Raw genomic sequence first — 57671 nt, 5'->3', positions numbered from 1 at the left:
GAAGTTCTGTGAAGTTGTAAAGATTCTATTAAGAGAAACAGGTTAAAAAAGAAAAAGGTTGCACTCGATGAAGAATGCAACCTTTATTTTTATGTGATCCCGCTGGGATTCGAACCCAGGACCCTAACATTAAAAGTGTTATGCTCTACCGGCTGAGCTACAGAATCATTCGAATTAGCGAGGTGTTTTTCGATAATTGCGAATGCAAAAGTAGCATTTTAAACTAAATAAAACAAACCTGATCTGATAAGAAAGCAAAGAATCTATACACATTCTGCTCTGAATGTCTGATATGAATTGAAAGATAGCCGATTAGATACCAAAAGTTTTTTTACATCTGCAGAAAGAAGCTGCATTAAAAAAGAAAAAGGCTTCATTCGATTGAATGAAGCCTTTTTTCTGTGATCCCGCTGGGATTCGAACCCAGGACCCTAACATTAAAAGTGTTATGCTCTACCGGCTGAGCTACAGAATCGTTGTGCTTTTACCGAATATTTTTCCGTAATTGCGAGTGCAAAAGTACGAGAGATTCATGAAAATGCAAAGCCTACAACCTAAAATATTTATAATAGCGGCACTTTTTTTAACCTTAGTTTTCAACACTCATGCTAATTCTCTAAAAAACACCAATATAACGAAAGGAGATTCTCTCTTTACAAAGAAAGATTACAAAACCAGTCTGGAGTGTTATCAAAAAGCATTTGAAGAGGACAAAGCTTTCTCTCAGCAAATGCTGGCTCGAATGGCCATGATGGAAGAAGCCTCGGATCAATACGTAATGGCCCTTTATTATCTCAACACGATGTATTCTTATTATCCGGATAGCCGTGTGATCCAAAAAATGGAAGATATGGGCAATCAATACCATTTATCGGGATATAGCTATACCGATCTGGAGTATGCCATCTCCATTTACAAAGAATATTACTACTACATCATCTTTTCAATCAGCGCCATCGGTTTTCCTTTCATCATTTATCTGTTCATGAGAAAAAGAAAACAGATTGGGTTAGGCTTCCGTCCCATTATATTCTTAGCTCTTCTAGGAGCAGCGTTCTATTTAAACAATTATGACATTACACCTTCCATGGGAATCATAAATAACGATTGCGTGATCATGGAAGGCCCTTCTCCGGGTTCGGCAGCTATTGAACACATTGAAGCAGGTCACCGTGTTCGGATCATCAAAAAAGAAGGTATCTGGTATGAGATCTCCTGGAAAGACAAACAGGCATTTGTACGGGATGTATATTTATTGCCGATTGGAAATTAAAAAATCAATCAGCTCATTTTTCTCAAGTGCCTGCACCATCTTATGATGTGCAAGATCTAATTCTACATACTGCGCCTGAGTTTCATCACATAGTACCTGCAGAGATTTTTTAGAAACCAGCTGGTCTTCCTTTCCGCAAAAACACATCAGTTTGATTTTATATTGATTGATAAACCTTATAAAATCATTCTTAGTTATTGTTAGCTTTCTAAAATAAACCCACGAAACATAGACTTTTTTTCTATGTTCTTCAGATTCCAGATTCCGTTCAATAAAACGTTTTGTGATGGCATTAAAAATTCCGGCAGCACCTAAGATACGCACTACAGCTTGTATCCAGAACGGATGCCACATGGTATACTGAAAAACAGATCGGGTAATTTTTGTTGAGGTAGCAACACGGAACCAAAAGTTATTTCCAAAACCATCCGGTGCAATAAGCACAACTTTATTTATTCGTGCTGCATAGTTATTCAAAAGTGTAACAACAAATCGCGAACCCATGCTGTAGCTCAACAACGAAAATCGTTTGATCGCATGTTTTGTCAGAATCTGATTGAACAATGCATTCCACCGATCAATAGAAATATAATCTGTATTATCTGTGTTTGCACCACTCCCTCCATGAAAAAACAGATCAACCGCTATCACCGAATAATAAGGCAATACAGAAGGAACAAATGATTCAAATAATACATTGGTTTGGCCAAAGCCATGAAAGGCAACCAATGTTTCTTGCTGTCCGCCTTTATAATAGCGATACGACAAAATGAGATCATCTGTAACAATACGTTCTGTTGTGTACATGATGCAATATAAAAAATATAAGATCTACCCTGACAAATACTATTATTAAAAAAGATGTTCAAAGTAAGTTCATACAAATTAATTGCCAAAGGGCGTATCGCTGTTGATATTAGGTTATGACCCCAGCGGGGTCATATGTTTATAGAATTATCTGATTCAAATAAAATACGCACAATACCGAAGGTATTCTTTACTCATAAAATACCTTCGGTATTGTGCGTAAAAAAAACTATTATGTATGTGCTATAAACATGCGACCCCGCTGGGGTCGTTTTAAGAAATGATTCTCATTGTCAATAGTAATTCTTCAGACTGCTATGTTATTCTATAATAAAAGAGGTCTTCCTGAATTTTTCAGGAAGACCTCTTTTATTAAGAACTCCAGACCAATTAGTCTTTCAATAATTCTATTAAGAAAATATCCGCAAGTTCATCTTTGTTCGTAATGTACGTGGGTGAAACACCATTCACAACTTTATTTTCAAGAGGAATTTTATACGCATCGTAATTTTTATTGAATGATCTGCCTGTAGATTTTATTGTAACATATTCTCCTTTATCATTTTTAATATATAATGGTGCCTGAAACTTGCCACCTACAATGCGTGCTTTGCCTTCATACACTTTACATACACCATTTAAGCGAAACGTTACAATAGTTTTATACAAACCATCATTTAACTGATATGCACCTTTTTTGTCAAACTCTGCTTTATAGTAATCAAAACATTTTGTGGTGTCAGCAGTCTGAGCATTTGCAAAAAATTGCATTGTAAATAACGAGAAAAGTAATACGACAATCTTCATAATCTGAACAAGGTTTAATTTATATGTGTAAAAATAACTTGAAAAAAGTATAATTCAAACATCCCTAGTAGTTAATTGCAAGATAAATAAGAAATTAATTAAACTGCAACTATAACAAATCCAACCAGATTATTACCTTTATACGCAATATTGTATTACTTATTCACTTTTGATTTACCCAGTATGTTTTTAAGAATCTGCATTTTCTTTCAGGCACTATTTTTAGTTGCTTGTAGTTCGTCTGATCAAATTGGCGAAAAAAAGCCCATCCAAATTCAATTTGTATCTCCAACAAAATCCAACCTTCCAATATTTGATGAATATGTAGGACAAACATTCGGAAAGTCTGACGTACAAGTAACAGCACGCATTGAAGGCGTAGTTGAGAAAGTACATTACAAAGAAGGGGATCAGGTAAAAAAAGGACAACTGCTTTATACAATCGATCCGATCGAGTATCAGACCAAAGTAGACCAGGCAGATGGTGAATTGGAAAAAGCAAAATCAGAATTAGTAAATGCACAGGAAGACCTGAAGCGGATCAAGCCGCTTGCCGATATGAATGCTGTATCGAAGAGAGATCTGGATGAAGCCATAGCAAAAGAAAAATCTGCTAAAGCGCAGGTAAGGGCACAAGAAGCATTAAAAAGCAGTCAGAAAATACAATTGGGATATTGTAATGTAGTCGCAAACGTTTCCGGCATTATCGGTATCAACAATGCGAAAGAAGGCGATTACGTCTCTCCTATTGGTACACGTTCGGTATTAAATACCATTAGTGATGTTAGTATGATCCGTGTACGGTTTACCATAACAGAAAATGAATATCTGAAATTTGCAGAGCGAAGATCTGATAAAAAATCTACTGAAGGAAAAGTAAAACTCTCTCTTATTTTAAGCAACGATCAGGTATATCCATATACCGGTACAATTAACTTCAACGACCGTAGAATAGATCCTACTACTGGAAGTATGACGATCGAAGCATTGTTTGAAAACCCGGACCGTTTATTAATACCCGGTCAATACGTGCGTGTGCGTATACAAACAGCTCAGATTGAAAATGCAATAACCATTCCGCAACAGGCTGTACGGGAAATCCAAGGTATCTTTCAGGTATTCATCATTGATGATCAAAATAAACTTCAGGTACGCATCGTGAAAACAGGAGAAAAAACAAATGGCAAATGGATCATTACAGAAGGGTTAACAGGTAATGAACGCATTGCGTTATTGGGCAATAATTTCTTAACGATAAATACGCTCGTTGATCCGGTTCAGGCAAAGACAGATTCTACACGTACTAACTAATTATTTACATGGGAAAGTTCTTTGTTAACAGACCAATCGTTGCTATTGTCCTCTCAATTGTATTGATCTTATTGGGTGTTGTTGCATTAACATCCTTACCGATCAGTCAATACCCGGATATTACACCACCGGAAATTCAAATCACTACATCATACAGAGGTGCGGGAGCCGTAGCTGTAGAGCAAGCTGTAGCAACACCGTTGGAACAAAAAGTAAACGGCGTTGAAGAAATGCTTTACATGAAAAGTACCAATGCGAATGACGGCTCTATGACCATTCGTGTTACGTTCGATGTAGGTACAGATCTGGATAAAGCAAACATGCTTACACAAAACCGGGTTTCACAAGGCACCGCATTTTTACCGCTGGAAGTTAAAAACGAAGGTGTAACGACAAAAAAATCTCTTTCGTTTCCCTTACTATTGGTTTCTCTTCAAGCAGAAGGTTCGTTGTACGATAACAACTTTTTGTCAAACTATGCAAGCATAAACTTAGTAGATCCAATCTCACGAATAAAAGGTGTTGGTCAGGTAAACCTGATGGGCGGCAGCGAATATGCAATGCGTATTTGGTTAAAACCCGATCAGATCGCACGTTTAGGTTTATCTGTAAATGAAGTAATGCAGGCTGTTAAAGAGCAGAACACAATCTCTGCAGGTGGCTCCATTGGAGGTTCTCCCGCAGCAGCAGGTGTTGATTACTCTTACACCGTCGTATTGCAGGAGCGTTTAAAAAGCACCAAAGAATTTGAAGACATCATCATTAAATCTACAAGCGATGGTGCTACGATACGCTTGAAAGATGTTGCACGTGTTGAATTCGGTTTAGAAAATTACAACAACATCGGTAGAGTAAATAGCCAGCCATCTGCTATCATTGCCATCTATCAGGTACCAGGATCCAATGCATTGGATGTTGCAGATCAGATCACCGCACAGATCGAAGAAATGAAACACCGTTTCCCACCGGGCGTGAGTGCATCTGTTACATTGGATACTACAAAGCCGATCATGGAAGGCGTGCATGAGATCGTACATACCTTATTTGAAGCAATCATTTTAGTTATTCTTGTTGTATTCATTTTCCTGCAAGACTGGCGTGCAACCCTCATTCCTTTAATGACAGTACCTGTAGCTTTACTTGCTACCTTTATGGCTTTCCCTTTATTGGGGTTCTCTATAAACACACTGTCATTGCTTGGACTTGTACTTGCTATCGGCATAGTAGTTGATGATGCAATTGTAGTAGTCGAAGCGGTGATACATAATATGGATCATGGCCTGAATCCCAAAGATGCTACGATCAAAGCTATGTCTGAGATCTCAGGTCCTGTAATTGCCATAGCGTTAATTTTATCTGCGGTGTTTATTCCGGTAGCCTTTATACCTGGTATCTCCGGAAGCCTTTATCAGCAATTCGCAGTGACCATTGCGATCTCGGTGTTGTTTTCTGCATTCAATGCGTTAACATTAAGTCCGGCTTTAGCAGGTCTCTTGCTTAAACCAAAAGATCCGAATAAGAAGAAAAATATATTAGATAAGTTTTTTGACGGTTTCAATAAGATATTCAATTCTCTTACGTCCAAATATACCGGCGTTGTGGGATTGCTTGTACGGAAATCGTATCGGAGCTTAATTATTACAGCCATAATTGGAGTCTTAATATTCATCGTATACAAACGTATTCCGGGAGGTTTTGTACCGGGCGAAGATCAGGGTTACTACATGATCAATATTCAATTACCTGATGGATCTTCCTTAGAGCGCACCGATGCTGTTACAAAGAAAGTTGAGAAGGTAATGAAAAGCATTGAAGGCATTCATTATACAACTTCTGTTGTAGGTATGTCAATGATTTCAAATACGAGTTCAAGCAATTATGCAACGGTGTTTATTTCCCTGCATGAATGGGCGGAACGAAAACAAGTGGATGAAATCATTAAAGAAACAAACTTCAGATTACTTCAATCCATTACCGAAGCAACCTGTGTAGCCTTTGCTCCACCACCGATTGCAGGTTTGGGTAACTCTTCTGGTTTCAGTTTGATGTTGCAGGACCGTTCAGGAAATCCACCTGAATATTTAGCAACCAAAATGCAAGCGTTTCTACAAGAATTGAACAAACGTCCGGAAATCGGCCGCGCTTCATCTATGTACCAATCAAGCATTCCGCAGATCAAAATGATTGTTGATACAGACAAAGCAAAAAAACTTGGTGTATCTCTTGATGAGATCAATAAAGCTGTTGGTGGTTTTTTAAGCACACTGTATGTAAATGATATCAACCGATTCGGCAAGCAATACAAAGTGCTTATACAGGCAGACCTGAATTACAGGAAAGAAGAAAAAGATCTGGCATTCTTTTTTGTAAAATCTGCCAAGGGAGATATGATCCCGTTGAATACACTTGTAACATTAAAAGAAGAATACGGACCTGCCTTTACAAATCGCTTCAATATGTTCCGCTCGGCCGAAATAACCGGACTACCTGCTCCAGGTATCAGTTCTACAGAAGCCATGCACGCTGTTGAAGAAGTTGCAGCAAAAACACTGGATGCAACAATGAGTATGGAATGGACAAACTTAAGTTATCAGGAGAAAAAAGCAGAAGGTAAAGCCGGAGTCGTTTTTGCATTTGCAATTCTATTGGTCTTTTTAATTTTAGCAGCACAATACGAAAGCTGGACCTTACCTTTCAGCGTATTGCTTGGCGTACCGATTGCAATCCTGGGCGCCTTTGGCGGCTTATGGATGATGAATCTGATTGATAAAAGTTATGTCAATAACATTTATGCGCAGATCAGTTTGATTATGCTGATCGGCTTGGCTGCCAAAAATGCAATCTTAATTGTAGAGTATGCAAAAATGCTGAAGGAACAAGGTATGACGGTTGTTGACGCAGCCATGGAATCTGCACGTCTTCGTTTCAGACCGATCTTAATGACAGCCTTCGCATTCATATTAGGTGCTGTTCCCCTACTTACCGCATCCGGTGCGGGTGCTGAAGCACGTAAGGTAATGGGCTTGGTTGTATTCAGCGGTATGTTGATCGCATCCATCTTTGGAATTATTATTATTCCTGCATTGTATGTAGTAATTGAAAAAATATTTAATAAGAGCAAATAATCATGAAGACAAATCAAATCATAATTTTCATTTCCGGATTATTGCTTTGTGCATCTTGTATGGTTGGCCCGAAATACAAGCAGCCTGATATCAATACCTCAACAAAGTTTAGCGAAACATTCGCTACAACGATTCCTTCCGATACCGCGCATCCATACGAATGGTTTAAGCTCTTTAACGATTCATCGCTTGTTGATCTGATCAAGGTTGCCTTAGATTCAAATTACGATGTGCGTATTGCAACAAAGCGAATTGAAGAATCGAGAGCTTTATATGGAATGGCAAAAGCAGATCTCTATCCTGCCTTTACCTATGGTGCCGGATACCTGCATTACAATCCATCAAATAACGGTGCAGTACCTATCGGAAAGACATATGATAATTTTAGTGCAAACGTTGGCATGTCCTGGGAGCTTGATTTTTGGGGCAAGATACGACACAGTAAAAAACAAGCATACTACCAGGTCTTAGCTTCCGAAGATTCCCGAAAAGCTATTCAATTATCCATTGTATCTGATGTTGCAACGATGTATTTCAACTTGGTTGATCTGGATAACAAAATTGCAATTACGAAACGTACGGTTGACTCACGACAAAAAATGTTTGACATCATCAACGACCGTTTTAATTATGGTGATGTTGCAGAAATTGACAAGCTGCAATCTGAACAACAGTTAGAAGATGTAAAAGCAATTGTTTACCAATTAGAAAGGCAAGTAAAAAATACCGAGCGTGCACTGTGTGTATTGTTAGCACAAACACCCAGACCAATTGTTCGAGGTAAGGAAATTGTTGATCAGGTTGTAAACCCGTACATCCCGGAAGGACTGCCTTCTGAATTATTATCGCAGCGTCCGGATATCCGCATGTCTGAGAAACAACTTCAGGCTCAATATGAAAAAATCGGTATTGCTGTTGCTATGCGTTATCCATCCTTTCAGATCACTGGCCTGTTTGGCTTCATGAGTTCAGATGCATCAGAAATAGTTTCTACAGGTTCGATCACCAATTACATTTCTACTTCATTAATGGGTCCCTTATTCAACTTTGGTAAAAACAAAAGAAGAGTAGAATCTGAAAAAATGAAAATGGAACAGCTTGCACTTCAATATCAAAAAAATTATATACAAGCATTGGTTGAAGTTGAAAATGAGCTAACAAATACGCGCACCATGAAGGAAGAAATGGCGCATAGAAAATTACAGGTTGAAGCAGCACGGAAAGTACTGGAGCTTTCTAAAGCACGCTATACAAGCGGATATACTGACTTCATTGAGGTACTAAATTCTGAACAAACCTTATTCACTGCTGAAATAAGCTATTCTACATTAATGAAAGATTATTTAAAATCGTATGTGAATTTATACAAAGCTTTTGGCGGCGGCTGGTAAAAATAGTTTTATCAATATCAAAAAATAAAAAATGTCCCGTCCCGATAGCTATCGGGACGGGACATTTTTTATTTAATCCAGGAACTTCCAAACACAACATAATAAGCCCATTGTTCCGGTCCTCGCGCTACGTCCATTCCCACCCGCAATTTAAACTTACTTGCGATCAGATAACGAAATCCTGTACCTGCACTATACGCCCATTGCGCCTCACTCATTTTTTTCCAGTCGTTGAAAGCATTCCCTACTCCACCATAAAATACAGCACTCCAGCGTTTATAAAAATCCCAGCGCGCTTCTGCCTCAGTCAATAACGTAACATCTCCCTGATAACGCATAATCGGAATACCTCGCATATCAATATAAGCAAGCATATAAAATGGTGCATCTCCAAGTATCTGCTGATAATCTCCCCTCAAACCACCGATCAGTTTTTTGCCAACCGGAAAATAGTAATATGCAAAACTATTTATGTGCGTATAATTAAAATCACTCCCGAATATCTCATTGCTTGCCAATGCATTCACATGAACCTTTAATCCATTATTAGGAGAAAACATATTATCACGTGCATCATATTCAATAATTAATCCCGGTGCGCTGATAATCGGTGTTGCTTCTTTATTTGTTACAAATGCAGGCAATGCTTCCCCTTCAATACCAACTTTTGCATTTGCAAATAAATACTGAATTCCCGCGTACCAATGTGTTAAACCAATTTGTCTCGTAGCCTGTGCATAAACCGGAACAACTTTAAAATTGAAAGTGAATTTTTCTTCTTCTCCTAAAATTTTTCTGTAGAATGCCATGTTGATATTGAAATAACCGCTCGCAATTTGATAGCGGATTCTTTGCTTCAGCCAGCTTCCTCTTCTGGCCGCGCCTATTCCCCAGCTGTTATTAGCAGTATACAACAATACCCCGGCAGTGATATCCGGCGGAACATATTGAGGCTTACCTTTAATTGTTGTATCACTTAAGAAACGTTTTTTAGGATGCAAAAATATAGGTGCGATAGCCACCCCAAAATTTCCCAAAGCAGGTTCTGTAATAATCGTTGGAAGCGGAATAAACCCATGCGCATTTATAAGCCAATTGCTAATATCTACAGCTCCGGTTGTATCCTTGTAGAAAGCCCGTTTCTTTTCTTTCTCTTGTTGTGCAAACAAAGAAAAAGATAATAAAAAAATGATAAGACTACTTACTAATTTTATAGCATGCATATTATACATCGTTTACGGAAAAATCATATTCGTCATTACATTGCTATTAATATTGTAAAGAACAAATCGTTTACTTACAAAAAAGAAGACCCTATTTTAAATTCATAAAACAGGGCCTTCTTTTTGCAAGCAATAATAAAATAATGCTTACTACTTCTTAGCAGGTTTAGCTGAAGGAGTAGCTTCTGCAGCTTTTTTCTTAGCAGCTTCTTCCGCTTTAATTTCTTCAAGTGTTTGTTTCAAAACGTTTGTAGGATTGAAACTTGGCGGGAATGATCGCGGAGGATATGTCTTAAAGCTTGCTGCAAACTTAAAGACTTCGTCCATCATACCATATGCACTACCAATATGATTTAAGTTCCAATCCCAATAGGTATTGGAAGTAATATCTGCTCTTTCGAATGGATCCTGCATCAGATTAAATATTTTTTGAAGGCGCAGTTCTGTAAACGGTTCAGCCCATAAACCCATTGTCCCTTGCATGCGTTGTTCTGCAAACACATATTTATAATCACCTTGGCGCAGCGCCACAAGCAGACCGTCATCATCTGAATAAAAGAATAGATTGCGTGCACTCTTTGCACCATTAGCAGTCCCTACAGTTCCTGTTACCGTACGCAGAAATTCCAACTGATTGTATCCATCCAAATGCACTTTGTAATTTTTGCCATTGGCATCATAGCCTTTTAATAACTTATTGATAACGTCCGGCTCACCTGCTGCTGCACACAATGTAGGGAACCAATCGTTGTGACCCATGATTTCATTTGTAACCGTTCCTGGCTTAATAACACTAGGCCAACGAACCATACAAGGCACTCTGAATGCACCTTCCCAGTTTGTATTTTTTTCACTGCGGAAAGGTGTCATTGCGCCATCCGGCCACGTATTCATGTGCGGTCCATTATCTGTTGAATAAACAACCAATGTATTATTCGCAATGCCTAAGTCATCCAATGCTTTTAACAACTGACCCACAGTCAGATCATGCTCGATCATTCCATCATTGTACTCACTATCACCATGGGTATATTTACCACGGTTCTCTTCTCTTACGTGTGTGCGTAAATGCATACGTGTACCGTTCCACCATATAAAAAATGGTTTGCCGGCAGCATGTTGTCTTTTCATAAAATCAATGGCAGCAGCAGATGTTTCATCATCAATTGTTTCCATTCTTTTTTTAGTAAGCGGACCTGTATCTTCTATGCGTTGTTTGCCTATTTTACCAAAACGAGCATCCGGGATAGCAGGATCATCGGTATTTGTTGCCCAGCAATGCAATACACCACGCGGACCAAATTTAGCTAAGTAAGCAGGGTCTTTCGGATAATCCGGAAGTTCCGGTTCTTCTTCTGCATTCAGGTGATATAGATTTCCTAAAAATTCATCAAATCCATTCACTGTAGGTAAACTCTCGTTGCGGTCGCCTAAGTGATTTTTACCAAACTGGCCAGTAGCATAACCCTGTTGTTTTAATGCGCCTGCAATGGTAGGATCCAATTGACTCATGCCCATTGGTGCACCAGGAAACCCTACTTTGGTTAAGCCTGTACGAATACCATGCTGACCTGTGATAAACGCAGCACGACCGGCAGTACAACTCTGTTCTCCATAATATTGAAGAAAGCGTATACCTTCATTCGCCACACGATCAATGTTTGGTGTAGCATAACCCATAATACCATCGCTATAAGCACTGATGTTGGTGGTACCGATGTCATCACCCCAGATGACAAGAATATTCGGCTTTTGTTGCTGAGCCATTGCCTGCATTCCAATGCAAAGTAAAAACAAAGCAACTAAAGAAAGTTTGTTTTTCATGTGAAAGAAATTTAAAATGTATGGTAAAAAGTTAAAAGTTCTATAGTTCAAATCAGCAAAAAAATCCTAAAAAATCCTACTCTTTTGAGTTATAGAATCATTTTTTTAGTGCCACTTAGATGTAAATACGTTAATGTTAAAACACAGAATAAAATATATGTAAATCTAATAACAATAGACTATAGATTTTATTCAATTCTAATTTCACTAAATAAACCACTGTGTTGTTATTAAGTTGTATAGTTTCCAAGTGGTCTGACCACTGTACGTCGCTGCGCAACTGACCATTGTTTACTGACCTCTGTCCTCTATATTAAAACACTTCGCCCGCAGTCATGTAAAAGCCATTTGATTTTTTTCCTACTCCATAATCCATACTTAAATTTGTACGTGATTTTTTATCCAGCATAATACGTAAGCCAGCACCGATGCCCGGTTTAATATACTCAAACAAATCTACATGATTATCTTTACTGGATGCCGTAGTAAGATTTACAAATATAGCAGCGCCCAATACTTCTGTACATTTAGAAATCGGGAAACGCCACTCTACTTCTGTATACAGCATTTGCTCACCTCTGAATCTTCCTTGTGCATAACCACGTCCGGAGAAACCTTTGGAATCATATCCAAGAGCCGGTAAATCCAAATAAGGAGTATGTCCGCTAAGCTGCATGTTTGCCCAGGCCCATACCGCAAGCACATGTCTGTTCTTTTTTTCTGAGAGTGAAAAATAGTGTTTAAACTCTGCCCACAACATCGTACTTTTCGCTGTACTACCAAGCCACGTTTCATTAAACCGAACATTTACATTCACATAATATCCTTTGTATGCATTTATAAGATTATCACGCGTGTCTATAACAAAATTAGCACTCAATCCACTCACCGTATAGTGACTTGTATCAAAACCATAATGTTTTGAATAAATATAATGACTTGTATATTGTTTCTCCGATACATTCAGATTTTCATCTACTATAGAATAATGATGATCGAGATGATAACCGGGTCCGAAGAAAAGGGTATTGCTTGGGTTAATTGTTTTAGAAATAATCTGATGAAATTTAACATAATTATAGGAAATAGGCTGAGCGCCTGTATTCCCGCTGGTATTATTACCATTAATATTTATTTGATATAAAATAGATGCTGTATCCGGCGCATTTGTTCCCAATCCAAACGTCGGCTGATTATAAATCATTAAACGTACATCGCTTTGTAAAAAAAATCTGTTATGGGGAGTATACGCAGACGTTTTCAGCATTAATATCACTTGATTCTTGGTTGTATACTGTGCCGCCAGATTAGACGAAGACATACGTGTATACGCAGGTTTACCCAGAAAAAAAGCAGCTACACCACCTACTCCGAAAAAGAATCCGGTAGCAGGACTCGAACCTATTACAGGCAACAAAATTAAAGACGTATTGCTATTTTTTTTAATTTTTGTTGTAGGCGAAACGTGTTTATGAAATAATACCTCACTTAAATTTTTAGGTGTACAGGATGCTGTATCCTGTGCAAATACAGGCTGATGCAGTATAAATAGAAAAAAAGAAGTCAGTATGATTAAATACTTCATGTTGTGCTTTAAAGCTCTTGAATAATATGTTTATCTAAATAAACAAAAAAAACAGCTCAGTTTATATTAGTGGTAATATAACCGAGCTGTTTTTAATTATAATATAGTTAATGATTAGTTCTTCAATCTGAATATGATACCACCTTGCAGGTTCATCTGAATAATTGTTGTGTAGGTAGAAGCACCCGCATACGCACCGCCTGTACCAAGACCTACACCAAGACCTACACCTTGAATGGGAGCCCAGAAACCTGTACTGAATCTCAAGCCAATTCTATCACTTACAAAATATTTAACACCTACACCAAAGTTTACAGAGAACTTCCAAAGAGAATGGTATTTATCTGATTTAGGATCAAATAAACCTGCTCCCAAACCAAGTGTTCCAAATGGTTCAACTTTGTCATTGATCTGAACACCACGGGTACCGTTCAATTGAAAATAATTCACGCCCACCACATCTATCACCGTGTTGTCGGGGCCATAATTTGGTTTATTGATCAATCTCGAATCCTGGTGGTTGTAAACCAATTCCACAAAAGTAGCATCAGCTAATTCAAAACCCAGAATACCACCATAACACGGACCATCGCCTAATGCGAGTTTACCGCTCCCTTGATTTACACTATTATAATATTTATAAGCGCCCCAATATTGATAACCGCCCGTTGCAGTTAATTCAATCCGCTGCGCATAACTTGTAGAATTAGAAAATACTAAAAGTGAAACGAGCATTAAAAAAGAATACAATCTTGTTTTCATACAATTGTTTTTTCGTGAATTAAAGTTTAAATATAAACTATTTAAATTATCAAGACAATGAGTAATTGTTTTAAATGATTTAAATCAATTCTAAAAACGGGCTGCTGCGTACAATGCAAAACCCGTGATAGAATAACTTACCTCTCCATCAAAACGGCTTGTTAACGGGAAGTCTTTTACTTTGTAACTGATGTTTGTGAATGACCCTCCTAAGGCAAAATTTTTCAGGAAATAATATTCCAATGTAAGCCTGTTATCAATCACCCGTCCATTAATACCCTGAATGGTTATTCCGAAATATTCCAGTGAATACCGGGCTAAAAGCTTTGGTGTAATATAAGCAGAACCATGTATACCAAATAATACTACAGGTATATAAACTGAAAACTGATTGGAGTAAGAATCGCCATTCGCTCTTTTAAGAGTGGCTCCCACATCCATATTTAAAACGCGCAGACCCGTTGTCAAACCAAGACTCCAGTTTTCTTTATAAAAGATACTATATCTATAAGAAGCTCCCATAAAACGGATATTAAAATAAGAATCCAGGTTGGCACCTGCATGAAATGTTGAATCACCATATGTGATGTCCCGATCAAGCGTATTATTTCCATGATTGAAGATTGAAAAGTAGGTTAAGGAAACAGAACTTCGCGGCGAAAATTGTGCTATGGCTTCTGTTCTGAAGGATATTCCTTTACCTTTCATTTTAAAATCATTTTCCAGATTAATATAGGTTCCAACAAATTTTCCGTCCACACGCAATGTTGTTTCAGTTGTCGGAAAAAACGTACCTGCATAAACATAATATCTATACTTGGGCATTTTAGCTACCTTCAATGAATCCATCGAAAAGGCGCCAAAACTTAAAATAGAACAGTAGAAAAACAATAAATACTTCATTATATAATAGATATTTAATACGGGGTAAATTACTATTATTTTTCGAATAGGTTATATGTGTCAAGTCATTTTTTATTTGGAGAATCAATTTTAAAAGGTAAATTTGGCTCAACTATAAATAACTCATTCAAATACTTTTAAATGAAATTTAAATGAAAAAAAATCATCTTAAAATCATATTCTGGTTCAGCACATTTTTATTGTTATGTGGATGTTATCCTCAGGATAATAATGGATATGTAAACGAATACGATCTTGTAGCTACAAATTACGACAAGGATTTTAATTTTTCTGCAAACAAAACATACGCATTACCGGATAGCATTGTATTGATCGGTGACCAAACATTAACGGGACAACCAATATTTGTTGATCAGGCAACTGCAACACTTATTTTAAATCAGATACGTACAAATTTGAATGGTTACGGCTGGACAGAAACAGACAGTTTGAATGCTGATATTATTTTGCTTCCTTCAGCATCTAAAACTACAAATATCTATTACTATTATGACTGGTCTTATTGGGGTTGGTATTATCCGGGATATTATCCGGGATATGGCTGGGGATATCCAGGCTACGCTCCGTATCCGGTTGCAACCAGTTACCAAACCGGTACATTACTTATGCAAATGACATACCCGGCAGGTATTGAAGCATCTAGTGTTCCTGTTGTATGGTCAGGCGTTATCAATGGCTTATTGAATGTTGGAAGCACAACCAGTGTGAACAGCAGAATTACAACAACCATCAACCAGGCGTTTACTCAATCTCCATATTTAAAATAACATTGATAAATGAAAAAGCTATATATATTATTTCTTCTTTTTATATCGGTAACAACGCAATCTATAGCACAAGTGGGTGAAAACTATTTAACACTTCACTACTCTACCGCTCTTGGTTTAGGAAATACGCATGACGGAATAAGCAAAATGAGTTTCAGAGGTGCTTCGTTTGAATACAAAAAATTCACTTCTGATCAGGTTGCTTTGGGTTTTGATTTTAACTGGAATGTTTTGTATGAAAAAAAATCATACGATACCTATACCATTGGAACAGCAAGCTTATCCGGTACTCAATACAGATCATTGAATGTTCTTCCGTTTATGGCAACAGTTGATTATTTCTTTGCTGACAATGATCATGTAATACAACCATTCGTTGGACTTGGAGTTGGTGCCGTATACAGCATTGAAAATGTTGACATGGGACTGTATCGTTACAATACTAAAGACTGGCATACAGGTTTCAAACCTCAAATCGGACTTTGGTATTATTTAAACGAAACAACAAAGCTTTCCGTAAGTTCTGAGTTCTTATATGCTTTTAAAACATCTTCTACTGCAAAAAGAGAATTACTAACGTTCAATATTGGTTTTGCATTCACTCCTTATTAATTAATTAAAATTTTCAAATTAACCAATCAAATACTTTATACATTTTAACTTAGAATCATGAAAAAAATCACCACTGTTTTAGCTATCATCTTTTTGTCGGCAATGTCTTTTTTAGCGAACGCACAAACGCAGGATGAAATGTTTAACTCTGTTTTCAAACAGGAAAAAAGAGCATACTTCGCAGAGAATATGCATTTAAAAACGGAAGAATTTGATAAATTCTGGACGATCTACAATTCATTTGAAACAGAGCGTTCTAAAATAGGCTCTGAACGTATCACATTACTTAAAACGTACGTTGAAAAATACCAAACAATGAGCAATGAAGATGCAGATGCATTTATGAAAAAATGGTTGGCAGTAGATAAGGCTGAAGATGCAATGCGCATCAAATATTATGGCAAGATGAAAAAAGAATTGGGTGCAAAAATTGCTGCTCACTTTTTACAATTAGACGATTATATTCAGACTGCAATCAAATTCGAAATTCTGGATGAACTTCCATTCATTGGAGAATTTTCTAACTAATTAATTAAGGGAGTTCAAATGAACTCCCTTTTAATTTTTATTTTGTAAAAGTGATAATTGATTTTTGGTTTCTTTTTTTTATTTCACATATGGTTGTTCAATTACAACCTCTTGCTTCACCCATTGTTTTTTAGTTATATCCCAATACGATTTATTATTCATCATATTATCTATTGTCATTGGATATGTGACATCTTCCTTCCACAAAGGTATGTTATCTGTATCGAATGTTATAATGGTCTCATACCAATGTATACTTGCTCCGGGATTGAAATGGATCACAATACGTTTTACCGCTCCGTTTGAATGAAATTCTTTTATCTCTGTTGAAATAGAATAACTCGCAAATACATCTTCCTGCTCAAACGTTATATTGCCTTTAAGATCATAAAATCGAATTCTAATTTTTTCACCCTGTACATTTCGTGCCGGAATTTTAGCAGAGATCTTTTTTGTATTCGTATAATAATAAAACATCGTATCTGACTTCTTGGATACTTTAGTTTTTTTCTGAACTGTTTTTTTATCTGAAGGAACTTTGGGAAGTGTTCGTTTAATTGAAGTCGTATCCTTTACAGAATCTGACCTATAAGCTGACACAGGATTAGATATATTGTAAAGTGTATCTTTATTATTTGCCTGCTTCTTCAACACATTGATTTCTTTTTTTAATGAATCGGTTTCACGTTTGAGCTCTTCCAGCGCAGCATCGTGATTGGTATTATTCTCATAGATGAAATTGCAACCACAAAAAATAATACAGAAAATAAATAGCTTATATACGTTCATACTGAATTCATTTATTCTAATAAAAGAATGAAACATGTATTTTACTCATGCTCAAATTAGTTGCATAAATTTCATGCCAGTTTATTCAAGACATTATGAAGCTTGTATCGTGTGTGTACTTATATGAAAAAGGTCTGACTACATTCAGCAATCAGACCTTTTTAAATGCATTATATACTTCCTATGTTAATCTCTAAGTTTTAATGCAGCTGCTTTTTCAAAATCGGTGTATTGAGAATTGTCAACACTGATTGAAACAAAACGAATTTTACCACCTGTAAATGCGTTTACAGATTTGTACAATTGACTCACAGGATCTCCACTATCATATCCTACGCAAAGTCCGTCACCAACCAAACTAAAGCTGCCAACCTGTGCACGCATAGGTCCTTGAGCAACCACCTTATCATTGATATACAATTTCATGGTACCAATGGATTCATGATACGGACCAACTTTCTCTTTGATAAACTCCATCCCTACAGTGTACTTTCCTGGTTTTAAAGGAACGGATGAGATAAATTGTTGCTCAGGTTTTATGCCAAGAAAATTATAAACATAATACAGTTTGTGATCTTTGATAAATAACGCATGCCCGCCAAAGCGCGAACCATGAGCAAAAATAACTCCGCTGCAATTCGCATCTGTGATTTCAATGTTGGCTACGATCTTATAGGAACGCCCTCTGATATTTGCAGCAACTGCTTCTGCAATTGGGCTTGCATGCGGGTAATATGTATATACATCTCGAGGCTTTTCTTCTCTCGGTCGAACAATAGAAAGAATTTGTACCGTAGTACGGTCATCCAAAGGTTTAGCATTATTCTTATCCGCTTCTTCATCCCATGCTTTGATCAACGCTGCTAATTTTTCAGGATATTTTTTAGCAAGGTTATTCGCTTCTGCGCGATCTACATCTACATGATACAATTCCCAGACATCTTTATCAAAATTACCTTTGTCGGTTAACGGAGCATGTACAGCTACAGCCTTCCAGCCATCTTCCCACATAGCACGGGTACCTAACATCGCATAATACTGACGGTGTTTTTGTGTAGGCGCTGATGGTGTTGCATCAAATGAATACTTCATAGATACACCTGATAACGGAAATTGTTCTACTCCTCTGTAAGTAGTTGGCATAGACAAACCACAGATTTCCAAAATAGTCGGAACAATATCTACGGCATGGTGATATTGATTACGCACTTCACCACGTGCTTTAATACCTTTAGGCCAAGTAATAACCAATGGATCTGACGTACCTCCTGAATAGTTTGAATACCGTTTAAACATTTTGAATGGAGTTGAAAATGCTGCTGCCCATCCTGTAGGATAATGTTCGTAGGTATTCGGTCCGCCCAGTTCATCAATCAGCTTCATGTTTTCACTTAATTCATCCGGATAACCGTTAAAGAATTTATTTTCATTTACAGAACCACTTGGGCTACCTTCACCGGAAGCACCGTTATCAGCAGCATACATGATTACCGTATTTTCATACTGACCGGTTTCTTTTAAGTACTCAATAACGCGACCGATCTGCGCATCGGTATATTCAGAGTAACCTGCAAATACTTCACACAAACGTGAGAATAATTTTTTCTCATCTGCATTCAAGGTATTCCATGGACGAACAAAATCTCCAGAGTTTGCCTGATCTGTTGGCATCGGATTAAAATCTGTCAGCTTTGTGTCCTTCGGTAAAATTCCTTTTGCAATCATACGAGGTAATACCCATTCACGGTATGCATCATATCCATCGTCAAACTTTCCTTTATACTTTGCAATATAATCTTTCGGTGCCTGATGCGGTGCATGATTTGCACCCGGGCAATACCACATAAACCATGGCTTAGAGGGATTCGCAGATTTTTGATCGGTAATCATTTTAATAGCCTGATCTGCCAGATCTTTAGAAAAGTGATAGCCTTGTTCCGGACTATACGGTTGTTCTATGTAATGATTGTCTTCTACTAAATCGGGATACCACTGATTGGTCTCGCCGCCAATGAAGCCATAGAAACGATCAAAGCCCATTTGTAAAGGCCATTGCTTTTTATTTGCACCAGACGATAGATCTGTTTCAGGAACATTGTGATTTTTACCAAGCCAGAATGTACTCCAGCCATTATCCTGCAACACATGTCCAAGGGTTGCAGCCTGATCAGGTATTTGTCCGCTAAATCCTGGGAAACCACTTGAGCCTTCTGTAATACAGCCCATACCATTCAGGTTATGATTGCGACCCGTAAGAATAGTAGAACGTGTCGGAGAGCACAAGGCAACTGTATGCCACTGTGTGTACGTTAAACCATCTGCAGCAAGACTATCCAATGTTGGCATATTTACTCGACCCCCATAAGGAGACCAGGTAGCTAAACCGGTATCATCGTATAAAATGAATAATATATTGGGAGATCCTTCCGGAGCTTTTTTACGCATATATGGATCCCAATCAGGTTTTGAATTGCGTACATCCAATTGTATATCGCCTTTAAAAGCAGATGTAGAATCGTTGGAAGAGTTTGTTTTATCCCCTTGATCCTTGCAGCTAAATGTAACCAACGCTAATGCTAGACTAAAAAAAGCAATCGAATTTCGAACAGTATTTTTCATATGATAAAATTTAAAAGAATAAAATGAATATCTTTCGCTACAAAGATAAATACAATTTCATAAAATATGCCACCAATGATCTATATCATTAAATTCATTTTAGTGATATAGAAAATATGCCAAAAAGAATACATACAAATATTTTATAGAACTAAAATTCAGTTGTATTTAGTCAAACGAAAATATCCTTTTGAAGTCTTTTTTCATATCTACAACCAGCCAATTCTTTTCTTTCGCTTCAACTAGAGCCGTTTCTAAATGTCCGCTTAATGTTTTCAGATCGTATTCATATTCTCTTGTAGCATCTGTATGATGTAGAATCACACACATGCTTTTATATTTGCTTCCGCTTGTATATTGCATCATTGCCTGATCTCCATCGCTGTTACCTCCACAGAATACAGGAACCTTACCTATAAACTGATGAATAGCCTGCGGTTTCCCGGCTTTATCATCTACATAAGGTGATCCGGCTGTTTTTGTGATCACAGGCTTACCATCTACCACGTCATATTTCACTGCAGCATAACTGCCTATTACCTGATAGGGAGGAATGCCATATGCTTCTTCTGTCCATACGCGCATAAAATCTACACCACCACCGCTTACAATAAATGTTTTGAACTCATTTGCGCGTAAATAGTTTAACAACTCAACCATCGGCAGATAAATTACTTCTTTATATAACTTATGAAACTTAGCATCTCTTGCTGTATCGGCCCAATTGCGAACAGCAAGATTGAATGCATCTTCTGTTTGATTGGTATGACTTGCAGCCAGTAATTTTAAGAAGCCGATTTCACCTGCTTTTTTCATAGGACTCAGATCGCCATCTAAAATACCTTTTAAAACCTGGTCTTTCTGAAACTCCGGATGTGTTGGTGCCAGCGCTTTTAAATTCGCAATAGCAAATATTAATTGATTCGGAACAGGTTGCTCCGGCCATAAGGTACCATCATTATCAAACACAGCAATTCTATCTGGCACAGGAATAAAATTGGGAGAACTTGTATCTGTAACATCTTTCACCCACGCTTCAATAAGCTGTCGTGTGCTGTCAGACCAAGAGGATAAAGCCATTTGGTCTTTCGCTTCAACATCTTCTGCTTTATTTAAATGAGCATTATCCTTCGTAGTACAGGCATTGATACTCGCAGCAAGGACTAAATAAATAAAAAACTTTTTCATGTGAGGTTTATTTAAAAATGCTTTTTTTATTTTAAAACAGATACTCATCTCTCATTCTTCAAAAGAATAATTGACATGTTTCAAAACAATTCAAATATAAAAAAATGTCGGATAAACTGTAAGCTGCCCAAACAATCTTTTTGGTTTTCCAGATACTTTATCCAATATTAGTATCAGAGTATAACTTCTTTTAATACGACTTCTATGATTTCAGCTCGAACAATTATTTCCTTTTTTTTACTAGCAATTCTTTTGTCCTGCAAACAAACAGATAAAATAACTTCAAATACATCGCATGATTCTACTCAGACAGATTCATCAAAACAACATTCATTAGGTTATATCATGCCGGGCTTGGATCATGGTTTCGAGCAGTCGCCAATCAATATCAATTCCAACGATTCTTCATCCAATAATACGCATAAGATCACCTTGTATTTTAATGATAAAGTAAATAAAATTGAAAATTTAGGACATACTGTTCAATTGGATTTTCAAGCAGGAAGTACTATTACCTACGACGATACGGTGTTCACCTTTAAACAATGTCACTTCCATACCCCTTCCGAACATTTGATTGATGGTATAACATTTCCAATGGAGATGCATATTGTGAATGTATTGACAACGGCACCCAAAGACAAGCCCCAATATCTTGTTATTGGAATTTTATTTAAAGAGGGTAAGGAGAATGCGTTTATCAAAGACTTTTTAAATCTAATTCCAAAAGAAACAGATGCCAATGTAAAAGTAAAAGCAGGCACCATAAAATTATCGGATTTATTCGGTACCATTCCTAAAGAACTTAAGAATCATTATTTCAATTACAAAGGTTCTTTAACCACTCCTCCTTATACCGAAGCGGTACGTTGGTTTATTGCAAAGCATATATTTGAAGCTTCAGCAGAACAAATCAAAGCGCTGAATGCATTGGAGGGCAACAATGCACGACATGTTCAGGCGCTGTATGGAAGATCTGTTGTATCAAATTAATTTAAAAAATCGCTATCAATAAAAAAAGGTCATCCGTTAGGGATGACCTTTTTTTATTGAATGTATACCTAATGAATATTATCTTCCTCTACCACCGCCACCCATGCGACCGCCGCCACCCATACCACCACCGCCTGCACCACCAAATCCGCCGCGTCCGCCAAATCCACCATCTCCGCCGCCCATATTGCCGCCACCCTCTGGCTGCTGACGATTCATCTGTCCACCGCCGCCTCCTGCACCTGCATTGCCCGCACCTGCTCTATTTGCATTCCCTGCGTTCCCATTTCCACCGGCAGGCTGACGTGTTCCTGTATTATTACCTCCTGCATTCTGATTGCGTTGACCCGTTGTTGCACGCGGTGCGCCAGTGGATTGTCCACGTTGCCCATTACTTTTATCCATCGTACTTGGCTTCGAATAATTTCCTCTCTTAACATCATTGGTTGTGGCACCATTCCGTTTGTTATAGATATTATTCGAACGATCAACATTTATATTTATATCATTATGTATATACGTTGGACCATGCGGGCCATACATGCCACCATGATAGTGTGCATAGTATGGAGGACGATACATTGGCGGTCCGAAATATACCGCGTGATAACAACCATAATAAGAATGAACGCTCATGCTCCAACCCATATACGGACTATAATGCATGCTATATCCATACGTCATCGGCATTGGATAATAATACGGGCCATACCATGGATTGTAATAATACCCTGTTCCATATACTACCGTACCGCCATACACATAACAGCCCATGTATGCTGGTGTATAACCAACATACACAAACTGAGGTGTTGTTTCATATATGTATACATTCTGTGCATTGTAAGCCGGTGAGCTTGGTGGTATCTTATCCAGATCTTTTGGACGTTCATCACTTACCTTCCACGGGCCTTTTGCATTTTCAGATATAAACCAAACACCGCTTTCCAATACATAATAACTTTTACCGGATTTGATCACCGTGCTACTTGTGTTCTTTGCAAGCTCTAGTGATGTGCCTTCAATTTTTTCAAACACCGGCTCACCATTATATGTTACGGTACACGTTGCAGAATCTCTGCTTACTTTTGCTGTCTGAGGAACCTGTGCTTCTTTAACCGCATCCTTACTGGCATCTGTGCCGGCAATACTTGCAAGCACATCATCCTTTTCAGAACCTGCCGGTATTTTTTTAAAGTCTGCCGGTAATTTATCAGCTGCAATATATTCCCAGGTACCATCTAACTTCGGAGCGGCATACCATCTTCCTGAGAGTAATACATAATACTTCTGATCATTGATATTTTTGAAAATATCATCTTCTGAATTCGAAATAAAAAGCAAACTTGTGCCTTCTACATTTGAAAATTGTGCCTCCCCTTTTGTTTGTATCAGCTCAGCCGGAACAGTACTGATCAAAATCGCAGGCGCAGCTTCCTTTTCTTCTTTAGAATCTTTTGATACAGGAGCTTCATTTAACTTACCTTCACTTTTTAATTTTTTATCTAAAGCAGAAACATTGCCCGGAAGCTTTGTGGTTTCAACATACCCTTCTTTTGCTGTTGAAGAAACATACCATGCACTGCCACCATACAAATAAAACTTACTATTGCCGGGATCCTGAACAAGTAAAAATGCCGTATTGATCACACGCTTTACATTCAGTTCTTTATCTTCTTCGATCTTAGGTTCTCCATCAATAATAACAAGCGTTGTAGGCGCATTCTTATAATAGATGAACGGAGCATTATTATTAAAATTTTTATTTGTATTGTCTTGTTCTTCTTTTAATGCAACATGTATATCTGCCATTGAACCGGAGATCTTAAGCTTAGGGATTTCTGTTTCCAAAATAGATCTGATCTCAGCAATTTTAGTTGTATCCGTTACATCCGGCAATTTAATATCCGTAACCGTTATGCTTACAAGTGTGGTAACTTGAGTTTTCGTATTTGTTGATACAGTAGCGTCAAACCAAAACAATCCGAAAAGATAATCATCTGAAGATTTGTATTGGATTGAAAAAGGAGAACGGCCACTAACCATATTACCTTCTACACTTTCAGGCTGAAACTGATAGATGGTAATTTTTTCAGCATTCTTGCCTGTAACAACTTTAGGCCATTGTGCAGATACACCATTGCATATCATTGCAAGGAATAAAAAAAACATTCCTGATCTGATTAAACGAATATTCATATGCGTTGTAATTTATAATTATATAAAAATAAAAGACTACTTGTTTTAAATAGCAAAATGCTTTTAAAAGAGCATTTAAAACTCTGGAAAGATAATGTTATTTTTTGACTTTTATCTCACCCTATATCGTCAGTACCTTATTATGACAAGTATCAATATTCTCACTTTAAATTTTCATTTATTTGAACCGTAAAATATGTGGCACAAAAAACATGTTATAAAATCATAAAAAAATTAATTAAAACATGTATACTTGTATTATAAACTAAATTTTTAACTGATGACAAAGTATATACTTACGTTCCTTTTTACATCTTCCTGTTTATTGGGGCAAGCTCAGGTATTCTCCGATAGAGACAATCTTAAAAAAGACACTGTTAAACAAGAAGAACCTTATCCTTATCTGCTGCCTATATGGGGAAAGAAGGTTGCCGCGAAAGGTTTTAAACTTCCGTATTCAGGAGGATTGGGGCTAAATTATTTATGGCAAAAATCGGACATCACTGTTAGCAATCTACAAGTTGGTTTCAATCATGGCACCATGTACAACATGGACAACATTGTTCACTTCAATAATGCAACTGCCACGTCACAAGGAATCAATATACGTCCGGATGTGTGGGTGCTTCCCTTTCTGAATGTTTACGGGATTCTTGCCAAATCAAATTCATCTACTGCAATTGATATTGATCTCCAGATCCCGACAGACCCATCCGTGCCTGGCTCTGATTGGCAAAGCATTGCAAGTTTTCAAACGAAAGCAAATTTCCAAGGCACGACAGCCGGTTTTGGACTAACTCCAACAATGGGTATCAAAGGCTGCTGGATGGCGATGGATATGAACTTCACCTGGACCGATATTCCACAGTTAGACAAACCAGCCTTTATCTATATATTCGGACCAAGAGTTGGGAAAGCGTTCAAACTGCATAAGCCCGATCAAAATGTTACTTTTTGGGTCGGAGGTTTTCGTTTAAAAATGAGTTCCAGTACATCCGGCTCAATGCCTATAGGAGATCTGTTTAATACAGAGGGCATCGAACAGAAAATAGATAATGGCTACACCAAAATTGATGATGCACAGCAAAACGTTGACACCTGGTGGGCTGGACTTAGTCCGGCGGAACAGCAAAGACCTGGAAACATAGCAAAAAAAGATGCGGCAGAAAATGCACTGGCTAAAGCTGAAGCTACCTTAGACGGTTTATCTACTGTGGTAACGAATGCAGAAAAAGCAACCGTACAATATTCTCTTTCTAAAAGACCAACACAAATGTGGAACTTCTTAGTAGGTAGCCAATTTCAATTTAACAGACACTGGATGATAAGAGCCGAAGCTGGTTTCTTTGGAGGGAGAACCCAAGTAATTGCAGGTCTGCAATACCGATTTGGATTGTAAAATATATTGTATTCAATAAAAAAAATCCGTCCCGAGCAATCGGAACGGATTTTTTCATTTTAATTTTTCTTGATCAATTATTCAGCAACAGCATCTTTATTCTTTTTACCTGCGCCAATCGGAATATTTAACTTAATAAAAAATGAACTGTTATTGCTGCCTGCAATGTCTTTGTATACATCCGTTAATCCATAATAGTATTTCACCCCAATCGTTACGCCTTGTGTTTTTTGAAATTTATATCCAAAGCCGCCAACAAAACCAAAATCAATGCGATGAATATTGTCCGTATTTTTTTCTTTGATCTTTGCAGTCGTATTACCACTATCAGATTTGAATTCAACCCAGCCCTTCGTCATTAAACCCGCTTGCGGACCGGCTTCCAGATAGATTCTATTTTTGAATTGATATTTGGCTAATACAGGTACTAAAAAATAATCTATTTTCTGACTGTATGTTCCGCTTGCATTGTATGTTGAAGCATGTAGCTGAATTAAATCAGAAGCAGATAACTCTTTTGTCCCTAAATTTGATTTTACCAGCACGCCTGTATACAAGCGCCACGATTTTTTAATCTGAATATCAAAATAGAAACCTAAATTAAAAGTCGGAACATACTTCGTTGATTGCAAGGAAGAGATGTGGGAGAAGTTTGCTCCGCCTTCCAAACCGAATTCAATTTTATCAGAATTCAGTTTATCTCCCAAGAGCAATGAAATCAATACCTGAGAATGTGCCTGATAAGCGAATAAAGAAATCAATAAAATAAAGATGCTTTTTTTCATATACGATAGTATTCATTCAATTCATTAAAAGTAAATATAAAAATCCCCCAACAGCAACAGTTGTCCAATAAAATCATTTTCACCTATAACGTTTTAAGTTTCTCCATTGCTTTATTCTTCTTCGAAGCTCCTCCGCGCCTGAATGGTATATCTGAAGTAAGCGTAACACGCAGTGCATGATTCATTCTGGCTCTGTTATCTGTATCTGGCGAGTCATCAAAATTAGGTTGATTCATGTATCCGAGTTCCAGTCTCCATTCCTTTTTTTCATCCAGATTCATTCCAAAGCCCAGGTATGCCCGGTTCTGATCTAAGATCCGATCCGCAGGATTAAAGACCAACCAGATCTCGTCATATACAACGGCATAATATTTTTCACCCAGATTAAAGGATTTTTTAGCCATCATGATGAACGACGTTTCATATTTGTAATAATCAAACGTCGATTGTGCAGGATCTGTCTTTCTGCCAAGCCAGCGTTCTTCTATTCTGAAACGAAATTGCCACATGCCTTTCGGTCGTGCTATACGGATCAGGTATTGCTGAAACAACCTGTAATCCGGCCAGTTGTATGGCTTCGATGCCTCATCATACGGATAATTATATTGATACGCAATCCCTGCATTGATGCGGTTACCCGAAGGCAAATAATAATTCAGTCCGACTCTGGCAAACAAGGCATTTTGTTTCAGTATCACTTCATCCCGGATCCAGAACGCTTCACCCATTAATCCCCAGGGCTTACCTTCTCTAAAAGCATGGTAGCCTTCATAGCCATACCAGCCTGTATAATTTACAGGATATGATTGTGCACTACTCTTGAAAGATATAAGCACCTGTATAAAAAGAATGAGCGAACACATTCTGAACATACGGTACTGCTGAATATTAAAAAGTAAAAGACGCATCCTGTTTTAATAAAAGTAAAATGATCATGGCAATCCCTTTATAAAGATTCATATAATGCATGTAAATTCAAATGTATTGCGATACTTCTATGAATATGAAAGCAAATTTGAATAAAATAATCAATCAGGTTTAAAATCAGAATACCCCTTTCATAATTTTTTTAGATCCCCGTCCCTGACAATGCAGTAATCGGATACTATCCTTATAAGAAATGAATGTTTCTTTAATACGACTTTTGGGCACATAGAACAAATCTCCATCCAATGCACTGGGCACACTAGGTACATACACCGCAATCATATTGCCATCGAGTTCTTCCACAAGATAGGCCAGCTGCCAGGAATCTTCAATATCTAACAATACCACTTTATAAGCTGATGTATCATTTGCTCCAATCATTGATTCACCCATTTGCTTCATAAACGTGTAACCCGGCAAACGATTCAATAAATTATCTTCAAGCCAGATTACAGAATTCATTGCTACTTTAAGTCTGGCAACCAATCCCATCAAAAGACCAACCAAAATGAGTATTAAAAAAACAGCCCAATATGCTTTACCAATTCCAAAAAGAGAATGATACGGCAATAGATCTGCTATGGGATTTGCTATTTGCTGAAGTTTTTCAAATACCTGTTCGAGTACAATAACAACCACCAATATCGGTACTGTAAATACAATGCCTCGTAACAATGTATTTTTTAATATAATCAGTATTTTTTTCATAAATAAGTCTTGTAGCAGCGTACAAAAATATAAAAACTTCAGCAAACTTTTTATTTATATTAATTACACGAAGTCGTTGATTATTCTTTAACGAGCGTGTTACCCGGCCTAATCCACTCAAGAAATAATTTATAGCCCAATGACATTACAATAGCACCTGTAAACAGCCCTATAAAACCCGACAATACAAAGCCTCCGATCACACCAATAAATATGACAACCATCGGTACAGGCGCGCCTTTGCCAAGCATCAACGGCGTGAGTATATTATCCGAAAGACTTACCAGAATCATAAGTACAGACCACATAACAGCAGGCATGGTTTCTTTTGTTACAAAAAAGTATATCACAACCGGAATTGAAACAAAAAACGCCGGCACCTGTACTATAGCAAAAACAAATACCACCAAGGTCAGAATACCCGGGTACGGTACACCTGCGAGCATAAACACCACACCATGCAACAGCGCTAAAACAAAGCCTTCGCCAAGAACACCTTTCACAACACTACTAACTATTTTAACGGTAAGATCTGCAAACTCATCTCCCCTGCTACCTGCAATTTTTATAAAAAACTCCCGCAGCCACTTGCCGGTATCATCGTATGCCAATAACACACCTGCTATGCAAAGAGATAAAATAAGTTGTATGATGCTGCTTACAGCTCCTAAGATACCTTTCATAAATACTTTACCAAACTCGATAAGCTGCTCCTGATGCGACTGTACAAATGCATCTTTGTCTGTTGAGATCGCCAGCCAGTTTGTGTATAGTTTTTTACCTATCACCGGCAACGATTTAATTTTTTCATCTGGCGCCGGAATAGTAAGCGGATCTGTAACATACGTTGCCTTGAGCTGCATCACTTCTTCCACAAGCGATGTGACTACTACGAAGAGCGGTATGATTACCAAAAGCAAAAAACTAAAAACAAGTATGAACGAAGCTAATTTTGGCTTCTCGCCAAGTTTTTTAGATAGAAACCGATGCAAAGGCAACATAGCCAGCGCCAATATAAGGCTCCAAAGCAATACGTTTGCAAACGGATTTAAAATCAACAGACACCACACGATAATGATCAGAAGAAAAATCATACGTATGGTGGTATCGTAAAAAGAATGTGCTGGAGACTGATTATTCATAGGGCTTTTCTATTAATTGAATTATTTCTTTCAGGTAAAAATATGAATTATTATTTTAAACGAATTATATTTGAAAAGAGCATTACCCCTTTTTTCAGATTCAATTACATGTTAAACATCATGTACTACTTTTCAAAAATAGTATTTATTCCATGAAATTACTTAGAGCGCAAATTATAATTATTCTTTTATTATTCTTTTTCCATTTGCAGGCTACTGCTCAGGAACGACCAAAGATAGGTCTTGTTCTAAGCGGCGGGGGTGCAAAAGGACTTGCACATATCGGGATCTTACAAGCGATCGATAGTGCAGGACTAAAGATCGATTACCTTACCGGAACAAGCATGGGAAGTGTCATTGGCGGTTTATATGCAATTGGGTACTCAGGAAATGACATAGAAAAAATTGCCCGGGACTTAAACTGGAATACCTTGTTAAGCAACAAGCCCGATTACAAAAATATCAGCATTGAAGAAAAAGACGAATATGCAAAGTATTCCATTGAATTGGGTTTAGAAAAACTGCAGCCACAAATACCATCCGGCTTGATTGAATCTGAAGAATTATGGCTCACATTGACTCAATTGTATTCACCGGTGTATGATATAAAAGATTTTTCAAAATTCAATATTCCTTTTAAATGCATTGCAACGGATCTGTCAACAGGCAACGCCGTTGTACATTCACAGGGAGAGATCGTAACTGCAATCCGATCCAGCATGGCCATACCCAGCATCTTTACAGCAGTTGGTTACGATTCAACCAAACTGGTAGATGGTGGTATCGTTCGAAATTTCCCTGTCATTGATGTTAAAGAAATGGGAGCCGATTATGTGATCGGAGTAAATCTGTTCGAAGGACTTCCTGATATTTCAAAACTGAATACTGCCATGGATATTTTTTACCAGATCACACAATACAGAGATGCGGAAGATCTGGTAAAAGAAAAACGTTTATGCGATCTGATCATTGAACCACCTTTGGAAAAATATTCTGCAGGAAGTTTTAGTGATGCAAACGATATTATTGCAATCGGAAAAGAAATAGGGAAACTGTATTATCCGTTTTTTAAAAAATTAGCCGATTCATTAAATGCAATTCAGCATATACACTACAGCCCCGATGGACGGTTGCCGAAGTCTCATAAATTAGTAATTGATAAAATCGAATTTATAGGAATAGAAAAAACAAATAAAGAATTATTACAGGACAAGCTTGGAATTGAAGCAGGTGCTTCTTATTCCATAGATGAATTGAATGCAGGTTTTAGAAATGCATTTTCAACACGGTATTATAAAAACGTGTATTACCAATTAACGCCTACGGAGAAAGATCATGCAAATTTAACCTGCATTGTGAAAGAAGCTCCGTTAACACAAGCTAAAGTTGGCATTTCGTATCTAACATTTACCGGCTTTGCTGTCATAGCAAATCTAACCCTACGAGATCTGCTATTTACCAAATCCAGAACAATGGCCAAGTTTGCAGTTGGTGAGTATTTCAGAGGCTTTGTTCAGCATAGACAGGCATTCGGTAAAAAAACAAATTCCTATTTTAACATCAGTTACGAATACGATCATTTACCATTGAATCTCTATGATGAATCAAATAAGCGAGTCGTTTATAATATCAATAAATCATTATTTGATTTAAATTTCACAAAAGTATTCACCATTAATTGGAGTGTTACAGCAGGTACAAATTTCCAAAACGTCCGATACTCTCCGGAAGTAACGCCTGAACAGATAAGTTACAGAGGAAATTTTACTGAAATATTTTCTTATATCCGAACAGAATCGAAAACGATCAACAGCCCGAATTTCCCAACCAGCGGCCACGAACTATTAGCTGAAATAGGAATAGATTACAACCGCTCATTGCATATATCTGCAGACACAACAGACAATTACATTGAAGGTATTTCAGCAAAAGTCAAAGGCACTCCTGAATTGTATCGGTTAAGATTAAAATACATCACGTACAAACCATTAAGCATACGATCAACACTTATCTTAAAAATGGAAGGAGCCTATTGTATTAATTCAAAAGATTTTATTTTAGACAATTACTTTACAGGCGGTATACAATATATATTAAATCAACAGATTCCATTTGCAGGAATCAATGAAGGGCAGATCATTACCAACTCCACAGCAATAGCCATGGTAGGCTATCAGTATAATCTTTTAGGTCATCTGTTACTACTGGGAAGAGTGAATACAAGTATTTATAATTATGACAATTTATGGTCAACAGACAAGACGCAATCTAAAGAAGCAAAATGGATCAATGGATTTTCAGCAGGCATCGGTTATGATATAGGAGCATTACCAATGGAAATTACAGCAATGTATTCGCCGGAAATAAACGCCGTCTATTCAAATATAAAAGTTGGGTTTATATTCTGATCGGATGAAAATAATTAACGAATTCAGAATTTTATAAAAGAAAAAAACCGTTGGCTAAAGCACAACGGCAATGAAGCGGGGCGTATCTATGAATTATCTACTTAGTATTTATTATTTAGTCTTTTGTCACCAATCCAATTTCGTCTTTAGGTATCCATTGACCTAACTCATCAATTTCTTTTTCACTGTGACATTCAATAAGAAGGCCTGTATTAGTATTATCTGCATTCGCTTTTCTAATACCTTCAACTCCTAATATTTTTCTTTTTATAGTTTTTTCAAATATGCTGAATTCAATATAATCACCAATAAATACTTCTCCTTCCTCAATATAACCTGCTAGTACTAGTCCGCGACCAGTAATCCTAAAGATGTTTTTAATTATATATTTTGCTGTCATTGAATTAATTGCCCGCTTAGTTTGAACACCATGCATACAACATATGTTGATTTGAAAAATTGCCTCGCTTTCATTGCCGTCACATTTATGTGACGGACCGGACTATTGAAAACGATCTTTCTATTTCACACACCTGAAACCCTGATGTTCCATAGAAGAATCCGGTGTTGTCTTCATGCGTCTTGCAACTCTATATCCCGAACAATACGATTCATTGCATAAAAAAGAACCTCCTCTTGTTACACGTTTTGAAACATTAGGTTCGTCAGGATCATAGCTATCTATAGGCCCCATGGGATTTTTGGAAACAATATTTTCCATGGATACATAATAATCATATCTGTATAGATCCGAACACCATTCCCATACATTTCCTGCTATATCATACAACCCATAGCCATTTGGCTTGAATGATTTAACAGGAGCCGAATTTTCATATGTATCACTGTTATCATTTTGATATGGAAATTTCCCCTGCCAGTAATTCGCATTTGGCTTACCATCTTTTAAGAATGTATTGCCCCATGGATAAATATTATTTTCAAGACCTCCGCGCGCTGCATACTCCCACTCCGCTTCGGTAGGCAAGCGTTTCCCAGCCCATTTAGCATATGCCACTGCATCATCCCAGGAAACCTGTACAACCGGATAATCCTCTTTACCTTCAATAGTACTCCCCGGCCCTTGAGGATGTTGCCAGTCTGCACCGCGCTTCCACTCCCACCATTGCGTATAATCATTCATATCAATCTGCCCCAGCGATGGCTTAAATATCAACGAAGATGGCAGCAACAAACTATCATGCGGCTTCGGTGTTCCTACAGGAACTTGATTTTTTATTTCATCCCAGTTTATTTTCCGTTCAGCAGTTGTTATATATCCTGTCGCTTCTACAAATTCTGTAAACTCTTTATTTGTAACTTCTGTAGCATCCATCCAGAAGCCATCTACCGTTACTCTATGTTTGGGATATTCATCCCGGGAAGCTTGCTTGTTGTCTGCCCCCATAGAAAACGTACCTCCGGGTACCCATACCATGCCAGTATGATTGGTATCCGCACGTTGTACAATATCTGAAAGATTTACAACACCACCACTGCTCGAAAAACGATCCGGAATCCCTTTGTGGCAACTCATGCTATCTTTCGTTTCTGCAGCCTGCTCCGAAGGAGATGTACAAGCCAATGAAAATATGAAAGTTAAAACTGCAATTGAATTGACCAGCTTACGTATTATTTTATTCATAAAATAAATGTATTATTATTTTTTAGATTTATCATGCAAGCAGATTTAATAAAATAAGTGTAAATTAGCCCATATCCTTTAGTTTATGCGGAATATATATAGGGTTTATTTATTTTTATCGTGTGCACTTTTCTTTTTTCAATCTGAAAATGTGATTGCGCAAAAAAATTCGAGTACACAATTCTGGCCTGAAATAGATTTTACAAGCAAACCTTTTAATAAATCAACCATTGGAATTGATCTGTATTCAAACCGTGAATCTGATGCAGATACTTCTACTAGTTTAGGCTATAATTCCGGGGTGGGCGGTAGAATCTGGTATAATCACTATTTCAGATCAAAAGTAAAGACTTCTCTATTTTTTGAACCTATCTGGAACAGATCAACTGCAGATTCTGATTATGACAGAATGGAATACAGAATTGCTATTCAAAATGTTTACTATTCTCCGTTTAATCGCTGGACACTTCAAAACAGAATCCGTATTGAAGATCGTATCATAGAAAATAGTACAGGTGACTTTGTCAATACGTTTCGTCCACGCTACTTAATAAAATCTGTTGTAGGAATAAATAAAAAAAATCTAATACAGGGAGCACTCTATTTATATGTTTCAAACGAAATCATGTTTAACACAGGAAGCTCAGTAACAGGTTATCATTTTTTTGATCGGAACTTAACTCAAGTTGGGCTAGGCTATTGTATCACCGATTATATAACTCTTGAATCACTTTACGCTTATACAATACGGATATTACCCAATGGATCTGATGCCAGCATCCAAGCCTGGGCGTTAACTTTATCCATTAACAATATTTTCTCTGTTAATTATTTTAAAGGCTACTTCAATAAAAAATAGGTACTGATACATATAATCCAGTAGCTATTGAATAAAAATCAATTCTTTCTAAGGCAGGCAAAATGCCGCTGAAGAATGTGTTTTCGTTGAATCATCAGGTTTTTCCGAACACCATTAACGGTATAAATAAAACGTTCAACAGTATACCGCTCTATGTATCCCATACCATCGTTATTTATTTTAAAATAACTTTCATACATTTTTTTACTGCGGTCATCTTTATTAGAATCAAAAGGCAATAAAATAACTGTACTGTCAGAGAATTGTATAGCAAGATCATTGTTGTATTTATATAATTTCTTATCCCCTTCAATACGAAGCACCAAATAATAATCTTTATCGATTGTATACATGGCTGCTGATATTTGTATACTATCATTTTTAAAAATCGGTTCAAAATCAACGCCACGAATCAAAACCCCGTCAGCACGTACGTAAGACTGGACATTACAGGTATCATTCTGAGCAGCTACATCACTTAGCCCTGCCACAAGTATACAAATAACTACCAGAATATTTTTTATGTATGTGTACATGACTAAAAAAATTATTTCGGATTACTGGTATTCATTTTTGATTTCAAATAGAAGAACATAAACACCGGAGCGATTAGAAAACAAACGCCAAGAATGATTGCCCATGGAAAATCTACTTCAGGTGTTTTCACTTCTTCTCTTTTATGAGCAGGAGTATCTACCTGTCCTTTATTGATCTTCAGACTTAAATGTTTTGCATACGTGCTTCTCTTATCCCACAAAGGACCTTCGTATCCATACTTTTTAGCCATGCTGTATATATCATTTACCTGATAAATATTCACGCCTGTAAGCAAGGAAATATTCGCCAGATCAAATAAAAGCTGTGCAACAATTTTATCAGATGAATGAATAAATGTTAAACGCTCATTTAATTGATAGAATAATGCTTTTTGCAAATGCAGCAATTCTGTTTTTGATAATTCCGAGGCAGGTATCGAATCACGACCAAAATCTGTGTGCAATAAAAAATTTGTATTTACATAAGGTGCTCCATTGATCTTTGCTTCCAGGATCCGTACATGCAGCCACTCAGAACTGTCGTGTGATACCGGATTTAACTTTACAGCTTTCTGAATCCATGTGAGTGCATTTTTATTATCCCCAAGCAACTCGTATAGCGTTCCAAGGTTTGACGCTGTTGGATATTGATTCGGCTTTATTTTTTCAATCTGTAAATAACTGTTTTTTGCTTCTTCGTATTTTCCATTTACAATGAGCACCATTCCGTAATCAGACAAATAATCTACATTCTTAGTGGCTTTCCACAAGCTATCCAAACGAAACAATACGTTTTCATCCTGAGGAATGAGTGTATTCCCTTTAGGGATAAAAAGATTTTGATTCTCTACTGAAACGACTCTACCATCGCTTAATTCCTGAAGCCCCTGTATACAAGCATATGATGATGTAACTAAGAAAAATGAAATAACGAATAGGCAAATAACTCTTATCATGTAAACTTCAAATATTGTTCAACTTTAATTGAATAGTTCTCTAGCAGTCTTATTCGTATGTTAATATATTTAATATAATCGGGCTATTCAAATTACTGAATGAAAATATAAGGTTGAATACTTTTTCTAATCAATTACCCACGGATAAAATCGTGGGCTATGCAAATAGTTAAACAGATAATCATTGAAACGGTTGGGATCACATAATGCCTTTGCGTAGCCTACGACTTTGCATAACCCACAACTTCAATCGTGGAAATAGGTTATATAGCCTCTACGCATAGATTCATTTCTTTCTCTTAAAAAAGAAAAAACCACCTATTGATAATATACTGGCACCTACACCGAGGATATAGAACAGTGTATAGTCGGATTCAGAAACAGGTGTTTGCAAAACAGGTTTACTGATTGCTTGTAAAGAATCTGTATCGGCTATTAACTTAGATTTAACATAATTCATTCGACTATCTAAAAGCGGACCTGAGTATCCATATTTTCTGGCTATTTTATATACAGCTAACGCGTCTTTTTTATTCTCAAGCAAGGTCAAAACATTCGCCAGATCAAATAATAGCTGAGCAACAATTTTATCGTTATCTAATGGATTTGTAAAATATACTCTTTCATTCAACTGAAAAGCTAGGGCATCACTTAGTTTAATTAATTCAGTATTGGACAATGCAGATACAGGAATGGAGTCGTTGCCAAAGTTGGTTTTTAATAAAAAATCAGATGTATAAAATTTATCTCCTTTTATTTTTGCTTCAAGAATGTTTACATGAACCCATTCTGAACTATCATGTGACGCAGGATTAATCTGTACAGATTTGCGTATCCATTTAAGTGCGTTATTATTATCGCCCAACAATTCATATGCCGTCCCAAGATTTGCAGCAGTGGCATACTGATCAGGCTTTATTTTTTCAATCTTCAAATAAATGTCCCTTGCCTTTTTATATTCATGTTGAAAAATTAAAACAACAGCATAATCGGATAAATAATCTACATCTTTTGTAGTCTTCCATAAACTATCCAACCGTTTTAATGCTTTATCACTGTTAAAAATCAAATATCCCATAGGAATATACTTACTATGCTCCCCTCTTAAATCCATTGAAACCACTGTGCCATCCTTTAGCTCTCGTGTAAGCCCATTAACACAAGCAATGGAATAAAGTAAGGATGCGAATAGAAATAAAAATATTAATAAAACCCTTTTCATAAATGATGTATTAGCAATTCAATATTCTACAAAACATATCTTACGTTAAGATATTTAATATAATCGGCTATTCAAATTCATATGAAAGGCGTAAGCAAATGCTTGCGCCAGCAGCGAAATAAACGGCTTGGATGGTTAATCTTATAAATCTCATGGTTAAAACCATGGGCTATGCAGTACGGTTTGCATAGCCCACGACTTCAGTCGTGGGAACACAAACAATGTATACCAAACAAAAAAGCCTTCCGATATTTCTATCAGAAGGCTTTTCATATATGTAAAGAACAGATTAAACTGTTTCTTTTTTCGTGTTTCTCAAACGTTCGTTCTCGTCAAGAAGGATTTTACGCATACGTAAAGACTTAGGCGTAACCTCGATGTATTCATCCTTCTGGATGTATTCCATCATCTCTTCTAATGAGAAGTTGATCTTCGGAGCGATCTTAGCGTTATCATCTGTTCCGGATGCACGCATGTTAGTCAATTTCTTCTCACGTTGAACGTTTACAGTGATATCGTTCTGACGGTTGTGCTCGCCGATAACCATACCCTGGTAAATAACATCACCCGGTTCGATGAAGAACTTACCTCTGTCCTGTAATTTATCCAATGCATATGCAGTAACATCACCGCTATCCATAGAGATGATAGAACCACTTACGCGTTCAGCGATCGTACCTTTGTAAGGCTCGTATCCATCTAAACGGTGTGTCATAATTGCTTCACCGAATGTTGCAGTCAATACGTTTGTACGTAAACCGATGATACCACGTGAAGGGATTCTGAACTCTAAGTGTTGTAAATCACCTTTTGGTTCCATGATCAACAACTCACCTTTACGTTGAGTAGCTAATTCGATTACTTTACCGGAAGTTTCCTGTGGTACATCTACTACCAATACTTCTACCGGTTCGCAACGTTTGCCATCAATTTCTTTATATAATACTTGTGGTTGTCCCACTTGTAATTCATATCCTTCTCTTCTCATTGTCTCGATCAATACAGACAAGTGAAGAATACCACGACCGAATACCAAGAATTTATCTTCAGACTCACCTGGTTGAATACGCAACGCAAGGTTTTTTTCTAATTCTTTATTCAGACGATCTCTGATGTGGCGAGATGTTACAAATTTACCTTCTTTACCGAAGAATGGAGAGTTGTTGATTGTGAAAAGCATACTCATTGTAGGCTCATCAACAGCGATACGAGGAAGTTCTTCCGGATTTTCTAAATCTGTGATTGTATCACCAATTTCGAAATCTTCAATACCAACTACAGCACAGATATCACCTGCTAAAACGCTTTCAACACGTACTCTACCTAAACCTTCAAATGAATGAAGTTCTTTAATACGTACTTTTTTGATTGAACCGTCAGATTTAGTTAATGAATACTGACCACCTTCTTTCAATTCACCTCTGAACACACGACCGATCGCAATACGACCTGTGAATGTAGAGTAATCTAAAGAAGTAATTTGCATTTGAGGAATACCTTCGTGTACAGGAGCTGGAGGAATGTGATCCACGATAGCATCCAACAAAGGAATAATGTTATCTGTTTTAACTTTCCAGTCTGTGTTCATCCAACCACCACGGCCTGAACCGTAAAGTGTAACGAAATCCAACTGATGCTCCGTGGCACCTAAGTTGAACATCAAGTCGAATACTTCTTCGTGTACTTCGTCCGGACGGCAGTTTTCTTTATCTACTTTGTTTACAATCAAGATTGGTTTCAAGCCTAAGCCCAAAGCCTTACTTAATACAAAACGCGTTTGAGGCATAGCACCTTCAAATGCATCTACTAATAGTACTACACCATCAGCCATTTTCAATACACGTTCTACTTCACCACCGAAATCGGCGTGACCAGGTGTATCGATAATGTTAATTTTATGTTCTTTATAACGAATAGAAACGTTCTTAGCTAAAATTGTAATGCCTCGTTCGCGTTCCTGATCGTTGTTATCCAAGATCAAGTCTTCGAATACTTGGTTCTCTCTGAAGATTTTAGAAGCGTGAATGATTTTATCAACCAATGTTGTTTTACCGTGATCGACGTGTGCGATGATCGCAATATTCCTGATACTCTGCATAAATTGAATTTTATAAGGTGCAAAAGTACGGAAAAAAGCTTAAAGCGAAAAGCGTAATGCTTAAAGCTTTGAAAAAGAAGGAAAAATGCATCATGCTTAGGGCCAAAAGCTGAAAGTAGAAGTCTAAAAATGCTATTTTTAAGCTAAAATGAAGGTTTTGAAGCCTTTTGAAAATTAATGAAAAAGTAATATGAATCGGGTAAGTTTTTAATAAGCTCTGCTCTGAACTATGCAAAACGCAAAAGCGTTCAGCCTTGAAATTCTTGGGGCGATGCCCCAAGTTAAAATATGTCAGGCTTTCAGCCTGAAAAGTGCTCTAACCAGTACATCAAGTAAATGTTAGAGCACTCAGCCTGAAAGGCTGTAATAGCAAAACTTGGGGCATCGCCCCAAGAGTTAGTCTTCTTCCTTATTCAACTTGGGGCGATGCCCCAAGTTTGGATATGAAAGGCTTTCAGCCTTATTTGTGTGTTATAAAGTTAAGGTACAACGCATTAAATGTTTATAGAATCCTTTAAGGCTGAAAGCCTTGCATATTTTAGCTAGGGGTATCGCCCCTAGATTTACAGTACCAGCCTTATTTCTTATATTTGCAGTTCATTACTTTACATATATGACGAACAAACCTACTAGATATACAATTACCTCTGCCCTGCCGTATGCCAACGGACCGGTTCACATCGGCCATTTGGCAGGTGTTTACGTGCCTGCGGATATTTATGCGCGTTTTTTACGTTCGAAAGGAGAAAATGTATTGTTTATCGGCGGTTCAGACGAACATGGGGTGCCTATTACCATCCGTGCAAAAAAAGAAGGCGTTACACCACAACAGATCGTAGATAAATACCACGTTCAGATAAAACAATCGTTTGAAGAATTGGGGATCTCATTTGATATCTATTCCAGAACGTCTTCAAAAATTCATGCGGAAACTTCTTCGGAGTATTTTAAGAAGTTGTATGAAGATGGAAAATTCATCGAGCAAACCAGCGAACAATATTACGATCCAAAGGCTGAACAATTCTTAGCAGATAGATACATCATTGGTACCTGTCCGAAATGCGGAAACGAAAACGCCTATGGAGATCAGTGTGAGAAATGCGGTTCAACATTAAGTCCTTCGGAGCTTATTAATCCGCGCTCTACACTAAGTGGCGAGAAGCCGGTAATGAAATCAACGAAACATTGGTTTTTACCTTTGGATCAATACGAGCCGTGGTTGAAACAATGGATCTTAGAAGATCATAAAAACTGGAAGACCAATGTATACGGTCAGTGTAAATCGTGGCTGGATCAAGGCTTGCAGCCCCGTGCCGTAACACGTGATTTAGACTGGGGTGTACCTGTACCCGTTGCCGGTGCGGAAGGAAAAGTTCTGTACGTTTGGTTTGATGCACCGATCGGTTACATCTCGGCAGCAAAAGATTACTTTAAGAATTCTGCGATCAAAGCAATTCATAAATCGAATACCTGGGAAGACTTCTGGAAGAAAGACGATACCAAGCTGGTACACTTTATCGGTAAAGATAATATCGTATTTCACTGCATCATCTTCCCTGCTATGTTGAAGGCGGAAGGAAGTTATATTCTTCCCGACAACGTACCTGCAAACGAGTTCATGAATCTTGAAGGCGATAAAATTTCTACGTCACGTAACTGGGCTGTTTGGTTGCATGAATATTTGGAAGAATTTCAAGGCAAGCAGGACGTGTTGCGTTATGCATTGTGTGCGAATGCGCCGGAAACAAAAGACAATGATTTTACCTGGAGAGATTTTCAGGCACGCAACAACAATGAGCTTGTAGCTATCTACGGAAACTTTGTAAACCGTGCATTGGTGTTGACACATAAATATTACGAAGGTGTGATCCCGGCTTTAGGTAAGCTTGAAGCTTCAGACGAAGGCGTGATCATGATGTTAAAAGAATTTCCGGGTAAGATTGCTGCATCTATTGAGCAGTACCGTTTCCGTGAAGCACTTGGTTTCATGATGGACCTTGCACGTTTGGGAAATAAATATTTAGCGGATACGGAGCCTTGGAAGATCTACAAAGAAAATCCGGAGCGTGTAAAAACCATTTTACACATCGGCTTACAGATTGCAGCAAACCTAGCCATTGTTTCTGAACCGTTCATTCCGTTTACATCGGCGAAATTATTTACGATGTTAAACTTAAAAGCAAACACCTGGAACAATGCTGGTACAATTGACTTGTTAAAAGCAGGCGATCAGTTAGGCACGGCCGAGTTGTTGTTTGACAAAATAGAAGATGCAACAATTGAAGCACAGGTTAAAAAACTGGAGGACACCAAACAGGCGAACTTGCTTGCCAACGCTGAAGTAAAACCATTGAAAGAAAATGTTTCCTTCGACGACTTCGCAAAAATGGATATCCGTGTAGCAACAATTATTGCAGCAGAGAAAGTTGCAAAGACAAAAAAACTATTAAAGCTTACACTTAAAACGGGCATCGACGAACGTACGGTAGTAAGCGGAATCGCAGAACACTTCGATCCTGAAAAAATAATCGGACAACAAGTATCTTTACTTGCCAACCTTGCTCCGCGTGAGATCAAAGGCATCGTATCACAAGGTATGATCTTAATGGCGGAAGATGCAGATGGTTCGTTGAAGTTTGTGCAACCAGATGGTGTTGTTAATGCGGGTAGTATGATTGGTTGATATTGTCTGAATTTGGATTTATTGGATTATTCTGAAAGGCAGAATTTCTAAAATCAATAATCTGAATACGGGTAAATAATCCAATTAATCTTCTAATCCAATAAATCCAAATTCAGACAAATAGAAAAGCCTGCGAGTGATCGCGGGCTTTGTTATTTTAAGAGCAACTGATTAAAGCTGAATTGGTTTATAATTTAATGCCTGATCAACAACTTCTTCAATTAAAGGATTGTATTTTGATAGATCATCTTTACGCGCATTAAAATTTTCTGGATAATAGAATAAATTAGCACCGTTCGGATGTGGAACATTCTTATTAAATAAATCATACATAGAATCTATCTCTTCTTCTGTCCCCTCGCAATTCACAATTTTCCGTCCCAATTCAATTAATTCTTCTCTGGACATCATAGTTGAAAATCTTATTTAAATATTCATTTCTAAAGTTTCATTATTGTACCACTGGCGTCTATTATTGGGCAGTCTTTGACTGCGACTTCGTAAATATCTTTTTTATACTCCTCCAATACACCGGTATCCACAAAACCACCAGCACCGCTAAAGAAATCAAATGAAACTGCAGTCGCCAGTTCTTTGAAGAAATATACGGCTGGTATAAACTGTAATGCAGATCTGTTGCTCTACCCCAGGCAATGAATGCATCACCCATCGGCAGTGTTCCGAATAAATATTTTTTCTCTTCATCATTTCCTGTTTCAAAACCAAAGGCATGAATCGTTGTGTATTGCTGGTTTGCTAAAGTAGCGTGATCGTACATAGACATGGTACCGATCATCACAATGGTAGCAGAAAAACCTACACCAAAAATAACCGGACCGGAATCTACATCACCTAAATTATAATTGCCTTTCGGATACTCGCGCACTGCAGGCAGTCCGAATTTGGTGGTAATAAAATGCATGCGGTCCAACGCAAATTGCTCTTTTCCAAATGCAGGATCAATCTCCGCCAGGAAACGTAAACTCAGGCCCAGAGAACTGCCTCTCGGTCCTTCAATGAGAGCGCCTGTTTCAGGATATACTTTATGCGGAATAAGATGTGTTACCGGATCTAATTTTCCTTTCACCTTAACCAACCAGGATTGTATATCGGATTGAAATGCTGGAGTATATACTTTCTCGTAATTACTCAAAGAGGCCATCGCTACAAACATATCTGCCGGCCATGCATGTCCACTATACGATTCTAAATATGGTGTCTTACTTAACTTGATAGCTTCTGCAATCTCTTTACTCTGCTGTTTAAATTGAACTTCATAGAATTTATGTCCTTTGAATGTGGTATCTACCTGCAGGATTTTAGACAACAGATAATTTTTCCATCCGCAATAAAAAATACCATTTTCAGGAATAAGTTCTATCTGAAAAGTAGAACGTCCCTTTTCAGAATCAATCTGATCAAATGCATACAAGGCTTCTTTGATCGCTTTATCTTTTATCGTTTTATTTTGTGATGAATCTGCCAATGCAAGTTCACACCAGCTCAATCCATAAAGCGCATGAATAAAAACATATCCTTCGGGAAAAATCTGCTGCATGCGTTCACCCAAATTATTCTCTTTTAATTCGGATTCTAAAAAATGCAATTGCTTCAATATATCCTCCTTTTGTTCTGCCCTTGTATCATCGGGTGTATGCAAACCAATGTTGATCCACAGAATAAGAATTGTTAAGATTGAAAGAATAGAGATTAAAAGATATCGCATGAATTTTAATACGTTTACATCAATGTTGTTGTTTCGGAGATTTTTCGCTGTTGTTGGTATTCCCGCCAGCTCTGGTGTTTATTTAATGAGCTGAGAACAACGCGGGCTACCAACAACCCACTGCTCGTTAATAGTTACATACTTATGTTGTTGGTGGTCTGCGCAAACGCGCTACCTCTATCATATCATTTGCTCAGGCAGAAACACCAACAACAGCCATCAGCTCTGATAATGCGTTAGTAAGCCCAACTTATCTTGCGCTGTTGTTGGTATTCCCGCCAGCTCTGGTGTTTATTTAATGAGCTGAGAACAACGCGGGCTACCAACAACCCACTGCTCGTTAATAGTTACATACTTATGTTGTTGGTGGTCTGCGCAAACGCGCTACTTCTATCATATCATTTGTTCACGCAGAAACACCAACAACAGCCATTAGCGCCGATAATGCGTTAGTAAGCCCAACTTATCTTCTCCTGTCAAATAAAATTTCGCACTAGAATATTCATAATGTTCTTCCAATTCACATATATCTGCGTCAACTGGATTATTGTGAATATAGTTGAATTTCTGTTCAAAAAAATCATCCGTAAACAATTCCTTACACTCAGGATTTCGTTCCCAAAAATGATATTCCCTGTCTGCTTGAGTCGATTTAAAATAAGATAGCACTTCAGGATTGTATTTTTCTAAATCCTCTTTTATCTTTTTTGCAGTAAATTTAAAAAAATCTCGACGAACATCTGACTGCAACTGTTCACCTTTAATCTGCCATATTAGATGAATATGATTATCCATAATACAATAAGCATATACGATAATCTTATTTTTCTTCACTAAATATTGAAGACTTTCTAAAATTATCTTTTTGTATGAACGCTGCTTCAACAGTGGATACCAATTTACTATAGTTGCAGTAACAAATTCGGGATGATAAATTATTTTTTCCATACCTATTCAAACAAAAAATTATTGTTAAAAATGTATCTAATGATGCTGTTGTTGGTATTCCCGCCAGCTCTGGTGTTTATTTAATGAACTGGAAACAACGCGGGTTACCAACAACCACTGCTCGTTAATAGTTACATACTTATGGTTGTTGGTGGTCTGCGCAAACGCGCTACCTCTACCATATCATTTACTCAGGCAGAAACACCAACAACAGCCTCTACCCAACCATTCACCTGGCGCATTCTTAGCGAAGCGTTGACTGGTGTCCATCATTCGGCAATCTCTGACTGCATTTAATAAACATAGCAAATTAGTACTTACACTTATACTTCGTCTTATCAACCGTCGTTTGCTTCAGTACCATCCCCTTCGCATCCAGCGTATAGGTTGTTGTTCTGTCTGCAATCACACAATCGGTTATAAGAGCATCTTTGTAACTGAGTAAATTGCCGTTCGCTGAATACGTATAATAGAATTCTTTCTTTAAACGCCCCAGATTTTTAACATCTTCAAGCTTTCCTGTTTGATCAGAAACATAATCAAAGTAATAATTCGCTTTAATTACTTTTGAATTTTCATACGTAAATACATATCCGGATACTTCTTTGGTAGAACCTTCCGTAGCATATTTTCTTTTATACCATTCCTGTACTTTACCATCTGCTGCATATAGAATCAGGTCTGTTTCAAAATAGGTATCATCTACATAACGCAACGTATGTCTGATGACATTCCATTTTGCATCATATACAGATCTTCGGATAGCAAAAGGAACCACCTTCCCTGCTATTCCCAGTACACCAATGGTAATACTATCTGCATGTCCATTGGCATAGTATGCCTCAAATACAGGACCATAATCGCTGGACTTTGTATGATACACACGCCAGATCATTCCGTTTGGCAAATAGTCCAAAGCAATTTCTTCAGCCGTAGCATCTTCACCCCATACAATATTTTTATACGAAATGGTTTTCATTTTACCGGTGACCTCATACGATATTTTAATGCGCATGCAGGGTTTCACTTCATAGGTTCCGTTATCTACACCTGTATAATTGCTTGTCTTAACAGAAGTATAAACAAGTATTTCTACAGGCATAGCATCTTCATTGCTTGTTACTTCACAACGATACATGATCTCGCGCTGCGGTGTACGCAATTCAACGACAGAAATATTTCCTACTTCGGAATATTCCCGGATAGGAATATAAAATCCGTGTATGAATTCACTTTCATCACCCCACTTCAGTATAGGTAATTCAGTTATAGTATTGATCAGTTTTAACGTATTTTCTTTTTTACCTGCGTGAACAAGATGTATACTTAAAAAAGAAATCAGACAAAAAAACAATTTCAATATAAATCGGTTTGACATAAAGATTGATTAATTAATTTTTGTATTATAAAATAGTTATTGCTTGCTACATGTTTTTATTTCCTGATTGCAGCATAAGCGAAATTCATTAAAAAGGTTGTATCGCTTCCATTCTTTGTTTGTTGAGTAACTCTTGCGCCCCAGTGCTCTATACTTAATTTCTTTTTCGATTTATAATCCGGTACGATAAACTCTACATAAGCGGTATCGTTTTTTACGATTGCTTTCTTGCCATCAGCAAAAATATTATAGCAACAGTCGTACATGTAATACATTACAGGTGGTGTAGTGCCACCCAATTCTTTTCCATTTACGATAAACAATTTGGCTTTGTAGGTTTCTCCAACTGCAACAGTGTCTTTAACGGCAATAGCCTTAACGTAAATATCCGGAAAGGACGATGAATTATAGTTTACAAAGCTTGTAAGAATACCGGCGCTAAGTGCAAAGGCGAAGAATACTTTCATAAAAGTAGCATTGCTGCTGTTTTGTTGTGAACTAAATGTATCTGATTCGGATAGCAAAAGCAAATTTCACTGCTCTTGTGCCTAAAGAATTCTCTAACTATAAACATTGATTTTTCTCCTTCGCTGTTGTTGGTATTCCCGCCAGCTCTGGTGTTTATTTAATGAACTAAAAACAACGCGGGCTACCAACAACCTGCTGCTCTCAAAAGTTAATCTGCCCATAGTTGTTGGTGGTCTGCGCAAACGCGCTACCTCTATCATATCATTTACTCAGGCAGAAACACCAACAACAGCCTCTATTGACCATCTCCTAAAAAATTTTGTGGGTTGTTGGCCGTTGGTACAACAACGGGTTGAGCAGTGGCTAGGAAACAACCAGCCTTATGCCTCTTACAATGCCTCTACTCTGCCCTTCACCTCTTCAATAAACGCAGCCCGTGTCTGATCATTCAAACCTGCAGTTGAGATCGGCTCACCAAACGACACCGTAACAGGTCCGCCCTTGATGGTAAAGCTTCCGCTTGGCCAGATCTTGCCTGCACCAGTGATCTTAACAGGAAGTATAGGTACACCAGCTTTTTCAGCCATTACAAACGTACCCGCCTTAAACACACCCATCTTTTCATCTAATGAACGTGTACCTTCCGGGAAGGTCATTACGCTTTTGCCATTCCGAATTAATGAACCTGCGTTGATCATACTCTGCATGGCTTTATCACGACTGCCGCGGTCGATAAAGATCATACCCATTGCATACATGTACCAGCCGATAAAAGGAACTTTTGCTATTTCTTTTTTCGCTACAAAATATACATTGAACGGAAGGGTGTAAAACAAAATGGGAATATCAATCACGGATTGATGATTGGCAACCACAATATACGATTGCTTATCTGTAGGAATATTTTCAAGTCCTTTCACCGTTAACTTAATACCAGCTAACCATAAGATTACAGGTGCCCACATCGTACGCGCCATAGCAACACCCAGATGTGTAGAAAAGGTAAGAAAGCGAACAAGTATAGAAGAGGTAATGCACAGAATAGACCATATGATCATTCCTGCTAAGCGTATGGAACTCATGCGACAGAATTTATATTAACAGCAGATGTTAATACGATTGGACTTCGATTAATGAGACAAATATCGATAAAAACTTCTTAAAAATAGTGGTATGAAAAGAAAGTTCGTGTTAAGAAATTATACATCGAATCTTTGTAACGCTTGGGTTCACAAATTGTGACTTCAAGATCATTGAATAATCTATAAAACAAAAAAGAGTCGTACTAGTTAGCACAACTCTTTTTGATATCCTGTTCCGTTTGGAATTTGTTCTTTGGAATTTAACTGCGTTTAACATGCAGATAAGGATCGTACCCGTTCAGCTCTTTTGGATACGCACCGGTACCATCATACGGACGCTTCTCGGGATGACATTTACATTCTTCTGAACACGCACCCTGCATTTTATCACCACAGGCTTCACACATCGGTTCGTGACGGTTACATACCGGATTTGCACAATTCACCATACGATCGCTTAACGTTCCGCATACATAGCATTTCGAAATGATGCTTGGATTCACTTTGTTCACGTCTGCAATTACACGACCGTCGAACACGTAACACTTGCCTTCAAAATCTTCGCCGCCTTGCTCAATACCATATTTAATGATACCTCCATGCAATTGGTATACATCTTCAAAACCTTGTTCTATCAAGAACGCGCTTGCCTTCTCACATTTGATTCCGCCTGTGCAATACGTCAATACTTTCTTGCCTTTCAGGTGATCCAGTTCTTTTATTTTCTCCGGAAAATCCCGGAAATTTTCCATATCAATTGTAACGGCATTTTTAAAACGCCCTACCTGATGTTCATAATTAGAACGCACGTCCAGCACAACCACATCATCGCGGTCTTTCATGGCTTTAAACTCTGCCGGCTCTAAATGTTTCCCCGTACGTTTTGTAGGGTCCACATGCTTCAGAGAAGAGTGAACAATTTCAGGTTTTACACGCACATATAATTTCTGGAATGCATGCCCTTCGTGTGCTTCGATCTTAAATTCCAGCGCTTCAAAACGCGGATCTGCTTTCACATATTCCATGTATTGACGGCAGCCTTCTTCCGTACCGGAAACTGTACCGTTCAAGCCTTCGCTCGCAATAATGATACGGCCAAGCAAACCAAGTTCAAGACATTTAAGGTGGTGTTCTTCCCGATAAGCATCAGGATCTGCTATGTGGGTATAGCAGTAATACAAGAGTATCTGATAATCTTTCATAATAATAACGTTGCTTAGTTTCAATCTAAGTGTTACTGCAAAATTAATTATAAATTATGAATTATGAATGATAAATTATGGGTAGATACAGTGATTCAGTCCAAAATGGGCAAAAAAAGAACAGTCAAACTTACATTTAACTGTTCTTTTACTATATAAAATTATGAATTCACTTTATTCATAATTCATAACTCATAATTTATAATTAAGCTTTCATCGGTTGTGCCGGATTACCGAACACCGTTTCTTTATCTTTCACCGGGGCAATTACTACAGAACCTGCACCTACACGGGCATTTTTACCAATGACAATACCTCCGATAATCACAGCACCGGTGCCGATAAATGCACCTTTTTCGATCTTCGCACCTGCGTTAATAATAGCACCCGCACCAATCTGAACGAAATCTTCAACTACGGCTTCAAAATCAATGATCGCGCCTGTGTGTATCAAACAGTGGCTGCCCACTTCTGCATTTGCACCAATTACAACAGCTCCATTAATAAAATTACCGTGACCGATAGAAGCAGAATGAGAAACAGAAGCGGTTGAATGAATCGCATTTACAGCCTGCGTTTGTCTGCGTTCATGAAGCATCTTCGTTAAACCTTCACGCAGCTTAGGCTCGTCGCTTGCAATGAATGCATCGCAGCTAGTTCCAATCAGTTTCAAATAGGCATCTTCGTCTGTTGAGCCTAATACCGTAACATCATTTATCTGTGTACCGTGTAATGCTTTTGTGTCATCCAGGAAGCCGTACGCTACCATGCCATTGCTTTCAAAAATTTCCAAAGCTGCTTTTCCTAATGAAGAAGCACCGAAAATAATTACTGCATCTTTCTTTTCCATATTTCAATATTTGTACAAAAATACATCATTTTTATCAAAAAGACGGAATAGATTTATTGTCTTGTTTTAATCCCGTAGGGATGAAATATCTGTAGCAAAGAAATCTATCTATTACAAATTGTACGAGTCCCATCGGGACGATATATTGTATTGTTTGTCGCTCCTCACGGAGCTCCGTGCGTAGTATTGTGTAAAATACATTTTACTACAGATATTTCATCCCTACGGGATTAATAACCAACGAGCTTAAGTAGAGGTCTTGCAATAACAACATTAAAACACATACATTTGCATACATGCGTATCAATAAAAACCTATTCATTCTTCTATCTTGCTGGTTCATGATAAACGGACTCTTGTTATATCTATTAGGAATTAAATACGCAATCGATACAACACGATTTGAATCCGAAGCAACTGCATGGATCAACGGTGAATTTGAACCCAGCTACCGGCTATGGTACTGCGGATATATTGCAATACTTTTTATTTGCAAAAGCATCTTTCATTCCATTTACCCAAGCATTATTTTTCAATATCTGCTTTCTCTCATTTCTACAGTTTTGTTTTATAAGGGATTAAGTAAATTGATTAAAAACGAACAGGCTTCATTTTATTCAACTTTATTGATTCTATGCTACATGCCCATTCAGCAATGGAACACCTGTCTGCTCACAGAATCGATCTTTATCAGTTTGCTATTATTATTTGTCTGGGCTTTCTCCATTGAAAAATTATCGCACAAATGGTTTGTACTAATTTTAATTTCCATACTTGCAGCAACTGTAAGGCCTAACGGAGGAATTTTATTTATCACTTGCATTGGCGGCCATGCCATTCAATTGATCCAACAAAAAAAAACGTTTCCTGTTTTTTTTATGATAGGAATTGCAGTGGCACTGCTGATCGTTAATTCTTTCACAGATACCTTTTATCAATTTTTATTAGACTCATTTAATAAAGGAGAAGTTATTTGCGGTTACGACCATTGGACATCGCCGCATAAAACACACATAGAAAATAATTCTTCCGGCGGAAGCATTACAAAAATAATTGATCTGATTTCTTCAAATCCGGTGAAAAGCATGCAGCTTTTTGTTGGTCGTTTCATAGCGCTCTGGTCGGATGTACGCGCCTACTACAGTCTTCCACACAATATCTTCATAGGCATATACCTGCTTACGACCTATAGTGCAGCGATTATCGGATTCATTCAGTACAGGCAACTATTCACTGAATTAACCCGGATCACGTTGCTTTACTGCGGAATAAATTCTGTATTGGTTATGGTTACCTATGCAGATTGGGACGGGCGCTTTCTGGCTCCGCTCCTCCCAATGATTTTTATCTGGTCGGGTTTGGGAATTTATTTTTCGATCCAATTTTTAAAACGTAAAAATGCAGCGTTATAAATAACACCCGAGTGTTTCAAAACGATGTATGCATATATGGGTAAATAAAAAATCCGGTATCTACTGAAACTACCTATGTTGGGAGATGCCATAATCAACAAACCTCCTGCCAATAAAATAATAAGCAGCCCAAATAGTTCTGCATTTGAAACAATTATTTTTTTAGTTACCCATCGATAGATCAAATAAAACAACAGCGCTATAAACACGTAACTTTCCAATGCTGCACATAAAGATGAGAGGTTATGAATCTGCCAGGGAAACGGACTGAAAAATGCATACAACAAAGCCTTCGGATAATTCAGTATAATAGAAGTCCATGTCCTATCCAGATCGAACGGAATGCATGCGTAAGCATCTACATATTTTGTGCAGGTAAGATGATTGCTGATATAAATAACTTCCGGGAATACGTTCCATTGCAAGGCAGGGTGCAGAAAACCCAAGCCTACAATAACCATTGCCATAACAAGTATTGAAAAAAGAACGGCATTAAAAGAATAGGAAATTTTACTGTTTATAAAATACATAAGCGTTCCCAATAAAAAGATCGCAACCAGATAATATTTCACATACCAGCACAAACAGCAGCATACAATAAATAATGTGATCGAAAAAAGATCTTTCCCTTTACTGTCTATTATTTTATTCAAAAAATAGATCAACAAAAAGAGAACGGGAAGTACAAAGGCCTCTTTCAATACACCAACCGTCCAGAACGTAAACGACGGAATAACCAATATAAGCAGCCATATTACTAAACTTGAACTGCGCTTGAATAGAGAGAGAAAGGAAACCAAACACATCGAGCCGAAGAGTGTTAGCCAAGCACCCAATAAATAATAATTATTTGCAGCAAAGGCGAAGAAAGGTATTAATACTTTTATAAAAAAGGTTGCCCGTACTTCCGCTGCAAAATATGTTTTCAATTCTGCAGCAATGTGCATGGTTTGATATTCTCCTTTTAAAAACAAAATAAGATCAAAGGGATTCTTTGCGAAACAATCAAATAACTTCACCAATGTATCGTGATAAAAAAACGGATCCAATTGATTATTATAAAGTGAATAAAAGAAAACCGATTGAAGAACGAAAAACAAAAAACGATACAAAAGCAATACTGCATAAGGCTTACGCAGATCAGGCTGCATACGCATCACAGAATAATAACAAACGAGACCTAAAAACAGACTACATAACAGCAGCAGTACTTGTTGCATTTCGTAAAATGGAATAGCCAATACTACAAGATAAACATTTTTTATGAGTACAATACATCTTATATAATTCCAACGCACTTTGACTATCAAATCCGGATGTCATTTTCATTCCAAGATCCACCCACTTGCGGGTAATCACATTGTCTTCTGCTTTCAATAAATCAATAAATTGAAATACCTGATCCCAGGTTTCTTCGCTTTTCATATAACGGGCCTGCAAAACTAAATACGGGATACATGCATTGATCAGAAATGTGTTAGTAAAATTAGTACCGATGTGCTTTGCTGAAACATGTGTTTGCTGATCGAAACGATAATGTGTATTCCAATATTCCGGCAGTTGTATTTGCAGCAACTGCTTTGCAGATTTAACATCACATACAGCTGCAAAACGATGAAACCATTCCGGATCGGAGAACAGACCTGCAAGCTGAGCGAGTCGCACTGTCGGGAAATTTCCGGGACGCGTACGAAGAAATTTCCACTCAGAAAATTGCACAACCGAATCAACCGATAACGTACGTTTTAAGTGATCAAATTCTTTTTTCAATGCATTGACATATGCTTCTTCAAACGTTTCTTCCAGCATGCCTGCCAATCCGAAAAATAATGCTTCAATCGACTTAGGTGCATAACTCAATCGATCCAGCTTATTGAAATCAATCTGCTGTGCCATACGCTCAAAGAGAAAATCATTCAGTCCCGTACCAAAGGATTTAAAAATAAGTTTCGCTGCAACATTCTTCCAATCCGGCTGATCTTTGAGTTGCAGAAACAATGTATCGGTTTTACGTTCCAGTCGTTCAACCAACACGCGTTGTTTCATCTGTTCAATAACAATGGGTTTAATGAAAGGGAACGCCTGTGCACAGGGAATCACAGCCTGACTTTCCATCAGATACCGATACGTATTCAAATGAGATGCTTCAATCCGATGCTTTAATTCCAATACAGGAATAAGCGTACCATCTGCACGTGTTATTTCTACATCCGCATCGTATACCACATGAAGGATTACGGATTCGTATGCTGCATCTGTTGAATGATGATGTCTGTTCCAATCAGATGCTTTGGTATGAATTTCAATATCGCCGCACCATTCTATTCCATTAATGCTTAGCAAGGCAAGACTGAAATCCGGACCAGCATGTGTATTCAATGTTCCGGTGCGCTTAATAATAATTGTTTCTCCGGATGTTGTTTTTAAATGTTCGACAGAAAATAACAGATTCTGCCAAAGTACCCATAAAAGTTCTTCGTTAACCATAGCTTTATTAAAAATGAATATTTAAAAAATCCCCTGTACAATGTTACATTAAATTTGTATATTCATAAAACAACTTTTGTTATGAAAGACTCTTTATTATTACGAATTACCGTTTTATTAGTATTTATTTTTCTAATCGTAATCGGTCTCATCTATGCACAGCCATTTTTGGTTCCGGTTTTCTTTGCAGGACTGCTCTCCCTATTATTGCTGCCCATATCAAAAAAGATTCAAAAATTCATTCACAACGAAGTATTTTCAATCATTTTATCCCTGATTCTTTTCTTTATTGTAATCTGCGGCGTGAGTTATTTCATTTCAACACAGATTTCAAATATTATTTCAGACTCTGACTTAATTGAAAGCAAGATCAAAACAAAAGCTCATACACTGCAGGCTACAGTTAATCAATACACCGGTATGGATGAAAAAGAGCAGGAAGCCTGGTTTGATAAAGAATCCGAACAATTGCTAAAATCCGGATTTCAAAAAGGAGCAACGCTTTTAGTTGGTGTTGGAAATTTTGTTTTTGGCCTTACGCTGGTAATGATCTATACCTTCTTTTTACAACTTTACAGAGGCAAGATTAAGCTGTTTATTTTATCACTGATTGATGAATCTGAACATGAAAAAGCACAGACTGTTATTCATAAGGTACAGTCATTGGTGATGCATTACATAACCGGTTTATGCATCGCCTTATCTATTATTGGTGTTATGAATGCGATTGGATTATCCATTTTAGGTATTGAGCATGGTATATTTTTAGGACTGCTTGCAGGTTTTCTAAATATTATTCCATACATAGGATCCTTTATTGGTGCAGGTTTGCCAATCATCATGGCATTAATCTATAAAGATTCGCTGTGGTATCCGGTGGGTGTGCTTGCCATTTTTATGATCAACCAATTTATCGACAACAACATTACTACACCAAATGTTGTGGGAGGTTATGTACGGTTGAATTCGCTTGCAACAATTTTCATTGTTATCATCGGCGGACTGATCTGGGGCGTAGCGGGCATGATTTTATTCATTCCGCTATTAGGCATTTTTAAAATATTATGCGATCACATTGAACCGTTAAAGCCGCTGAGTATTTTGCTAAGTGATGATGAGAGTAAAGAAGAGAATTTCTTTACAAAATTCTTTAAAAAATTAAAAACGAAGATTACCAGTTAAGGTAATCTTCTAAATATGTTTTCATCTCTTGTTGCATCTTATGCGCTTCAGCTTTAGCAGCTGTTGCAAAGCTTTCATCTGCACCGGCATACAAAATGTTTCGTGAAGAATTTACCAGCAGTCCGCAAGAACTGTTCAAACCAAACTCCGATACTTCCTGTAAATTGCCTCCTTGTGCTCCTACACCCGGTACCAATAAAAAATGTTCCGGAACAATCTGACGTATTTCTTTAAAGTAAGATGCCTTCGTTGCACCTACTACAAACATTAAGTTTTCAGACGATCCCCAGGATGCACACTTCTTCAATACCTCTTTGTATAAAGGCTCTGCAGAATCCTTCAGTTCAAGCTGCTGAAAATCTTTGCTACCTGCATTTGAGGTAAGCGCCAACACAATTGCCCACTTATCTTTGAATGCAAGAAAAGGTGTAACAGAATCTTCACCCATATATGGAGCAACTGTTACTGAATCAAACGAAAGCTGTTCGAAAAAAGCTTTTGCATACATGGTAGCTGTATTACCGATATCACCACGTTTTGCATCTGCAATCGTAAAGACATCTTTCGGAATCCATTCCAATGTTTTTTCTAATGATTCCCAACCAGCCTTACCTAGTGATTCGTAAAAGGCTAAGTTTGGTTTGTATGCTACTGCATAATCAATCGTAGCATCGATGATGTATTTATTGAATTCAAAGATGGGATCTTTTGCTTTCAATAAATGAGAAGGAATTTTTGCAGGATCTGTATCTAATCCAACACACAAATACGACTTCTTACGCTTAATGCTTGCTACTAATTCAGCCTTATTCATTGTTATTCCTTATCGTAAATCAATTACTTCAACACCCGGATACTTTGATTTATCAAATGTAAAAGGTGTATCATCTGCTATGGTATTTGGAGTAAATGTTTTAATGGAGTATTCATAGATATTACCATTCTTCTCAAATAATTTCCAATTCTTGATAGACTTATCAAGCTTATTGATCTCAAGACGTACTTTGAAAAATCTGTTTTTTCTGTCTTCCGGTACAAGCTCAACGATCTGATACGTTTTACTGCCTTCCACTTTATCGCCAACGTATGTATACTTGTATCCTTTCTTATACATTGTATAGATCTTATTCGGAGAGATGTCGTCATCTGCAGGATCGTAGGTAGAGATGTTCACTTCGTTTGCTTCCTTCATGTAATTCCAAACGGTAGTACCGTTATTGATAATTTCCATTTTAGGAAGCTTAATGCGATACTTCGATCCGCGCACCAGCAATTCGCCTTCAGAAACTTCATTGATGCTTGCAGAGGTATTCTTCAGTGTAAATGTAAAAGATGCTTTAAACGAAGAATACGTTTTAAATTTATTACTCATTTCATCCAGAATTGTCAATGCCTTGGGATCATATTGTCCAAATGCCAGCAACGCAATAAAAAATGTAGTTAATAAAATTAGAATGTTCTTTTTCATAATTTTTAATAAATATTCGATTGTAATAATTTTTTCTTAACGTTGATCCAATCCTTTCAAATGAGCTTCTAACGAATACTCATCTTTTATAAGGACTTCCCGGGCTTTGCTTCCTTCAAACTGTCCTACAATACCGGCTGCTTCCAGCTGATCGATCAGGCGGCCCGCACGGTTGTATCCCAATTTCAATTTACGTTGAAGAAGCGAAGTACTTCCCTGCTGATGCATTACAAGTATTTTAGCAGCTTCTTCAAACAATGGATCTTTTTCAGAGAAATTGAAGTCACCTTTCTCTTGTCCGGCTTCATCGTCGACGTACTCAGGCAATTTGTATGCCATACTGTAACCCCTCTGAGAACCAATAAATTCGCAAATTCGTTCTACTTCGGCCGTATCTAAAAACGCACATTGCAAACGGACCATATCGCCATGGGCAAATAACATATCCCCTTTACCGATCAATTGATCTGCACCACCTGCATCCAGAATTGTTCTTGAATCTATTTTAGAAGATACTTTGAAGGACAAACGTGCAGGGAAATTGGCTTTAATAGTACCTGTGATAACGTTTACAGACGGACGTTGTGTAGCAACAACCAAATGTATACCAATTGCTCGTGCAAGCTGTGCCAAACGGGCAATCGGTGTTTCCACTTCTTTACCTGCAGTCATCATTAAATCTGCTAACTCATCTATTACAAGTACAATGTATGGCAGGAAGCGGTGACCATTATTCGGATTCAATTTGCGTTCAACAAATTTCTTATTGTATTCGCGGATATTACGTACCTGCGCATCTTTCAACAGATCATAGCGCAGATCCATTTCCACACACAACGAATTCAACGTATGTATAACCTTCTTCGTATCGGTAATAATGGCATCACCACCATCCGGAAGCTTCGCTAAGAAATGTCTTTCAATTTTATTGAATAAGGTTAATTCAACTTTCTTCGGATCAACCAATACCAATTTTAATTGAGACGGGTGTTTCTTATAAAGCAACGATGCAAGAAGCACATTCAAACCAACAGACTTACCTTGTCCGGTAGCACCTGCAATAAGCAAGTGCGGAAGTTCTGCCAGATCTACTACAAACACTTCGTTCGAAACAGTCTTACCAAATACAACCGGCAATTCTTTATCTGATTTCATAAACTTTTCTGTAGACAATACAGAACGCATCGAAACCATTTCTTTATTTTTATTCGGAACTTCAATACCAATCGTACCCTTGCCTGGTATCGGCGCAATGATACGGATACCAAGAGCAGACAAACTCAAGGCAATATCATCTTCTAAGTTTTTAATTTTAGAAATACGGATACCAACTTCCGGAACGATCTCATACAAGGTAACAGTAGGCCCGATGG

At 37.5% G+C, this 57671-nt stretch carries 48 protein-coding genes and 2 tRNA genes (1 of these 50 cut by a window edge); 14 read left to right on the top strand and 36 right to left on the bottom strand.

Features of this window, described 5'->3' with window-relative positions:
- Window positions 1–94: 94 nt before the first annotated feature.
- Window positions 95–167 (bottom strand) — tRNA-Lys (locus tag A3EE_RS0117750).
- A 235-nt stretch (window positions 168–402) separates the two neighbouring features.
- A tRNA-Lys gene (locus A3EE_RS0117745) sits at window positions 403–475 on the bottom strand.
- A gap of 57 nt (window positions 476–532) precedes the next feature.
- Between A3EE_RS0117745 and A3EE_RS0117740 the strand changes: the two genes are divergently transcribed.
- Window positions 533–1273, top strand: a complete 741-nt coding sequence (locus A3EE_RS0117740) for an SH3 domain-containing protein (RefSeq protein ID WP_018344789.1) — start codon at window positions 533–535, stop codon at window positions 1271–1273.
- On the opposite strand, the gene A3EE_RS0117735 is transcribed toward A3EE_RS0117740, so the two are convergent.
- The gene (locus A3EE_RS0117735; protein ID WP_018344788.1) at window positions 1253–2080 is read right to left on the bottom strand and encodes an alpha/beta hydrolase; all 828 of its coding nucleotides are present in this window, start codon (window positions 2078–2080) and stop codon (window positions 1253–1255) included. The genes A3EE_RS0117740 and A3EE_RS0117735 overlap by 21 nt on opposite strands.
- 390 nt (window positions 2081–2470) lie before the next feature.
- The gene (locus tag A3EE_RS0117730; protein WP_018344787.1) at window positions 2471–2887 is read right to left on the bottom strand and encodes a hypothetical protein; all 417 of its coding nucleotides are present in this window, start codon (window positions 2885–2887) and stop codon (window positions 2471–2473) included.
- 183 nt (window positions 2888–3070) lie between these two features.
- On the opposite strand from A3EE_RS0117730, the gene A3EE_RS0117725 reads away from it, so the two are divergent.
- Genes A3EE_RS0117725 through A3EE_RS0117715 form a run of 3 tightly spaced genes read left to right on the top strand, consistent with a single transcriptional unit; the run spans window position 3071 to window position 8714 of the window.
- Window positions 3071–4198, top strand: coding sequence for an efflux RND transporter periplasmic adaptor subunit (locus A3EE_RS0117725; RefSeq protein WP_018344786.1), 1128 nt, complete (start codon window positions 3071–3073; stop codon window positions 4196–4198).
- A gap of 8 nt (window positions 4199–4206) precedes the next feature.
- Entirely contained in the window at window positions 4207–7323 is a 3117-nt protein-coding gene (locus A3EE_RS0117720) for an efflux RND transporter permease subunit (RefSeq protein ID WP_018344785.1), read from the top strand.
- Between the two features lie 2 nt (window positions 7324–7325).
- On the top strand, window positions 7326–8714 hold the full coding sequence (locus A3EE_RS0117715) for a TolC family protein (RefSeq protein WP_018344784.1): 1389 nt from the start codon (window positions 7326–7328) through the stop codon (window positions 8712–8714).
- A gap of 68 nt (window positions 8715–8782) precedes the next feature.
- On the opposite strand, the gene A3EE_RS0117710 is transcribed toward A3EE_RS0117715, so the two are convergent.
- From A3EE_RS0117710 to A3EE_RS0117690, 5 genes are all read right to left on the bottom strand, one after another.
- A complete protein-coding gene (locus tag A3EE_RS0117710) occupies window positions 8783–9937 on the bottom strand; it encodes a BamA/TamA family outer membrane protein (protein ID WP_211208947.1) in 1155 nt (384 codons plus the stop codon).
- A 150-nt stretch (window positions 9938–10087) separates the two neighbouring features.
- A complete protein-coding gene (locus A3EE_RS0117705) occupies window positions 10088–11761 on the bottom strand; it encodes a sulfatase-like hydrolase/transferase (RefSeq protein WP_018344782.1) in 1674 nt (557 codons plus the stop codon).
- Between the two features lie 313 nt (window positions 11762–12074).
- Window positions 12075–13346, bottom strand: a complete 1272-nt coding sequence (locus tag A3EE_RS20910; protein WP_018344781.1) for a BamA/TamA family outer membrane protein — start codon at window positions 13344–13346, stop codon at window positions 12075–12077.
- Between the two features lie 114 nt (window positions 13347–13460).
- Window positions 13461–14108, bottom strand: a complete 648-nt coding sequence (locus tag A3EE_RS0117695) for an outer membrane beta-barrel protein (protein WP_018344780.1) — start codon at window positions 14106–14108, stop codon at window positions 13461–13463.
- Window positions 14109–14198: 90 nt separating this feature from the next.
- Window positions 14199–15011, bottom strand: coding sequence for a hypothetical protein (locus tag A3EE_RS0117690; RefSeq protein WP_157447090.1), 813 nt, complete (start codon window positions 15009–15011; stop codon window positions 14199–14201).
- 152 nt (window positions 15012–15163) lie between these two features.
- On the opposite strand from A3EE_RS0117690, the gene A3EE_RS0117685 reads away from it, so the two are divergent.
- Genes A3EE_RS0117685 through A3EE_RS0117675 form a run of 3 tightly spaced genes read left to right on the top strand, consistent with a single transcriptional unit; the run spans window position 15164 to window position 16939 of the window.
- On the top strand, window positions 15164–15799 hold the full coding sequence (locus A3EE_RS0117685; protein WP_018344778.1) for a DUF4136 domain-containing protein: 636 nt from the start codon (window positions 15164–15166) through the stop codon (window positions 15797–15799).
- Between the two features lie 9 nt (window positions 15800–15808).
- Window positions 15809–16411 carry a porin family protein gene (locus tag A3EE_RS0117680; RefSeq protein WP_018344777.1) on the top strand — a complete coding sequence of 201 codons (603 nt, stop codon included), beginning with the start codon at window positions 15809–15811 and terminating at the stop codon, window positions 16409–16411.
- Between the two features lie 57 nt (window positions 16412–16468).
- A complete protein-coding gene (locus tag A3EE_RS0117675) occupies window positions 16469–16939 on the top strand; it encodes a hypothetical protein (RefSeq protein WP_018344776.1) in 471 nt (156 codons plus the stop codon).
- A 78-nt stretch (window positions 16940–17017) separates the two neighbouring features.
- Here A3EE_RS0117675 and A3EE_RS0117670 read toward each other — a convergent pair whose 3' ends face one another.
- From A3EE_RS0117670 to A3EE_RS0117660, 3 genes are all read right to left on the bottom strand, one after another.
- Entirely contained in the window at window positions 17018–17728 is a 711-nt protein-coding gene (locus A3EE_RS0117670) for a hypothetical protein (RefSeq protein WP_018344775.1), read from the bottom strand.
- Window positions 17729–17914: 186 nt separating this feature from the next.
- Window positions 17915–20347, bottom strand: a complete 2433-nt coding sequence (locus A3EE_RS0117665) for an arylsulfatase (protein ID WP_018344774.1) — start codon at window positions 20345–20347, stop codon at window positions 17915–17917.
- Window positions 20348–20515: 168 nt separating this feature from the next.
- Complete coding sequence (locus tag A3EE_RS0117660; protein WP_157447089.1) at window positions 20516–21535, bottom strand: HAD family hydrolase; 1020 nt, start codon at window positions 21533–21535, stop codon at window positions 20516–20518.
- A 204-nt stretch (window positions 21536–21739) separates the two neighbouring features.
- Between A3EE_RS0117660 and A3EE_RS0117655 the strand changes: the two genes are divergently transcribed.
- A complete protein-coding gene (locus A3EE_RS0117655) occupies window positions 21740–22528 on the top strand; it encodes a carbonic anhydrase family protein (protein WP_018344772.1) in 789 nt (262 codons plus the stop codon).
- A 78-nt stretch (window positions 22529–22606) separates the two neighbouring features.
- On the opposite strand, the gene A3EE_RS21910 is transcribed toward A3EE_RS0117655, so the two are convergent.
- Window positions 22607–24727, bottom strand: a complete 2121-nt coding sequence (locus A3EE_RS21910; protein ID WP_018344771.1) for a hypothetical protein — start codon at window positions 24725–24727, stop codon at window positions 22607–22609.
- A gap of 280 nt (window positions 24728–25007) precedes the next feature.
- Here A3EE_RS21910 and A3EE_RS0117645 point away from each other — a divergent pair, with 280 nt between their 5' ends.
- Window positions 25008–26126: a hypothetical protein gene (locus A3EE_RS0117645; protein ID WP_018344770.1), complete on the top strand. Its 1119-nt coding sequence runs from the start codon at window positions 25008–25010 to the stop codon at window positions 26124–26126.
- A 77-nt stretch (window positions 26127–26203) separates the two neighbouring features.
- Here the strand turns inward: A3EE_RS0117645 and A3EE_RS0117640 are convergent, their stop codons facing one another.
- The 4 genes from A3EE_RS0117640 to A3EE_RS0117625 form a co-directional block, all read right to left on the bottom strand.
- Window positions 26204–26911 carry a porin family protein gene (locus A3EE_RS0117640; RefSeq protein WP_018344769.1) on the bottom strand — a complete coding sequence of 236 codons (708 nt, stop codon included), beginning with the start codon at window positions 26909–26911 and terminating at the stop codon, window positions 26204–26206.
- 83 nt (window positions 26912–26994) lie between these two features.
- Window positions 26995–27819, bottom strand: coding sequence for a DUF2490 domain-containing protein (locus tag A3EE_RS0117635; RefSeq protein ID WP_018344768.1), 825 nt, complete (start codon window positions 27817–27819; stop codon window positions 26995–26997).
- A gap of 136 nt (window positions 27820–27955) precedes the next feature.
- On the bottom strand, window positions 27956–28546 hold the full coding sequence (locus A3EE_RS0117630) for a DUF502 domain-containing protein (RefSeq protein ID WP_018344767.1): 591 nt from the start codon (window positions 28544–28546) through the stop codon (window positions 27956–27958).
- Window positions 28547–28626: 80 nt separating this feature from the next.
- Window positions 28627–29688, bottom strand: coding sequence for an AI-2E family transporter (locus A3EE_RS0117625; protein WP_033418252.1), 1062 nt, complete (start codon window positions 29686–29688; stop codon window positions 28627–28629).
- A 152-nt stretch (window positions 29689–29840) separates the two neighbouring features.
- On the opposite strand from A3EE_RS0117625, the gene A3EE_RS0117620 reads away from it, so the two are divergent.
- Window positions 29841–32096: a patatin-like phospholipase family protein gene (locus A3EE_RS0117620; RefSeq protein ID WP_018344765.1), complete on the top strand. Its 2256-nt coding sequence runs from the start codon at window positions 29841–29843 to the stop codon at window positions 32094–32096.
- A gap of 115 nt (window positions 32097–32211) precedes the next feature.
- On the opposite strand, the gene A3EE_RS0117615 is transcribed toward A3EE_RS0117620, so the two are convergent.
- A complete protein-coding gene (locus A3EE_RS0117615; RefSeq protein WP_018344764.1) occupies window positions 32212–32532 on the bottom strand; it encodes a hypothetical protein in 321 nt (106 codons plus the stop codon).
- A gap of 84 nt (window positions 32533–32616) precedes the next feature.
- Window positions 32617–33741, bottom strand: a complete 1125-nt coding sequence (locus A3EE_RS0117610) for a formylglycine-generating enzyme family protein (RefSeq protein WP_018344763.1) — start codon at window positions 33739–33741, stop codon at window positions 32617–32619.
- An 85-nt stretch (window positions 33742–33826) separates the two neighbouring features.
- On the opposite strand from A3EE_RS0117610, the gene A3EE_RS0117605 reads away from it, so the two are divergent.
- Complete coding sequence (locus A3EE_RS0117605; protein WP_083921289.1) at window positions 33827–34600, top strand: DUF2490 domain-containing protein; 774 nt, start codon at window positions 33827–33829, stop codon at window positions 34598–34600.
- A gap of 38 nt (window positions 34601–34638) precedes the next feature.
- Here A3EE_RS0117605 and A3EE_RS0117600 read toward each other — a convergent pair whose 3' ends face one another.
- From A3EE_RS0117600 to typA, 4 genes are all read right to left on the bottom strand, one after another.
- Window positions 34639–35136 carry a hypothetical protein gene (locus A3EE_RS0117600; RefSeq protein WP_018344761.1) on the bottom strand — a complete coding sequence of 166 codons (498 nt, stop codon included), beginning with the start codon at window positions 35134–35136 and terminating at the stop codon, window positions 34639–34641.
- Window positions 35137–35147: 11 nt separating this feature from the next.
- Window positions 35148–36092 carry a tetratricopeptide repeat protein gene (locus A3EE_RS0117595; RefSeq protein ID WP_018344760.1) on the bottom strand — a complete coding sequence of 315 codons (945 nt, stop codon included), beginning with the start codon at window positions 36090–36092 and terminating at the stop codon, window positions 35148–35150.
- A gap of 286 nt (window positions 36093–36378) precedes the next feature.
- Complete coding sequence (locus A3EE_RS0117590) at window positions 36379–37314, bottom strand: tetratricopeptide repeat protein (RefSeq protein ID WP_026209851.1); 936 nt, start codon at window positions 37312–37314, stop codon at window positions 36379–36381.
- Between the two features lie 289 nt (window positions 37315–37603).
- Window positions 37604–39412, bottom strand: coding sequence for a translational GTPase TypA (typA, locus tag A3EE_RS0117585; RefSeq protein WP_018344758.1), 1809 nt, complete (start codon window positions 39410–39412; stop codon window positions 37604–37606).
- 613 nt (window positions 39413–40025) lie between these two features.
- Between typA and metG the strand changes: the two genes are divergently transcribed.
- Window positions 40026–42095, top strand: coding sequence for a methionine--tRNA ligase (gene metG, locus A3EE_RS0117580; protein ID WP_018344757.1), 2070 nt, complete (start codon window positions 40026–40028; stop codon window positions 42093–42095).
- A 171-nt stretch (window positions 42096–42266) separates the two neighbouring features.
- Here metG and A3EE_RS0117575 read toward each other — a convergent pair whose 3' ends face one another.
- The 8 genes from A3EE_RS0117575 to A3EE_RS0117540 all read right to left on the bottom strand — a co-directional run bounded on the left by A3EE_RS0117575 (window position 42267) and on the right by A3EE_RS0117540 (window position 49749).
- Window positions 42267–42506, bottom strand: a complete 240-nt coding sequence (locus tag A3EE_RS0117575) for a bacteriocin immunity protein (protein WP_018344756.1) — start codon at window positions 42504–42506, stop codon at window positions 42267–42269.
- Window positions 42507–42567: 61 nt separating this feature from the next.
- On the bottom strand, window positions 42568–43821 hold the full coding sequence (locus A3EE_RS0117570) for a hypothetical protein (protein WP_018344755.1): 1254 nt from the start codon (window positions 43819–43821) through the stop codon (window positions 42568–42570).
- Window positions 43822–44253: 432 nt separating this feature from the next.
- The gene (locus A3EE_RS0117565) at window positions 44254–44769 is read right to left on the bottom strand and encodes a transposase (RefSeq protein WP_018344754.1); all 516 of its coding nucleotides are present in this window, start codon (window positions 44767–44769) and stop codon (window positions 44254–44256) included.
- Between the two features lie 310 nt (window positions 44770–45079).
- On the bottom strand, window positions 45080–46147 hold the full coding sequence (locus A3EE_RS0117560; protein WP_018344753.1) for an RHS repeat protein: 1068 nt from the start codon (window positions 46145–46147) through the stop codon (window positions 45080–45082).
- A gap of 56 nt (window positions 46148–46203) precedes the next feature.
- Entirely contained in the window at window positions 46204–46614 is a 411-nt protein-coding gene (locus A3EE_RS0117555; protein WP_018344752.1) for a hypothetical protein, read from the bottom strand.
- 390 nt (window positions 46615–47004) lie between these two features.
- Window positions 47005–47697: a lysophospholipid acyltransferase family protein gene (locus tag A3EE_RS20905; RefSeq protein ID WP_018344751.1), complete on the bottom strand. Its 693-nt coding sequence runs from the start codon at window positions 47695–47697 to the stop codon at window positions 47005–47007.
- Between the two features lie 260 nt (window positions 47698–47957).
- The gene (gene trhO, locus A3EE_RS0117545) at window positions 47958–48899 is read right to left on the bottom strand and encodes an oxygen-dependent tRNA uridine(34) hydroxylase TrhO (RefSeq protein ID WP_018344750.1); all 942 of its coding nucleotides are present in this window, start codon (window positions 48897–48899) and stop codon (window positions 47958–47960) included.
- A 205-nt stretch (window positions 48900–49104) separates the two neighbouring features.
- A complete protein-coding gene (locus A3EE_RS0117540) occupies window positions 49105–49749 on the bottom strand; it encodes an acetyltransferase (protein WP_018344749.1) in 645 nt (214 codons plus the stop codon).
- Window positions 49750–50090: 341 nt separating this feature from the next.
- On the opposite strand from A3EE_RS0117540, the gene A3EE_RS0117535 reads away from it, so the two are divergent.
- Window positions 50091–51161 (top strand): hypothetical protein, encoded by a 1071-nt coding sequence (locus tag A3EE_RS0117535; RefSeq protein WP_245553860.1) that lies wholly within the window; start codon window positions 50091–50093, stop codon window positions 51159–51161.
- Here A3EE_RS0117535 and A3EE_RS0117530 read toward each other — a convergent pair.
- Together A3EE_RS0117530 and A3EE_RS0117525 are read right to left on the bottom strand one after the other, a co-directional pair.
- Complete coding sequence (locus A3EE_RS0117530; protein ID WP_157447088.1) at window positions 51116–52381, bottom strand: hypothetical protein; 1266 nt, start codon at window positions 52379–52381, stop codon at window positions 51116–51118. The two genes, A3EE_RS0117535 and A3EE_RS0117530, sit on opposite strands and share 46 nt — an antisense overlap.
- Window positions 52353–53648, bottom strand: coding sequence for a DUF2851 family protein (locus tag A3EE_RS0117525; RefSeq protein ID WP_018344746.1), 1296 nt, complete (start codon window positions 53646–53648; stop codon window positions 52353–52355). Before A3EE_RS0117525 ends, A3EE_RS0117530 begins: the two co-directional genes overlap by 29 nt.
- A gap of 81 nt (window positions 53649–53729) precedes the next feature.
- Here A3EE_RS0117525 and A3EE_RS0117520 point away from each other — a divergent pair, with 81 nt between their 5' ends.
- Entirely contained in the window at window positions 53730–54830 is a 1101-nt protein-coding gene (locus A3EE_RS0117520) for an AI-2E family transporter (RefSeq protein ID WP_018344745.1), read from the top strand.
- On the opposite strand, the gene pyrF is transcribed toward A3EE_RS0117520, so the two are convergent.
- The 3 genes in view from pyrF to A3EE_RS0117505 are tightly spaced (at most 36 nt apart) and all read right to left on the bottom strand, a layout consistent with a single transcriptional unit that may run on beyond the window.
- Window positions 54820–55644, bottom strand: coding sequence for an orotidine-5'-phosphate decarboxylase (pyrF, locus tag A3EE_RS0117515; RefSeq protein WP_018344744.1), 825 nt, complete (start codon window positions 55642–55644; stop codon window positions 54820–54822). The genes A3EE_RS0117520 and pyrF overlap by 11 nt on opposite strands.
- A gap of 9 nt (window positions 55645–55653) precedes the next feature.
- A complete protein-coding gene (gene lolA1, locus A3EE_RS0117510; protein ID WP_018344743.1) occupies window positions 55654–56298 on the bottom strand; it encodes an outer membrane lipoprotein periplasmic chaperone LolA1 in 645 nt (214 codons plus the stop codon).
- A 36-nt stretch (window positions 56299–56334) separates the two neighbouring features.
- Window positions 56335–57671, bottom strand: partial view of an FtsK/SpoIIIE family DNA translocase gene (locus A3EE_RS0117505; protein WP_018344742.1) — the 3' portion only. It continues 1222 nt past the right edge of the window; only the last 1337 of its 2559 coding nucleotides appear in the window; the start codon falls outside the window, past its right edge — the gene reads right to left on this strand; it ends in the stop codon at window positions 56335–56337.

It is taken from the genome of Cytophaga aurantiaca DSM 3654 (assembly GCF_000379725.1).
GTDB lineage: Bacteria > Bacteroidota > Bacteroidia > Cytophagales > Cytophagaceae > Cytophaga > Cytophaga aurantiaca.
The sequence above is the reverse complement of the archived record's forward strand: the minus strand, read 5'-3'. Positions and strand labels throughout refer to the sequence as shown.

Bases quoted from the DNA above. Each gene is read 5' to 3' on its own strand.
- A3EE_RS0117710 (WP_211208947.1), bottom strand. From the start codon at position 9,937: ATGCATGCTATAAAATTAGTAAGTAGTCTTATCATTTTTTTATTATCT.
- A3EE_RS0117560 (WP_018344753.1), bottom strand. From the start codon at position 46,147: ATGTCAAACCGATTTATATTGAAATTGTTTTTTTGTCTGATTTCTTTT.
- A3EE_RS0117685 (WP_018344778.1), top strand. From the start codon at position 15,164: ATGAAAAAAAATCATCTTAAAATCATATTCTGGTTCAGCACATTTTTA.
- A3EE_RS20910 (WP_018344781.1), bottom strand. From the start codon at position 13,346: ATGAAGTATTTAATCATACTGACTTCTTTTTTTCTATTTATACTGCAT.
- A3EE_RS0117575 (WP_018344756.1), bottom strand. From the start codon at position 42,506: ATGATGTCCAGAGAAGAATTAATTGAATTGGGACGGAAAATTGTGAAT.
- A3EE_RS0117690 (WP_157447090.1), bottom strand. From the start codon at position 15,011: ATGAAGTATTTATTGTTTTTCTACTGTTCTATTTTAAGTTTTGGCGCC.
- A3EE_RS0117720 (WP_018344785.1), top strand. From the start codon at position 4,207: ATGGGAAAGTTCTTTGTTAACAGACCAATCGTTGCTATTGTCCTCTCA.
- A3EE_RS0117640 (WP_018344769.1), bottom strand. From the start codon at position 26,911: ATGAAAAAAAGCATCTTTATTTTATTGATTTCTTTATTCGCTTATCAG.
- A3EE_RS0117705 (WP_018344782.1), bottom strand. From the start codon at position 11,761: ATGAAAAACAAACTTTCTTTAGTTGCTTTGTTTTTACTTTGCATTGGA.
- A3EE_RS0117595 (WP_018344760.1), bottom strand. From the start codon at position 36,092: ATGATAAGAGTTATTTGCCTATTCGTTATTTCATTTTTCTTAGTTACA.
- A3EE_RS0117660 (WP_157447089.1), bottom strand. From the start codon at position 21,535: ATGAAAAAGTTTTTTATTTATTTAGTCCTTGCTGCGAGTATCAATGCC.
- A3EE_RS0117605 (WP_083921289.1), top strand. From the start codon at position 33,827: ATGCGGAATATATATAGGGTTTATTTATTTTTATCGTGTGCACTTTTC.
- A3EE_RS21910 (WP_018344771.1), bottom strand. From the start codon at position 24,727: ATGAATATTCGTTTAATCAGATCAGGAATGTTTTTTTTATTCCTTGCA.
- A3EE_RS20905 (WP_018344751.1), bottom strand. From the start codon at position 47,697: ATGAGTTCCATACGCTTAGCAGGAATGATCATATGGTCTATTCTGTGC.
- A3EE_RS0117555 (WP_018344752.1), bottom strand. From the start codon at position 46,614: ATGAAAGTATTCTTCGCCTTTGCACTTAGCGCCGGTATTCTTACAAGC.
- A3EE_RS0117520 (WP_018344745.1), top strand. From the start codon at position 53,730: ATGAAAGACTCTTTATTATTACGAATTACCGTTTTATTAGTATTTATT.
- A3EE_RS0117630 (WP_018344767.1), bottom strand. From the start codon at position 28,546: ATGAAAAAAATACTGATTATATTAAAAAATACATTGTTACGAGGCATT.
- A3EE_RS0117680 (WP_018344777.1), top strand. From the start codon at position 15,809: ATGAAAAAGCTATATATATTATTTCTTCTTTTTATATCGGTAACAACG.
- A3EE_RS0117735 (WP_018344788.1), bottom strand. From the start codon at position 2,080: ATGTACACAACAGAACGTATTGTTACAGATGATCTCATTTTGTCGTAT.
- A3EE_RS0117725 (WP_018344786.1), top strand. From the start codon at position 3,071: ATGTTTTTAAGAATCTGCATTTTCTTTCAGGCACTATTTTTAGTTGCT.
- A3EE_RS0117695 (WP_018344780.1), bottom strand. From the start codon at position 14,108: ATGAAAACAAGATTGTATTCTTTTTTAATGCTCGTTTCACTTTTAGTA.
- trhO (WP_018344750.1), bottom strand. From the start codon at position 48,899: ATGAAAGATTATCAGATACTCTTGTATTACTGCTATACCCACATAGCA.
- A3EE_RS0117730 (WP_018344787.1), bottom strand. From the start codon at position 2,887: ATGAAGATTGTCGTATTACTTTTCTCGTTATTTACAATGCAATTTTTT.
- A3EE_RS0117525 (WP_018344746.1), bottom strand. From the start codon at position 53,648: ATGGTTAACGAAGAACTTTTATGGGTACTTTGGCAGAATCTGTTATTT.
- A3EE_RS0117655 (WP_018344772.1), top strand. From the start codon at position 21,740: ATGATTTCAGCTCGAACAATTATTTCCTTTTTTTTACTAGCAATTCTT.
- pyrF (WP_018344744.1), bottom strand. From the start codon at position 55,644: ATGAATAAGGCTGAATTAGTAGCAAGCATTAAGCGTAAGAAGTCGTAT.
- A3EE_RS0117610 (WP_018344763.1), bottom strand. From the start codon at position 33,741: ATGAATAAAATAATACGTAAGCTGGTCAATTCAATTGCAGTTTTAACT.
- A3EE_RS0117675 (WP_018344776.1), top strand. From the start codon at position 16,469: ATGAAAAAAATCACCACTGTTTTAGCTATCATCTTTTTGTCGGCAATG.
- A3EE_RS0117620 (WP_018344765.1), top strand. From the start codon at position 29,841: ATGAAATTACTTAGAGCGCAAATTATAATTATTCTTTTATTATTCTTT.
- lolA1 (WP_018344743.1), bottom strand. From the start codon at position 56,298: ATGAAAAAGAACATTCTAATTTTATTAACTACATTTTTTATTGCGTTG.
- A3EE_RS0117530 (WP_157447088.1), bottom strand. From the start codon at position 52,381: ATGCAACAAGTACTGCTGCTGTTATGTAGTCTGTTTTTAGGTCTCGTT.
- A3EE_RS0117600 (WP_018344761.1), bottom strand. From the start codon at position 35,136: ATGTACACATACATAAAAAATATTCTGGTAGTTATTTGTATACTTGTG.
- A3EE_RS0117625 (WP_033418252.1), bottom strand. From the start codon at position 29,688: ATGAATAATCAGTCTCCAGCACATTCTTTTTACGATACCACCATACGT.
- A3EE_RS0117645 (WP_018344770.1), top strand. From the start codon at position 25,008: ATGACAAAGTATATACTTACGTTCCTTTTTACATCTTCCTGTTTATTG.
- A3EE_RS0117670 (WP_018344775.1), bottom strand. From the start codon at position 17,728: ATGAACGTATATAAGCTATTTATTTTCTGTATTATTTTTTGTGGTTGC.
- A3EE_RS0117615 (WP_018344764.1), bottom strand. From the start codon at position 32,532: ATGCATGGTGTTCAAACTAAGCGGGCAATTAATTCAATGACAGCAAAA.
- A3EE_RS0117570 (WP_018344755.1), bottom strand. From the start codon at position 43,821: ATGCGATATCTTTTAATCTCTATTCTTTCAATCTTAACAATTCTTATT.
- A3EE_RS0117565 (WP_018344754.1), bottom strand. From the start codon at position 44,769: ATGGAAAAAATAATTTATCATCCCGAATTTGTTACTGCAACTATAGTA.
- A3EE_RS0117665 (WP_018344774.1), bottom strand. From the start codon at position 20,347: ATGAAAAATACTGTTCGAAATTCGATTGCTTTTTTTAGTCTAGCATTA.
- typA (WP_018344758.1), bottom strand. From the start codon at position 39,412: ATGCAGAGTATCAGGAATATTGCGATCATCGCACACGTCGATCACGGT.
- A3EE_RS0117635 (WP_018344768.1), bottom strand. From the start codon at position 27,819: ATGCGTCTTTTACTTTTTAATATTCAGCAGTACCGTATGTTCAGAATG.
- metG (WP_018344757.1), top strand. From the start codon at position 40,026: ATGACGAACAAACCTACTAGATATACAATTACCTCTGCCCTGCCGTAT.
- A3EE_RS0117715 (WP_018344784.1), top strand. From the start codon at position 7,326: ATGAAGACAAATCAAATCATAATTTTCATTTCCGGATTATTGCTTTGT.
- A3EE_RS0117535 (WP_245553860.1), top strand. From the start codon at position 50,091: ATGATAAACGGACTCTTGTTATATCTATTAGGAATTAAATACGCAATC.
- A3EE_RS0117740 (WP_018344789.1), top strand. From the start codon at position 533: ATGAAAATGCAAAGCCTACAACCTAAAATATTTATAATAGCGGCACTT.
- A3EE_RS0117540 (WP_018344749.1), bottom strand. From the start codon at position 49,749: ATGGAAAAGAAAGATGCAGTAATTATTTTCGGTGCTTCTTCATTAGGA.
- A3EE_RS0117590 (WP_026209851.1), bottom strand. From the start codon at position 37,314: ATGAAAAGGGTTTTATTAATATTTTTATTTCTATTCGCATCCTTACTT.